The 55,096-nt window shown below is 64.9% G+C and carries 55 protein-coding genes (1 of these 55 cut by a window edge); 28 read left to right on the top strand and 27 right to left on the bottom strand.

The genetic code is table 11. The features are described 5' to 3' along the window. The 17 genes from fliF to FRF71_RS09325 form a co-directional block, all read left to right on the top strand. Positions 1 to 521, top strand: the 3' portion of a protein-coding gene (fliF, locus tag FRF71_RS09405) for a flagellar basal-body MS-ring/collar protein FliF (RefSeq protein WP_147090415.1). The gene continues 1,066 nt to the left of window position 1, outside the view; only the last 521 of its 1,587 coding nucleotides appear in the window; the start codon falls outside the window, past its left edge; the stop codon is at positions 519 to 521. Further along, a complete protein-coding gene (locus tag FRF71_RS09400; RefSeq protein ID WP_147090414.1) occupies positions 521 to 1,534 on the top strand; it encodes a flagellar motor switch protein FliG in 1,014 nt (337 codons plus the stop codon). The genes fliF and FRF71_RS09400 overlap by 1 nt, the downstream gene beginning before the upstream one ends. Next, positions 1,527 to 2,093 (top strand): FliH/SctL family protein, encoded by a 567-nt coding sequence (locus tag FRF71_RS09395; RefSeq protein ID WP_147090413.1) that lies wholly within the window; start codon positions 1,527 to 1,529, stop codon positions 2,091 to 2,093. Before FRF71_RS09400 ends, FRF71_RS09395 begins: the two co-directional genes overlap by 8 nt. Next, complete coding sequence (locus FRF71_RS09390) at positions 2,087 to 3,415, top strand: FliI/YscN family ATPase (protein ID WP_147090412.1); 1,329 nt, start codon at positions 2,087 to 2,089, stop codon at positions 3,413 to 3,415. Before FRF71_RS09395 ends, FRF71_RS09390 begins: the two co-directional genes overlap by 7 nt. Beyond that, positions 3,405 to 3,833: a hypothetical protein gene (locus FRF71_RS09385; RefSeq protein ID WP_147090411.1), complete on the top strand. Its 429-nt coding sequence runs from the start codon at positions 3,405 to 3,407 to the stop codon at positions 3,831 to 3,833. Before FRF71_RS09390 ends, FRF71_RS09385 begins: the two co-directional genes overlap by 11 nt. A gap of 30 nt (positions 3,834 to 3,863) precedes the next feature. Continuing rightward, entirely contained in the window at positions 3,864 to 4,991 is a 1,128-nt protein-coding gene (locus tag FRF71_RS09380; protein WP_147090410.1) for a hypothetical protein, read from the top strand. A gap of 30 nt (positions 4,992 to 5,021) precedes the next feature. Continuing rightward, a complete protein-coding gene (locus FRF71_RS09375) occupies positions 5,022 to 5,612 on the top strand; it encodes a flagellar basal body-associated FliL family protein (RefSeq protein WP_147090409.1) in 591 nt (196 codons plus the stop codon). After that, the gene (locus FRF71_RS09370; protein WP_147090408.1) at positions 5,612 to 6,472 is read left to right on the top strand and encodes a FliM/FliN family flagellar motor switch protein; all 861 of its coding nucleotides are present in this window, start codon (positions 5,612 to 5,614) and stop codon (positions 6,470 to 6,472) included. Before FRF71_RS09375 ends, FRF71_RS09370 begins: the two co-directional genes overlap by 1 nt. Positions 6,473 to 6,487: 15 nt before the next feature. Beyond that, positions 6,488 to 6,760, top strand: coding sequence for a flagellar motor switch protein FliN (fliN, locus tag FRF71_RS09365; protein ID WP_147090407.1), 273 nt, complete (start codon positions 6,488 to 6,490; stop codon positions 6,758 to 6,760). Next, positions 6,760 to 7,029 carry a flagellar biosynthetic protein FliO gene (locus FRF71_RS09360; RefSeq protein ID WP_147090406.1) on the top strand — a complete coding sequence of 90 codons (270 nt, stop codon included), beginning with the start codon at positions 6,760 to 6,762 and terminating at the stop codon, positions 7,027 to 7,029. The genes fliN and FRF71_RS09360 overlap by 1 nt, the downstream gene beginning before the upstream one ends. Continuing rightward, entirely contained in the window at positions 7,026 to 7,781 is a 756-nt protein-coding gene (gene fliP, locus FRF71_RS09355) for a flagellar type III secretion system pore protein FliP (RefSeq protein WP_147090405.1), read from the top strand. The genes FRF71_RS09360 and fliP overlap by 4 nt, the downstream gene beginning before the upstream one ends. 4 nt (positions 7,782 to 7,785) lie before the next feature. Beyond that, a complete protein-coding gene (locus tag FRF71_RS09350; protein ID WP_147090404.1) occupies positions 7,786 to 8,058 on the top strand; it encodes a flagellar biosynthetic protein FliQ in 273 nt (90 codons plus the stop codon). 5 nt (positions 8,059 to 8,063) lie between these two features. Continuing rightward, positions 8,064 to 8,837, top strand: coding sequence for a flagellar biosynthetic protein FliR (gene fliR / locus FRF71_RS09345; protein WP_337678482.1), 774 nt, complete (start codon positions 8,064 to 8,066; stop codon positions 8,835 to 8,837). Then, entirely contained in the window at positions 8,834 to 9,967 is a 1,134-nt protein-coding gene (locus tag FRF71_RS09340; protein ID WP_147090402.1) for an EscU/YscU/HrcU family type III secretion system export apparatus switch protein, read from the top strand. The genes fliR and FRF71_RS09340 overlap by 4 nt, the downstream gene beginning before the upstream one ends. 30 nt (positions 9,968 to 9,997) lie before the next feature. After that, complete coding sequence (gene fliD / locus FRF71_RS09335) at positions 9,998 to 11,419, top strand: flagellar filament capping protein FliD (protein WP_147090401.1); 1,422 nt, start codon at positions 9,998 to 10,000, stop codon at positions 11,417 to 11,419. Continuing rightward, on the top strand, positions 11,419 to 11,817 hold the full coding sequence (locus FRF71_RS09330) for a flagellar protein FliS (RefSeq protein WP_147090400.1): 399 nt from the start codon (positions 11,419 to 11,421) through the stop codon (positions 11,815 to 11,817). The genes fliD and FRF71_RS09330 overlap by 1 nt, the downstream gene beginning before the upstream one ends. 141 nt (positions 11,818 to 11,958) lie before the next feature. After that, complete coding sequence (locus FRF71_RS09325) at positions 11,959 to 12,561, top strand: response regulator transcription factor (protein ID WP_147090399.1); 603 nt, start codon at positions 11,959 to 11,961, stop codon at positions 12,559 to 12,561. 173 nt (positions 12,562 to 12,734) lie between these two features. Here FRF71_RS09325 and FRF71_RS09320 read toward each other — a convergent pair whose 3' ends face one another. Further along, the gene (locus FRF71_RS09320; RefSeq protein WP_147090398.1) at positions 12,735 to 15,785 is read right to left on the bottom strand and encodes a TonB-dependent receptor; all 3,051 of its coding nucleotides are present in this window, start codon (positions 15,783 to 15,785) and stop codon (positions 12,735 to 12,737) included. Between the two features lie 229 nt (positions 15,786 to 16,014). Between FRF71_RS09320 and FRF71_RS09315 the strand changes: the two genes are divergently transcribed. Genes FRF71_RS09315 through FRF71_RS09305 form a run of 3 tightly spaced genes read left to right on the top strand, consistent with a single transcriptional unit; the run spans position 16,015 to position 20,029 of the window. Next, positions 16,015 to 17,712, top strand: coding sequence for a toll/interleukin-1 receptor domain-containing protein (locus FRF71_RS09315; RefSeq protein ID WP_147090397.1), 1,698 nt, complete (start codon positions 16,015 to 16,017; stop codon positions 17,710 to 17,712). After that, entirely contained in the window at positions 17,709 to 18,428 is a 720-nt protein-coding gene (locus FRF71_RS09310; RefSeq protein WP_147090396.1) for a hypothetical protein, read from the top strand. Before FRF71_RS09315 ends, FRF71_RS09310 begins: the two co-directional genes overlap by 4 nt. Next, positions 18,428 to 20,029 carry a tetratricopeptide repeat-containing protein gene (locus FRF71_RS09305; protein ID WP_161597928.1) on the top strand — a complete coding sequence of 534 codons (1,602 nt, stop codon included), beginning with the start codon at positions 18,428 to 18,430 and terminating at the stop codon, positions 20,027 to 20,029. Before FRF71_RS09310 ends, FRF71_RS09305 begins: the two co-directional genes overlap by 1 nt. Here the strand turns inward: FRF71_RS09305 and FRF71_RS09300 are convergent. After that, positions 20,026 to 20,691, bottom strand: a complete 666-nt coding sequence (locus FRF71_RS09300) for a Crp/Fnr family transcriptional regulator (RefSeq protein ID WP_147090394.1) — start codon at positions 20,689 to 20,691, stop codon at positions 20,026 to 20,028. The two genes, FRF71_RS09305 and FRF71_RS09300, sit on opposite strands and share 4 nt — an antisense overlap. A gap of 76 nt (positions 20,692 to 20,767) precedes the next feature. Continuing rightward, on the bottom strand, positions 20,768 to 22,654 hold the full coding sequence (locus FRF71_RS09295) for a beta-galactosidase (protein WP_147090393.1): 1,887 nt from the start codon (positions 22,652 to 22,654) through the stop codon (positions 20,768 to 20,770). A 201-nt stretch (positions 22,655 to 22,855) separates the two neighbouring features. Here FRF71_RS09295 and FRF71_RS09290 point away from each other — a divergent pair, with 201 nt between their 5' ends. Continuing rightward, positions 22,856 to 23,371, top strand: coding sequence for a c-type cytochrome (locus FRF71_RS09290; RefSeq protein ID WP_147090392.1), 516 nt, complete (start codon positions 22,856 to 22,858; stop codon positions 23,369 to 23,371). Positions 23,372 to 23,447: 76 nt separating this feature from the next. On the opposite strand, the gene hemA is transcribed toward FRF71_RS09290, so the two are convergent. The 14 genes from hemA to bchF are packed head-to-tail and all read right to left on the bottom strand — an operon-like array spanning position 23,448 to position 38,635. Continuing rightward, positions 23,448 to 24,668, bottom strand: coding sequence for a 5-aminolevulinate synthase (gene hemA, locus FRF71_RS09285; protein WP_147090391.1), 1,221 nt, complete (start codon positions 24,666 to 24,668; stop codon positions 23,448 to 23,450). A 21-nt stretch (positions 24,669 to 24,689) separates the two neighbouring features. Continuing rightward, entirely contained in the window at positions 24,690 to 25,472 is a 783-nt protein-coding gene (puhE, locus tag FRF71_RS09280; protein ID WP_147090390.1) for a putative photosynthetic complex assembly protein PuhE, read from the bottom strand. Continuing rightward, the gene (gene acsF, locus FRF71_RS09275; protein WP_147090389.1) at positions 25,466 to 26,542 is read right to left on the bottom strand and encodes a magnesium-protoporphyrin IX monomethyl ester (oxidative) cyclase; all 1,077 of its coding nucleotides are present in this window, start codon (positions 26,540 to 26,542) and stop codon (positions 25,466 to 25,468) included. The genes puhE and acsF overlap by 7 nt, the downstream gene beginning before the upstream one ends. Next, on the bottom strand, positions 26,539 to 26,826 hold the full coding sequence (locus FRF71_RS09270; protein ID WP_147090388.1) for a hypothetical protein: 288 nt from the start codon (positions 26,824 to 26,826) through the stop codon (positions 26,539 to 26,541). Before FRF71_RS09270 ends, acsF begins: the two co-directional genes overlap by 4 nt. After that, positions 26,823 to 27,308 (bottom strand): photosynthetic complex assembly protein PuhC, encoded by a 486-nt coding sequence (puhC, locus tag FRF71_RS09265; RefSeq protein WP_147090387.1) that lies wholly within the window; start codon positions 27,306 to 27,308, stop codon positions 26,823 to 26,825. The genes FRF71_RS09270 and puhC overlap by 4 nt, the downstream gene beginning before the upstream one ends. Then, positions 27,305 to 27,928, bottom strand: a complete 624-nt coding sequence (puhB, locus tag FRF71_RS09260; RefSeq protein ID WP_147090386.1) for a photosynthetic complex putative assembly protein PuhB — start codon at positions 27,926 to 27,928, stop codon at positions 27,305 to 27,307. Before puhB ends, puhC begins: the two co-directional genes overlap by 4 nt. Next, positions 27,925 to 28,686, bottom strand: a complete 762-nt coding sequence (gene puhA, locus FRF71_RS09255; protein WP_147090385.1) for a photosynthetic reaction center subunit H — start codon at positions 28,684 to 28,686, stop codon at positions 27,925 to 27,927. Before puhA ends, puhB begins: the two co-directional genes overlap by 4 nt. A gap of 22 nt (positions 28,687 to 28,708) precedes the next feature. After that, positions 28,709 to 30,136 (bottom strand): BCD family MFS transporter, encoded by a 1,428-nt coding sequence (locus FRF71_RS09250; protein ID WP_147090384.1) that lies wholly within the window; start codon positions 30,134 to 30,136, stop codon positions 28,709 to 28,711. After that, positions 30,136 to 30,852: a magnesium protoporphyrin IX methyltransferase gene (gene bchM / locus FRF71_RS09245; RefSeq protein ID WP_147090383.1), complete on the bottom strand. Its 717-nt coding sequence runs from the start codon at positions 30,850 to 30,852 to the stop codon at positions 30,136 to 30,138. The genes FRF71_RS09250 and bchM overlap by 1 nt, the downstream gene beginning before the upstream one ends. Further along, positions 30,852 to 31,748, bottom strand: coding sequence for a ferredoxin:protochlorophyllide reductase (ATP-dependent) iron-sulfur ATP-binding protein (bchL, locus tag FRF71_RS09240; protein ID WP_147090382.1), 897 nt, complete (start codon positions 31,746 to 31,748; stop codon positions 30,852 to 30,854). The genes bchM and bchL overlap by 1 nt, the downstream gene beginning before the upstream one ends. A 10-nt stretch (positions 31,749 to 31,758) precedes the next feature. Next, positions 31,759 to 35,298: a magnesium chelatase subunit H gene (locus FRF71_RS09235; RefSeq protein WP_147090381.1), complete on the bottom strand. Its 3,540-nt coding sequence runs from the start codon at positions 35,296 to 35,298 to the stop codon at positions 31,759 to 31,761. Continuing rightward, positions 35,288 to 36,823: a ferredoxin:protochlorophyllide reductase (ATP-dependent) subunit B gene (gene bchB / locus FRF71_RS09230; protein ID WP_147090380.1), complete on the bottom strand. Its 1,536-nt coding sequence runs from the start codon at positions 36,821 to 36,823 to the stop codon at positions 35,288 to 35,290. Before bchB ends, FRF71_RS09235 begins: the two co-directional genes overlap by 11 nt. Positions 36,824 to 36,827: 4 nt before the next feature. Beyond that, complete coding sequence (locus tag FRF71_RS09225) at positions 36,828 to 38,108, bottom strand: ferredoxin:protochlorophyllide reductase (ATP-dependent) subunit N (RefSeq protein ID WP_147090379.1); 1,281 nt, start codon at positions 38,106 to 38,108, stop codon at positions 36,828 to 36,830. Then, positions 38,105 to 38,635 carry a 2-vinyl bacteriochlorophyllide hydratase gene (gene bchF / locus FRF71_RS09220; protein ID WP_147090378.1) on the bottom strand — a complete coding sequence of 177 codons (531 nt, stop codon included), beginning with the start codon at positions 38,633 to 38,635 and terminating at the stop codon, positions 38,105 to 38,107. Before bchF ends, FRF71_RS09225 begins: the two co-directional genes overlap by 4 nt. A gap of 398 nt (positions 38,636 to 39,033) precedes the next feature. On the opposite strand from bchF, the gene FRF71_RS09215 reads away from it, so the two are divergent. The 7 genes from FRF71_RS09215 to FRF71_RS09185 are packed head-to-tail and all read left to right on the top strand — an operon-like array spanning position 39,034 to position 45,386. Next, positions 39,034 to 39,729 carry a cobalamin B12-binding domain-containing protein gene (locus FRF71_RS09215; protein WP_238339160.1) on the top strand — a complete coding sequence of 232 codons (696 nt, stop codon included), beginning with the start codon at positions 39,034 to 39,036 and terminating at the stop codon, positions 39,727 to 39,729. A 15-nt stretch (positions 39,730 to 39,744) separates the two neighbouring features. Beyond that, a complete protein-coding gene (gene ppsR / locus FRF71_RS09210; RefSeq protein WP_147090377.1) occupies positions 39,745 to 41,166 on the top strand; it encodes a transcriptional regulator PpsR in 1,422 nt (473 codons plus the stop codon). A 48-nt stretch (positions 41,167 to 41,214) separates the two neighbouring features. After that, positions 41,215 to 42,117: a chlorophyll synthase ChlG gene (chlG, locus tag FRF71_RS09205; protein WP_147090376.1), complete on the top strand. Its 903-nt coding sequence runs from the start codon at positions 41,215 to 41,217 to the stop codon at positions 42,115 to 42,117. Continuing rightward, entirely contained in the window at positions 42,117 to 43,442 is a 1,326-nt protein-coding gene (locus tag FRF71_RS09200) for a BCD family MFS transporter (RefSeq protein ID WP_147090375.1), read from the top strand. Before chlG ends, FRF71_RS09200 begins: the two co-directional genes overlap by 1 nt. Beyond that, positions 43,439 to 44,635: a geranylgeranyl diphosphate reductase gene (locus FRF71_RS09195; RefSeq protein WP_147090374.1), complete on the top strand. Its 1,197-nt coding sequence runs from the start codon at positions 43,439 to 43,441 to the stop codon at positions 44,633 to 44,635. The genes FRF71_RS09200 and FRF71_RS09195 overlap by 4 nt, the downstream gene beginning before the upstream one ends. Further along, a complete protein-coding gene (locus FRF71_RS09190; RefSeq protein WP_147090373.1) occupies positions 44,632 to 45,114 on the top strand; it encodes a TspO/MBR family protein in 483 nt (160 codons plus the stop codon). Before FRF71_RS09195 ends, FRF71_RS09190 begins: the two co-directional genes overlap by 4 nt. A gap of 5 nt (positions 45,115 to 45,119) precedes the next feature. Further along, a complete protein-coding gene (locus tag FRF71_RS09185) occupies positions 45,120 to 45,386 on the top strand; it encodes a hypothetical protein (protein WP_147091602.1) in 267 nt (88 codons plus the stop codon). A gap of 43 nt (positions 45,387 to 45,429) precedes the next feature. Here the strand turns inward: FRF71_RS09185 and pufC are convergent, their stop codons facing one another. The 10 genes from pufC to FRF71_RS09135 all read right to left on the bottom strand — a co-directional run bounded on the left by pufC (position 45,430) and on the right by FRF71_RS09135 (position 55,066). Continuing rightward, the gene (gene pufC / locus FRF71_RS09180; protein ID WP_147090372.1) at positions 45,430 to 46,497 is read right to left on the bottom strand and encodes a photosynthetic reaction center cytochrome PufC; all 1,068 of its coding nucleotides are present in this window, start codon (positions 46,495 to 46,497) and stop codon (positions 45,430 to 45,432) included. Continuing rightward, entirely contained in the window at positions 46,494 to 47,468 is a 975-nt protein-coding gene (pufM, locus tag FRF71_RS09175) for a photosynthetic reaction center subunit M (RefSeq protein ID WP_147090371.1), read from the bottom strand. The genes pufC and pufM overlap by 4 nt, the downstream gene beginning before the upstream one ends. Positions 47,469 to 47,481: 13 nt before the next feature. Beyond that, complete coding sequence (pufL, locus tag FRF71_RS09170; RefSeq protein ID WP_147090370.1) at positions 47,482 to 48,306, bottom strand: photosynthetic reaction center subunit L; 825 nt, start codon at positions 48,304 to 48,306, stop codon at positions 47,482 to 47,484. A 104-nt stretch (positions 48,307 to 48,410) separates the two neighbouring features. Next, on the bottom strand, positions 48,411 to 48,596 hold the full coding sequence (pufA, locus tag FRF71_RS09165) for a light-harvesting antenna LH1, alpha subunit (protein ID WP_147090369.1): 186 nt from the start codon (positions 48,594 to 48,596) through the stop codon (positions 48,411 to 48,413). A 67-nt stretch (positions 48,597 to 48,663) separates the two neighbouring features. Beyond that, positions 48,664 to 48,819 carry a light-harvesting antenna LH1, beta subunit gene (pufB, locus tag FRF71_RS09160; protein WP_147090368.1) on the bottom strand — a complete coding sequence of 52 codons (156 nt, stop codon included), beginning with the start codon at positions 48,817 to 48,819 and terminating at the stop codon, positions 48,664 to 48,666. A 127-nt stretch (positions 48,820 to 48,946) separates the two neighbouring features. Continuing rightward, the gene (gene bchZ / locus FRF71_RS09155; protein WP_147090367.1) at positions 48,947 to 50,386 is read right to left on the bottom strand and encodes a chlorophyllide a reductase subunit Z; all 1,440 of its coding nucleotides are present in this window, start codon (positions 50,384 to 50,386) and stop codon (positions 48,947 to 48,949) included. Further along, positions 50,383 to 51,906, bottom strand: a complete 1,524-nt coding sequence (gene bchY / locus FRF71_RS09150) for a chlorophyllide a reductase subunit Y (protein WP_147090366.1) — start codon at positions 51,904 to 51,906, stop codon at positions 50,383 to 50,385. Before bchY ends, bchZ begins: the two co-directional genes overlap by 4 nt. 3 nt (positions 51,907 to 51,909) lie before the next feature. After that, on the bottom strand, positions 51,910 to 52,896 hold the full coding sequence (locus FRF71_RS09145; RefSeq protein ID WP_147090365.1) for a chlorophyllide a reductase iron protein subunit X: 987 nt from the start codon (positions 52,894 to 52,896) through the stop codon (positions 51,910 to 51,912). Next, a complete protein-coding gene (gene bchC / locus FRF71_RS09140) occupies positions 52,893 to 53,828 on the bottom strand; it encodes a chlorophyll synthesis pathway protein BchC (protein WP_147090364.1) in 936 nt (311 codons plus the stop codon). Before bchC ends, FRF71_RS09145 begins: the two co-directional genes overlap by 4 nt. A 119-nt stretch (positions 53,829 to 53,947) precedes the next feature. After that, positions 53,948 to 55,066, bottom strand: coding sequence for a methyltransferase (locus FRF71_RS09135; protein WP_147090363.1), 1,119 nt, complete (start codon positions 55,064 to 55,066; stop codon positions 53,948 to 53,950). Positions 55,067 to 55,096 lie beyond the last annotated feature (30 nt).

Raw genomic sequence — 55,096 nt, 5'->3', positions numbered from 1 at the left:
GCAATGCCGCACCGGGCAAGGTCAAGCGGCTCTCTGTAGCCGTAGCGATCAGCCAGGAAGCGATGAAGAAGCAAGGCCGGCCAACCGACATAGAGGCGATCAAGTCCCTGGTTAGCGCCGCAGTTGGAGCCGATCCGGCCCGCGGGGACCAGATTGCCGTGGTCGCCCGGCCATTCGAGCCGCCAGCCGACATTGCCCCGGCCTTCTACGAAGCGCCGTGGTTCCCACTGGCGTTGCGCAGCGGGCTGGGATTGATCGCCGTGCTGCTGGTGCTGTTCCTGGTGATCCGGCCGGTCCTGGGCGCGCTGAAGCGCCAGCCAGGAGGCAGCGCTGAAGGCGATAACGAGGCGCGCTCAATGCCTGGGCTTGCGCCGCCCCGGCCCGACGCTGAAACCAACGGTGCCGATCAGGCGCTGCTCGGCAAGCAGGTCGAATTGGCCCAGCGGCTCGTCGATGAAAAGCCCGAGGAAACCATCGTCGCGCTGCGGCGGATGCTCAAGCCCGCTGTCGGAGGCCAGTGATGACCGCCGCAACCCTGTCCGATGCCGAACGCGCCGCCGTATTGGTCATGCTGCTTGACGAGGGCAAGGCCGCGTCAATCCTGGGCCGGCTCGATCCGCAGGAATTGCAGGTGCTGGGCGAAAAGATGTGCGCGCTGGGCGACATCGGGCCCGACCTGATCCGGGACTCGATTGCCGGCTTCGTTAGCCAGGCCGACCGTCCTGGGATCGGCAGTGAGGACCGCCCGTGGCGTGTGCGCAGCTTGCTGAGTGAAGCGGTTGGCCCGGCCAAGGCGGAAAACCTGATGCAGCGGATCATGCCAGAGGGCGATACCGCAGGGCCGGCGATCGAGTTGGCTCGCTGGCTTAACGCCGATGCGTTGATCCCGCTGGTCGAACACGAACATCCCCAAGCGATCGCCGTGTTGCTGCTGCAACTGGAACCGGAAGTTGCGGCCGAGGTGCTGCGTGCGCTGCCGCCGGGGATCCAGCCGCAGGTCATGCACCGGGTCGCATCGATGGGCCCGGTCTCGGCCGAAGCGATCCAGCTGCTCGACAGTCTGCTCCAGGCGCGGATCTCCGCCAGCCATGGCCCGGCAGCGCTGACCATGGGCGGCCCGCGCGAGGCGGCCGACATCATCAACAATGCCGGCAAGGCGGCCGAGAAGCGGATCATGCCGGAGCTGACCCGGATCGACAAGGCGCTGGCCCGGACGATCGAGGGCGAGATGTTCAAGTTCGAGCATCTGTTCGTGCTCGATCCGCAGGCGATGGGTGCGCTGCTGCGCGAAGTGGAGAGCGAAGTGCTGATCGATGCCTTGAAGGGCGTCGAGGAACCGCAGCGCGAGGTGTTCTTCCGCGCCATGTCGAGCCGCGCTGCCGATGGTGTGCGCGACGAAATCGCTGCACGCGGCCGGCTCAAGCTGGCCGAAGTGCAGGAAGCGCAGCGCGCAGTCGTGGCCGCCGCGCGGCGTCTGGCTGCCGATGGTGTAATCCAGTTCGGGGCGGGCGGCGGGGACGACGAATATGTCTAGCCTGCCCTTCGCGGCGCTGGCGGGCGGCTCGGGTTTTTCCAGCGATCCGCGGTTCAGCCTGGCCCCGCCGCGACTGCGCGACCAATCAGCTGACCCGGTCGCCGAAGCCTGGGCCGATGGCCATGCCGCCGGGATTGCCGAAGCCCAGGCCGAAGCCGAGCTGCGCCGTGCCGAAGAAGCCGCTGCCCGCTCCCAGATCGAACTGGCCCTCGCCCGGCTCGATAGCGCCCAGCAAGAGGCCTTGCGCCAGCGGCTGGTCGAAACCGTCACCGCGCTGTGCGATGCCGCGCTGGCCCCGCTGGCGATCGACCCCGACCTGCTCGCCGAACGTGCCGCCCGCGCCGCCGCCATGCTGGCCCGGGCCGACGATGCCGCCGTGCTGCGGTTGCACCCTGATGATCTAAAACTGATTGCCGAGCGCCTGCCGCCGGGTCTGGCGACAGAGCCCGATCCGGCGCTGGAACGCGGCAATCTGCGGCTGGAAGGCCAGGCTGGCGGGGTTGAGGATGGTCCGCTGCAATGGCGCCGCGCGCTGGCCGAAGCGCTGGGCGCATGCTGAACACCTGTGCCAGCCTGCTGGACGAACTGGCCGAAGCGCCGCTCGATCTGGCGCCTACCCGCTATGGTCTTGTCACCGCCTGTGACGGCGGACTGCTGGAAGTCAGCGGCTTGAATGCCCCGGTTGGCGCGCTGTGCGAAGTGTCGCACGGCTTTGCGCCGCTGACCGCAGAAGTGATCGGTTTTCGCAACGGCCGCTCGCTGCTGATGCTACTGGGTGACACGGTCATGCTGCGCCCTGGTGCGCGCGTGCGAACGCGCGGCCAGCCCGGGATGATTCCGGTGGGTGAGTCTTACCTGGGACGCGCAGTCGATGGCTCGGGCCAGCCGATCGATGGCGGTCCGCCGCTCCATGCCCGCGCGCTCTGGCCCGCAGGCGGCAAACGTGCCGGCGCGCTTGATCGCAGTCCGGTGCGTGAGCCGTTCGATACTGGCGTACGCGCACTCAACGCACTGACCACGTTTGGGGTCGGCCAGCGGATCGGGATCATGGCCGGCTCTGGCGTCGGCAAATCGGTCCTGCTCGACATGATCGCGACCGGTGCCGAGGCGGAGATCATAATCGTCGGCCTGATTGGCGAGCGCGCCCGCGAGGTATCGGATTTTGTCGAACGACACATGCAGGGCAACAGGCGCGCCCGCACCGCCGTCGTCGCTGTGCCGGCGGATCACGCCCCCAACCTGCGGCTGCGCGGCGCAATGCTCGCGACGAGCCTCGCCGAACACTTCCGGGCCCAGGGTCGACAAGTGCTCCTCATCATGGACAGCTTGACCCGGGTTGCCCATGCAGGACGCGAGATCGCCTTGCTGCTCGGCGAGCCAGGCGCGGCGCGGGGCTATCCGCCCTCGGCCTTGGCGACGATCACCAAGCTGGTCGAGCGAGCCGGCAATTCCGCCGCCTCGGGCGGCTCGATCACGGGGCTCTATACAGTGCTGGCAGACGGGGACTCGCAGGACGATCCGGTGGTCGATACAGCCCGCGCAATCCTCGATGGCCATATCGTGCTCAGTCGTGACCTGGCCCAGCGCGGGCAGTATCCGGCGATCGACATCGCCGCTTCGCTGAGCCGCGTCATGGCCGATATCGCGCCATCCCGGCACCTCGAGCTGGCGCGACAATTTCGCGCACTGACTGCAAGTTACGAGGCAAACCGCGACTTGGTTCTGATGGGCGCCTATCGCCCCGGAGCTGATGCGCAGCTTGATCGGGCAATTGCCATGCACGAGCAACTGGTCGCCTTCCTTGCCCAGCCCGCACGCAGCAGGGTAACCCTGGAGGCAAGCCAGGCGGCTTTAGCCGAACTGCTCAGCGATGCGGCCTGAGGCGGCAAGGCTGCGCCGGCTGACCCGGCTAGAGCGGGTGCGCGCACTGGCCAAGCAGGATGCCCTGCGCGCCGCCGCGGAGGCAGAGGGGCACCTTGCTCAACTCAATGCTCTGGCCGAGCGCACCGCACGGATCGCTGAAGACTACCGCGCTCGCCGTGATTGCCAGACGGGCGCGGATCTCCAGCGGCTGACCGGCTTTGTCGAAGGGATCACCGCGATCGGCACCGCGACCACCCGGGATGCCGTCACGGCCCGCAGTCTTGCCGATCAGCGCCAGCAGGACCTTGCCCGCGCCGAACGCAGCCGCGCTGCCGTTGAGCAGCGTGTTGCAAGCGAGGCTCGGACCCTGGCGCAGCGCGGCCAGACGCCCGCTCTCGCCCCGCGCAAGGCACTTGGCACGGGACTTGAAGAGTAAGTCTGCGAACCCGCGAGAGGATCCGGACAAATGCTGCCAACTGCCGCCCTGCCAACGTTGATGACCGGTGCAACACCCATCGAAACGCCTTTGCCGAATGGCGCGCAGACCGCAGAAAACGGGGATTTCAACGCAATTCTTGCCGAAACCGCAGCCGTCCGGCCAGTGCCGCTCGAAAGCCTGCTCGAAGTAGCGCTCGATCCGGCAGCGGCAGTTCCGGCAGACGGCAAATTGCCGGAAAGCGGCAAGGATTTGCCGGATACGGCAGAGCCGGCCAGCGAGACCGAGACCGCGATACCGATCCTGGCCCTGCTGCCCTTGCCGATTGCCGCCGCAGGCCCTGCTGCGCCGCTCCAGCCCGCACTCGACCGGCCACTGCCGCCGGCCCAATCGCCGGTGCTCAACCCGCTGAACGTGGATCCGGACCAGCCGCTGCCGCGCCTTGCGCCGGGCAAGACGGCCAAGGGGCCGGCGCAGTCCGCTGCGCCAACCCTTCCGCAAGCCCCGCAGGTTGCCGCTGCTGAGCTGCCACCGGTTACCCTGCTGCGCGATGGCCCGCGTCAGGCGCCGCCGCCGCGGGTCGCTGCAACGCTCCGGCTGCTGGCCGAGGCGGAACCGGACAAGGGCACGATTGCCGCGCCAGAACTCCCGCTTACCGCCGCTGCGACAGCCACCCCGGCCCAGCAGCTGCCGTTCGTTTCGATCCCGGCCGCCGCGTCAGCCAACGCTCCAGCAACCGCGCCGACAGCCATGGCCGCCGGGCATGATTTTGCGCAAATGATCGACCGGCTGGTCGCGGCGCGCGAAAACACCCAGCCGCATGCCGCCACGCTGGCCCTGGCCCATGCCGATTTCGGCCAGGTTGAGCTGCGCTTCAACAGCGACACCAACGGGCTCTCGGTCTCGCTTGCCAGTGCCGATCCGGATTTCGCCCGCGCCGTCCAGGCTGCTGTCCCGCCGGTACAATCGAGCAGCGACAGCGCCGCGGCGCAAGGGCGCCAGCAGGGCCAGTCCGGATCGCAGCCGGAAAGCTCCGCCGGCCAGCAGCAGCATGGCCAGCAGGCTGCCGGGCGCGAACCGAATGACCGCTTCGTTGCCGCCAACCCTCGCCCGCGCAGCACCGAAAGCGGTGAGCGCGATGGCGGCATTTTCGCCTGAATTCAAGCAGCTTAAATACAGGATCTGACCATGAGTGAGAAGACCGAGACTCCGCCGGAAAAGAAGAAGGGCAAAGGCTTGCTGGTCAAGCTGATTGGTGCCGTGGTGCTGATCGGTGCCGGCGGCGGCGGTACCTTTGCCATGGTTCAGGCGGGCATGATTGGCGGCAGTCACGAGTCTGCAAAGAAGGAAGTCAACGAGCCCAAGTTGGTCCGCAAGGGCGAGGAAGACCCCTATGCGCCCAAGACCGAGGGCAAGGAAGGCGATGCGCCGGCCGACATCGAAGGCGAAGGCGGCAGCGAGTATCGCACCAGCTATTACAGCTTCACCGAGGACTTCACTTCGAACCTCAAGAACTCGGCCGCACTGGTACAGATCAACCTGGCTTGCTCGACCCGCCGTGATGGCCGCGTGCTGATGTGGCTCAAGAAGCATGAACTCGCGATCCGCAGCGAGATCCTGGTGGTGCTGGCCGATACGCCCGAGGAAGACGTCTATACGCCAGAAGGCAAGCAGAAGCTGCAGACCCGGCTGACCGGCGCCATCAACAAGGTGCTGACCCAGACCGAAGGCTTCGGCGGAGTCGACGCGGTCTACTTCAAATCGTTCCTGGTGCAGTGATGAGCCAGCCCCATCACCGCTTTGTCGCCGCCGGTCGCGCCGCGCAGCACTGCCCCGAACTGACCGCGCGCGGCCCTGGTCTGGCTGAACTGCGCGCCCGCTGGGCCGCGTTGGGCCCAACTCTGGCTGAAGCCCTTGCGCCGCGACTGGCGCCGCTGCTGGGCGGCAAGGATCCGCAGATCGCAGCAAGCCTGGCCGAGCGCCTGCCGACTTCGCTCGCAGCCCATGCGCTGATCGCCCGTGAAGGCTGCCCCGGCCTGCTGCATCTCGTGATCGACGGACCAGCATTGCTGCGGATCGTCGACCGCACTTTTGGCGGCAATGGCGCGGTGCCGCACCCGCTGCCCGAAAAGCTGCCGGCCTCGGCACTGATGCTGGCCCAGCGGATCGAGGCGCTGGCCTGCGCCGCGCTGGCCGAAGCCCTGCCCTGCGCCGCGGATGCCCTGGCCGTATACCACAGCGCCAAGCGCGCCACAGCCCTCCCCGCGAGCACCGAAGAGGCCGCCGTCTTGACCCTGAGCGTTGGCGAACCCGGCGGTGAAACTTGGCCGCTCACGCTTGCCCTGCCGGTTGCAGCGCTGGCGGGCTGGCTTGGCACCGCAGGCCGCACCCGGCGCAAGCCAGCCGGAGCGGCCGATCCGGCCGCGGCACCCTTTTCCGAAGTGCCGCTGCCGCTTAGCGCCACGCTGGTCGACATGCGACTGCCGCTGGCTGTGGCCGCCACGCTTGAGCCGGGCATGGTCCTGCCGGTCGCGGTCGCACGCGCCGTGCCCCTGGCCGCCGGCGGCAAGGTGATCGCGCGCGGAACGGTCGGTCACCAGGATGACCGCGTTGCCCTGAAACTCACCCAGATTGCCTGACAGGAACCAGACCCCATGACCATTCACACCCGCGGTTTCGATCTACTCAGGGAAGTCGACGTCCGCCTCTCGGTCGAACTCGGCAAGACCGACATGAAGCTGAAAGACGTCCTCGCGCTCGGCGAAGAATCGGTCGTCATGCTCGATCGGCTGACCGACGAACTGCTTGACGTCCTCGTCAACGGCAAGCTGATCGCGCGCGGCGAGATCGTCGCTGAAGGCAACCGCTTTGGCCTCCGCATCGTCGAGATGGCTGGTGGCCATGGCTCCGCCGAGGGAGAGGCCTGATGGGCTGGTACATCCTCAAGCTGGTCCTGCTGCTGCCGCTGATTGCCGGCCTCGCCTGGGGTTCGCTCAAGCTCGCGGCCAAGGCCCAGGCACGCCTTGCACCAGCCCCGCAGGGCGGCAAGGCCGTGCGGGTGATCGAGACGACCATGCTCTCCCCGACGCTGAAGCTGGCGGTGATCGAGTTCCACGGTCGCGAGATTCTTGTCTCAGCATCGCGCAATGGCCTGACCAGGCTGGCCGAAGCACCGGCGCGTGAGGTGCAGGCATGAGGTGGCTGTTCGCTCTGCCCGCATTGCTCCTTTCGACCGTCGCTCACGCCCAGGTTGCCGCCCCGGCCGCCGTGCCGGGGGCACTAGACCGGGCGTTTGGAGCAATCGGCGGCGCTCAGGGCTCGGGCCTTTCGCTTTCGCTACAGCTCCTGCTGCTGATGGGTCTGTTGACGATCCTGCCCGGCCTGCTGCTCATGATGACCAGCTTCACCCGGATCCTGGTCGTTCTGTCGATCCTGCGCCAGGCGCTGGGTTTGCAGCAAAGCCCGCCCAACCAGGTCCTGATCGGGCTGGCGCTGTTCCTCAGTCTGTTCGTGATGGCACCAACACTGGAACGGGTGAACCAGACCGCGATTGCCCCCTATAGCGCCGGTACGATCAATGCCGAGCAGGCGATTGCCAATGGCGGCAAGGAATTCCACGCCTTCATGCTGCGCCAGACCCGCAAGAGCGACCTGTCCATGTTCGCCGACATGGCCAAGGCCCCCAAGTTCGCCAAGGGCGAGGACGTGCCCTTCTCGATCCTGCTGCCGGCCTTCGTGACCAGCGAACTCAAGACCGCATTCCAGATCGGCTTCATGCTGTTCCTGCCCTTCCTGGTGATCGATCTCGTCGTCTCGTCGGTGCTGATGAGCCTTGGCATGATGATGATGAGCCCGACCATCGTAAGCCTGCCGTTCAAGTTGCTGCTGTTCGTGTTGGTCGATGGCTGGGCGCTGCTGATGGGCAGCCTGGCGGCAAGCTTCGGGTAGCAAGATGGACGACACCGCCGCTCTTCTCTCGCTGGCCGACCGGATGCTGTGGGTTACAGCTCTGGTTGCCGCGCCGGTGCTGCTCGCCAGCCTGGCTGTCGGGATCGTGATCGGGATCGTCCAGGCGGCGACCTCGGTCAACGAACAGACCCTGACCTTCGTTCCAAAACTCGGCGTAACCGCACTGGTGCTGGTGGTATTCGGTGCATCGATGCTGGGCCTGGTCGGCGATTTCACGCAGGAAATCTTTGCCGCCATCGCCGGGGGACCGCGATGATCGGCATGACCTTCGGCTTCGGCGCGCTCGAGGCCGAGCTGTGGAAGCTGGTTTTCGTAATGACCCGTTTGGGCGCAGCGCTGCTGGCTGCGCCGTTCTTCGGCGCCGGCACTGTGCCAGTCCAGCTGCGCGTCGCGATTACCGCGGCGCTGGCCGTGCTGGTCTGTGCCTGGATCCCGGTGCAGGTGCCAGCGGCGCTGTTTTCGGTCCAGGGACTGATGACGATCGCTGGCGAGGTTCTTGTCGGGCTAACGCTCGGCTTTGTCCTGCAGCTATGCTTCGCCGCGCCGGTCCTGGCTGCCGAACAGATCGGCGGCGCGATGGGGCTTAGCCTTGCCACCGCCGTCGACCCCGTTAGCGGCGCGCAATCGCCCGCGCTGGGGCAGTACTTCACCGTCCTGCTAACCTTGATCTTCCTTGGCCTGGGCGGGCATCTCCAGTTCATAGCCCTGGTAATCGACAGCTACACAGCCTTCCCGCCCGGGCAAACCTGGCTGGGGGCGGAACGGTTCGAAGTCGTCGTCGGCTTCGGGAGCGACCTGTTCGTGGCCGCCCTTGCCATTGCCCTGCCGGTCACGCTGGTCCTGCTGCTGGTCCAGGTGTTGACCGGGGTAATCAGCCGCTCGGCGCCGGCACTGAACCTTTTTGCGCTTGGCTTGCCGCTGGGCGTGCTCGCGGGTCTGGCCGCGCTGATCCTGGCCGTGCCGCTGCTGATCGAGCAGTTCGGCGATCTCTCCGTCCAAGGGCTTGAACAGGTCGGGAGCCTGCTGGCGCGATGAGCGGCGAGAAGACCTTTGATCCAACACCGAAACGCAAAGCGGACGCCGCCCAGAAGGGCGACGTTCTTCGCAGCCGCGAACTGGCAACGGCAACAGCCGTGTTGGTGGGCGCGGGCTGGCTGAAATTTGCCGGACCCTGGCTGTTTGCCGGGATGGAGCAAACGCTGCGCGCTGGATTCGTCTGGGATCGCCGCAGCATTGATGATTTTGCGCCGGGCCAGGCACTGCTCTCTGCCATGCTCGCCGTGGTGCCCCCGGTGCTAACGCTGGCCGGGCTGGTGCTGATCTTGACGCTGGCCGGCGCGCTGGCGGCGGGCGACGGTCGCTGGGTCGGAGGCAATGCCCTGCCCAAGGGCAGTCGGCTCGATCCGATGGCCGGGCTTAAGCGGATGTTCGGCGCAACCGGCTGGATCGAAGCCGGCAAGGGCCTGGTCAAGCTGGCCCTGCTGGGCGCGATTGCCTGGTACTGGGGGCAGGACTGGCTGGCCCGCCTGTTCGCGCTCGGCCGTGGTGCGGCGATCGGACCGCAGCTGGCGCTGGCCTGGGAGGCGATCACCGGCCTGCTGTTCGCCCTCTCGGGCGGCTTGGTCCTGATCGCCCTGATCGACTGGCCAGTGCAATGGCTGCGCCGCAACCAGCGACTGAAAATGAGCGCCGAAGAAATGCGCGACGAGCATAAAGAGGCCGAAGGCTCGCCGGAAAAGAAGATGGCTATCCGCAACAAGCAGCGCCAGCTGGCCATGGGCGGGGTAGCCAAGGCGATGCGCGAGGCGCAGTTCGTGCTGACCAACCCAAGCCACTTCTCGGTTGCGATGGCCTATGATCCGGCCAAGGCCTCGGCCCCGATCGTGCTGGCCAAGGGTCGCGGCGAAAAGGCGCTGGCGATGCGCGAACTGGCGGCCGAGCTGCAGGTGCCGACGCTGGAATACCCGGCGCTGGCCCGCTCGGTCTATTTCACCACGCGCGAAAACCAGGTTATCCGCGAAGAGCTCTACGCCGCTGTCGCAGGCGTGCTGGCCTTCGTGCTTTCACTGAAACGCGGGGAGCAGCCGCAACGGCCCGCAATCGAAGTGCCGGTAGCGCTGCGGTTCGACGCCGAAGGCCGACTGGACCCTGCCGCCCGGGCTTAACATTGGGCGCCGGTAGCCGTCCTGCAGGGCATGGTCACCACTAGCGCCACCAGTTCGATCGTCACGGCCCTCGGCGGCGGCAGCGGTATCGACATGGCCGCGCTCGCCCGGAACCTGTCCGAGGCGCAGTTTTCCGGTCGTCTTGCACGGATCGACAGCAGCAGTGAGCTGCTGGAGCGGCAGATCTCTACCGCCTCGACCCTCAAGAACCAGGTCACCCAGCTGGCCACCTCGATCGGCGATCGGGTCCGCACCGGCGATCTGTCCAGCCAGCCAATAATTGCCAATGGCGCTGTCGCCAGCGTCAGCCGCGGCGCGGTCAGCGGCAGCGGCAGCTACAGTCTGGAAGTCACCGCACTGGCGGCCAGCCAGACGCTGGTCAGCCCCGCAGTTGCCAGTGCCGGCACCGCGATCGGCGCGGGCACTCTGACCCTGCGGTTCGGGACAATCGCCGGCGGCACTTTCACCGCCGATCCGGCGCGCACAGACACCACTGTGACCCTGGCCCCGGGCGCGACGCTGGCTGATGCCGCTGCGGCGATCAACGCCGCCAATGCCGGCGTCACCGCCTATATTGCCGAGGGCGCGAACGGCGCGCAGCTGGTGCTGAAAGGCAGCGAGGGCGCGGCCAATGCCTTTGTCCTCGAAGCCAGCGAGGATCCTGGCAATCCGGGCCTGGCGACGCTGGCCTGGAATGGCACCCCCGATCCGGCCCGCCAGATTGCTGCTGCAGCCGATGCCGCTTTCAAGCTTGATGGCGTGGCGATGACCAGCAAGACCAACGTAATCGAGAATGTGGTTCCGGGTCTGTCGCTGCGGCTGACCGGTACCAACACCGGCGCGCCGACCTCGATCCGCTTCAGCGATCCGGGCAGCGCAGTAAGCACCTTCATGCAGGACCTGACTGCGGCGCTCAACGAGCTGGTGGCGACGCTGAACGAGGCCATCAATCCGCAGGGTGGCGACCTGGCCCGCGACAGCGGTGCCCGCGCGCTGCGCAGCGCCCTCTCGCAGCTGGCCAGCACCACGATCATGCCATCCGCCGCAACAGGTCAGCCGCGCACCCTGGGTGAGCTGGGTCTGGCCACCAATCGCGATGGCACCTTTCGGTTCGATACGGCCCGACTGACAGCAGTGAGCAAGGCTTCGCCCAATGGCGTCACCAACATGTTCACCACCGGGATTCACGGCGTCTTCGCCACGATCGACCGCCTGGCCCGCAATGCCAGCACCGCCAGCAATCCCGGCTCGCTGGGTGGCTCGCTGGCCCGCTTCACCGCGAAGAAGACCGATCTGACCGAAGAACGCAGCGCTCTGGCCGAAGCCCAGGAAACGCTGCGCGCCCAGCTGACCAAGCGCTTTGCGGCGGCCGACAGCCGGGTCGGCACTTCACGTTCGACGCTCTCGTTCCTGCAGGGTCAGATCGACGCCTGGAATGCGGGACGTAACTGATGCTGGCGCTGCGCAATCCACATGATGCCTATCGCCGGGTCGAATTCGACGCCCGAATTGCCAGTGCCCGGCCAGACCAGCTGGTGGCGCTGTGCTATCAGGAACTGGCCATGGCCCTTGGCAGCGCGGTTCGTGCGCACGAACGTGGTGACAACCAGCGCCGCAGCGAAGGGCTGACCCGCGCCCTGGCGGCGTTGACCGCGCTGCAACTGGGCATCGACAGCCAGGCCGCCGCCGCTGCCGCGCTCCAAGCATTCTACTCCGGATTGCGCCGGACGGTACTGAGCAGCGTGCCCCATTTCGACCCGGCGCGGCTGCTGGCGGCCAAAAAGGATGTCGAGGACGTTGCCGCCGCACTGGGCAGCCAAGTTGATCGCTCCATTCTGGAGGGATCGTGAGGCCCCGATTTCACTGGCTTTCGTTGTCCCAAATAGGGACTTTCCCTGACCATCCCGCTCGAATTCCGGAGCATTCCGGCGCGCGGTCAGCCGCAGCTTGGGTCAATATCCCTAGGCACAAACCACTAAGGGGGCACACTGATGGACAGACGCCGTACGATCGCCGTCGTTGATTGCAATTCGCGTCGCCGCGCCGCGATGACGCATGCCTTCTCCGGCAGCGGAATTCATGTCGAACCGTTCGAGACGATTGATGAACTGGCCGATGCCTGGCCGCGGGCCGAAGCTATCATGGTTGATGATAGCGGCGATGCCGTAGCCGATCTGGTCATGCTGATGGCCGAGAATGGTCGCTGGCTGCCAATCATCGCCTTTGCCGATGACCCTTCCACTGACCAGATCGTCAAGGCGGTGCTGGCAGGTGCGGTCGATTACCTGGCCTGGCCCTGTGATGCCGCCCAGGTGATCGGCGCACTGATCGGTGCCGAATCCACCGGCGCCGCTCTGGGCAGCCTGAAGCTGCGCGAAGCCCGCGCCCGCAGCCGCGTGCAGCGGCTGACCCGGCGCGAGCGCGAGGTCCTGGCCGGGGTCGCAATCGGGCTTTCGAACCGCCTGATTGGCGAGCAACTCGAAATCAGCCCGCGCACGGTCGAAATCCACCGCGCCAATATGCTGACCAAGATGGGGGCGCAGCACACCTCAGAGGCGATCCGGATCGCCATCGAAGCGTCCCTGGTGGCCTGACCGCCCCCCAAGACCACCCGACGGTCGGCCACGAACAGGTCCCCTTGTCCATCAGGACAAGGGGGCCTTCGCTTTTCCGGCATAGCGCAAGCCTTGCGCGACCCAAGAAAAAGGGGCTCCGGACCGAAGTCCGAAGCCCCTGGCGTCCCTCCCAGGACTAGTCGGCTAAACGCTTAGAACTTGATCCCGGCGGTAAGGCCGAAGCGACGCGGTTCGAGCGTGAAGATGTTGGTGTAGTTACCCGAGGACTGGTCGGTCACGTAGAGACCGGTGATGGCGTCCTTGTCGAACAGGTTCTGCACCCAGACGCGGGCAAACCACTTCTTGTCCGGACCGTCGATCTGGAGCTGAGCGTTCACCTGGGTGTAGCTCGGGATCTCGTTGATCGTGCCGTTGAAGATGTTGCCGAACGACTTGCCGGTGTAGATGAAGTCCGCACGCGGGGTGATCGTCAGGTTACCGGCCGGGATCTCGTACTGGGCACCAGCCGAGAACTTGTAATCCGGAGCACCGGGCAGCTTGTTGCCCTTGATGTTGACCGGAATACCCGACGAGTAGACGGTGACGCCGCCGAAGCCAGCCCCGACAGTCGGCGCAAGCGCACTGAGCGCGGCGCAGATGCTGAAGGCACCGGTCGAGTTCAGGCCGCTGCCGGCCGCAAACGGCGCGGTCGGCTGGAGGCCGGCCCCGGCGTTGCCCGTCACCGCACCGGCGTTGATCAGGGTGTTCACCTGGTTCACGAACCCGTTCACGCCGGCGGCGCTGTTGGTGTTCGAAGCCACGGCGCAGTTCGCACCGTTGGTGATGTCCTTGATGATCACGGCGTCGGCACGACCGGCCCCGAAGTCACGCGGGTTGGACAGAAGCTTGTCCTGCGAAACCTTGGTGTTCAGGTAGCTGGCGTTCATGTTGATCGTCAGCTCGCGGGTCGGACGGAAGATCGCTTCGGCTTCCAGACCCCAGACATTGGCGCTGACGTTGTCGTTGACCGAGGTACGGGCGACAATGCGCGACAGCTGGAGATCGTTGTACTTGTAGTAGAAGCCGGTGACGTTCAGCTGCACGTTGCCGAAGGTGTTCTTCGAACCCACTTCGAAGGCCGTGACCGTTTCCGGACCAAAGCCTTCCGGCACCGCGAAGACCGGCGACAGCGGCGGGTTGATACCACCCGACTTGTAGCCGCGCGAGAACGAGGCATAGACCAGGTTGTCCGGGGTGATCTGGTAATCCAGCACCGCACGGCCGGTCCATTCGCTGAACTTCACGTTACGGACCTGCCACAGCTCACAGCCGGTGACGTTGGCCGAAGTCAGGACACCACTGGTGGTGGTGCTGGTGATCGAGCAGGCCGTGGCCGGATCGGCATCGAACGGCTGGAGCCGCGAAGCCACCGGCGCGCCGGTCACCGCATAGCCGTAGATGTACGGCGATGCGAAGGCATCGGTCGAGCCATAGGGCACCAGGAAGTTGGCCAGGGTGGTGCGCGCCTTAACGGTCTTGTCGTCGTTGTTGTAGCGCAGACCCAGGGTCAGCTTCAGCTGATCGTTGAACTTGAAGTAGGCTTCACCGAAGATCCCGTAGGTCTTGATGTCGAGCTGATCGCTGTTGTTGCGATAGAACGGCGTGCCGAGGAAGCCCGGAGGCGGCGGCGTGGCACCGGGGATCGCAGCCAGACCAGCGCGGCCCAGGGCGTTGAACGAGCCGAGCAGGCCAGTCAGATAGTCGATGCCGAACGAGTTCACATAGTAGCTGTTCTCGCTCATCCCGCCCTTGCCGTAGATACCGCCAAGCAGGAAGTTGAACATGCCGTCCCAGTCGGACGACAGGATCATTTCAGCCGTCCAGCTTTCGGTATCCTGGTTCGAACGGTCGAAGTCCTGCGGGGTCTGCGAGCAGAGCCGCTGGCGGTTCGCACCGAAGGCGCCCATGCCGCTGGTTTCCGAAAGCGAGGTGCAGAGCACGCCGTTCGGACCGTTCGGGATCAGCGCCGAGGCAAGCGGCGAGAAGTAGGATGCCGGCAGACCCGGAATGCCGCCCGCGGCGGCTGCAGCCAGGGTGCCGAGACCACCCGCATAGATCGCGCGATTCTGGACCGAGTTGTTGTAGTCCTGCGAAGAGTCGACCTTGGTCTGCTGCCAGTTGCCGCTGACCTTAAGCTTCAGGCCGTTGCCCAGTTCCTGCTCCAGCGAGCCCTGGACGATCCATTCTTCCGCGAAGTACTGCGGAGTGTAGTCGGTGTTGACCACGCGCGGGTCGGCCGGGTTGACAGCGTTGGCGTAAACGTCCGGACCATAAAGGCTGCCAAGGCCGAAAGCCGCAGGAATGCCGTTCGCGGCGAGGAATTCGCGCGAGGTAAGCACGCCGACGAAGGTCGAGTTGGCATTGGTGGTCGAATTGTCGCGACGGCCGTTCAAGCAGCCCATCACGCCCGACGGGTCGCGCTGGCAGAGCTGCTTCTGGATGCGCATGCGATTGTCGCGCTCGTGGAAGTACTGCGCCATCAGGTCGATAGTGGTTGCCGAGCTCGGTTCGAAGCGGATCGAGGCACGAGCGCCCCACAGATCGCGGTCATCGATCTTGGAATTGTCGAACAGGTTGGTCGTGTAGCCTTCGCGGTTCAGATAGAAGCCCGCGAGGCGGACACCGACCGTATCGCCGATCGGCACGTTGACCATGCCCTTCAGCTTGAAGCTGTTATAGTTGCCATATTCGGCTTCAGCATTGGCCGACATGCCCGACAGGTCAGGCCGCGCGGTGCGGAAGTTGACCACGCCCGAGGTCGCGTTGCGGCCGAACAGGGTGCCCTGCGGACCGCGCAGCACTTCGATCTGGGCCAGATCGTAGAACTCGCTTTCGAACAGACGGGTCGCATAGAGCGGCGCGTCGTTCATGTGGATCGCGGTAGCGCTGTCGCAGGTAACGCCGACGCAGAGGTCGCCGATGCCGCGGATGGTGAAGCTGGAGCCGGTGAAGTTGCCCTTGGTGAAGGTGACGTTCGGCAGAGTGAGCTGCAAGTCAGAGGTGTTCTTGATCTGCTGCTTTTCGAGCGCTTCGGTATTGAAGGCCGAAACCGCGATCGGCACGTCTTGCAGACGCTGGTTGGAACGCTGCGCGGTAACGATGATGACGTTCTCGTCGTCGTTGTTATCCGTGCCCTGCGCATAGGCAGGAATTGCAATTGCACTGGCGCAGACGCCAGCCAGCAGGGTTAGCTTACCCCTCATCAGCCCACTCTCCTTTGTTGCCCGACCCTTTTCCCGGGCGGTTGCGCATACGAATAGAACACCGACTGCCGTTCTTGACAACAGGTTTTAATCGAATGGTTAGAACGGCTGGAAACCGTAGCGTAAGTGCCACACATTGGCGGGGCGCCAGCCGCAAAATTGCACGAAAGCGCGATTGCAAAGCGCCCGAAAGCCCCTAGTTTTCGCAGCCAACAGGTGGGGAGTCGCGATGGAGCAGGCAGCAGCGCCGGACGTGGCGCCACGATATCGTGCCTTCATCAGCTATAGCCATGCCGATGCTTCTTTCGCGTCCTGGCTGCACGGCCGGATCGAAGGTTACCGTCTCTCGGCCGGCGATTCAGGCCAGCGGGAACGGCTCGCACCGGTCTTTATCGATCGGGCCGAACTCCCTGCGGCTCCCGACCTGACTAACCAGGTACGCGAGGCGCTGGACCAGTCGGCTGCGCTGATCGTGATCGCCAGCCCGCAGGCCCGGGCCAGCCGCTGGGTTGATCAGGAGATCGCACTGTTCCGTGCGCTTCATCCTGATCGACCGGTGCTGGCTGCCTTGATTGCGGGTGAACCGGACGAGGCCTTTCCACTTGCGCTGACTGAATACCAGGGCCGCGTGATCGAGCCGCTGGCAGCGGATTTCCGCAAGCAAGCCGATGGCCGGCGGTTGGGCCTGCTGAAAATCATCGCTGGCCTGACCGGGCAACCGCTCGACCGGCTGGTCCAGCGTGACAACGTTGCCCGGCAGCGCCGCGTGATGGCGGTCACGGCTGCGGCAGTCTTGCTGAGTATAGTGCTGGCCACGCTGCTGGCCCTGGCGGTCCGCGCCAGAACCGAAGCGGAACGACAGCGTGCGAGCGCAGAGGGAATGGTTGAGTTCATGTTGACCGATCTGCGCAGCGAACTGAAAGGCGCGGCTGGCCTTGGCGTGATGGACAAGGTCAACGCGCGCGCGATGGCGCATTATTCACAGCAGGACCTCTCGGCTTTGCCGGCTGACAGCCTGACCCGGCGGGCCCGATTGCTGCAGGCGATGGGCGAGGACGAGGCCCAACGCGGCCGCTTTGCCGAGGCTCAGAACAAGTTCGAGGAAGCCGCCCGCACCACTGCTGCAGTACTGGCACAGCAGCCCGATGACCCCGCAGCGATCTTCGCCCATGCCCAGAGCGAGTTCTGGACCGGGTATGCCGCCTGGCAGCAATCTGACCTGCCCACGACCGCACGGCATTGGGGGGCCTACCTGGCCCAGGCCAAGGCGCTGGCCGCGCGCGAGCCGGGCACGCTGCGTTCGCTGACGGAGCTTGGCTATGCCCACGGCAATATGTGCGAACTGACGCAAGCCCAGACCAAGAACCCCGGCCAGGCCCTGCCGTGGTGCGAACAGGCGACCGACTATATGCGGCAAGCAGCCCGCCTGCCGGCAGCGACGCGGCAGAACAAGCTTGATCTCGCCAACCGCCTGGGCTGGCAAGCCGATGTACTCGGCAGGAGCGGAAAGCATGACCAGGCCATCGCCTTGAGAGTTGAGGAAGCGGCGCTGCTGAGTGCGATGCTGCAACGCGAGCCTGACAACCTTCAGTTGCGCGAGCGCCGCCTGTGGCCCGAGATCGGTATCGCGAACGAGGAACTAGCGGCAGGTCGGCTGGACAAGGGATTTGCCCGCGCCAAGCAGACGCTGGCGGCCTATGCCAAACTTGCCGCTGATCGGCCGGATGATCGGGCACTTACGGCGCAACAGCTGCGCATGGCCGTGATTGCCGCCAAGGCCGCAATCGCTGCAAGAAGACCAGAAGCCGCTGCCTTCTCGCGCGAGACCGAAGGCTTTTATGCGCTGCTGCGTCGCAGTTATCCGGACAAGGAATTGACCCGCTTCAATCGCATGATGGCCCAGATCGACCAGAAAGAAAACAAATGAGCAATCCGAATACCCTTGGCGATGGCACCACCCGCGGCATCGATCCGCACGATCTGGGTCGGCGCCCCGCCAATGTGCCTTTTGTACCGGCCTACATCACAGTGATACGGATCGACTCGCCCGGCGCGTGGCGGATCAGCGCCAACCACGCGAGCTTCGCGATTGACGATCCGGCCCGGAACACGCCGGATGCCCGGCTCGCGCAGGCGCTCCGCGTTCTCAAAAAGGTGATCTCCAATGGCGGCGGGAACCGCAAGAAGCTGTCCGAATTGCGCCCCGGCCAGCCCAATGCCGAAGCCAAGCTATATCGTCGCACCGACGGCACATACGACCGCGATGACTTCGTCGACCTCAGCTTCAATAGCCAGCATGAGATCTTCGTCTATTACGACAGCGCCGACGTCACGCTGGACAATGACCTGCTGATCTCGTTCGGCCCGGCACTTAGCAATGGCAGCCCAGCTGCCGGCAACGACAGCTTCTTTGTCTCGCGCGTCGATGACAGTCGGCTCGACGGGCCTCTCAAGGGCAAGCTGATCCGGATCGAGAATTACGACACGATGTTCAATGGCGGTGCCTTCACCCCGCGCCCAACCGACGACGCCAGCAAAGCCGCCAAGTATTCTTTGAGTTATCACGTCATCCTGCCGGGGCGGCAGCCGCTGCCGATCGTGATCGATCCCGATACGGGCAATGGCATGGGCGGCCAGCCCTGATGCAGCCGGTCCGGCCATCCCTGCCAGCACTGGCTGCCATGACCCGCGCCGGAGCCAGCGCGCGGGCCTGGGAGCTGTTCGTGGCGAACGGCTGGGATAGCCGGACTGACGATCCGGCTGCACTCTCGCTCAAGGGACGGCTGCTCAAGGACCGAGCGCGGGCGTGCTCCGGAGCCGAGCAGTCCAGCCTGTTTGCCGCGGCGGCCGACGCCTATGCCGCTGCCCATGCACTGGCACCCGCGCCCTACCGCGCGATCAACGCCGCCACCGCCCGTCTGCTGGCTGGCGATCCAGCCGGCGCAGCAGCAGGCGCAAGTGTGGTCCTGGCGCTGCTTGACCAGGCTGGTCCGGCCACGGACACGGCCTATTACCTTGCCGCCACCCGGGCCGAAGCCTTGCTACTGCTGGGCGATCAGACGGGTGCCCAACGGGCCCTGGCCGAGGCTGCCGCTGCCGATCCCGACGGGTGGGAAGACCGCACCGTCACTTTGGGCCAGATGCGCGAAATTCTAAGAGTCCAGGCCGCGGAAGCGCCCTGGCTCAGCCGTTTTGCCCCGCCCGCGAGCCTGCATTTTGCCGGACATATGGGGATCTTAGCCGGGGGCAGCGGCGAAGCGGCGCTGGCCCAGGCGACCGACGGCCTCCTGGCGCAGTATGATGTCGGGTTTGGCTGGGGCGCACTGGCCGCCGGCTCTGACATCGTCATCGCCGAGCGGCTGGTGGTACTTGGCGCCGAACTCCATGTCGTCCTGCCCTGCCCGCCGCAATGCTTCGCGGACCAGTCGGTCGCCCCGGCCGGCGGTGACTGGCTGAAGCGCTATGACCGCCTGCTTCAGCAAGCGGCATCGCTGCGCGTGGCCGGGCGCAGTCCGGCCACGGTGCACGATCCGTTGGCAACAGCCCAAGCCGGGATCCTTGCGATTGGCGGTGCCTTGCTCAACGCCCGGCGGCTAGGTGCGGCTTGCCTACAAATGCTGGTCGAGGACGAGGCCGGTGGTGGGCCCAACACCGCCCGCCAGGCGGCCCTGTGGCCCGCCGGCACGCAGGGGCAGGAGCGCGTGCGGATTGCTCGCGATGCCGCAGTAGAGGCGCTGTTCCGGCCCGAAGCACCCGATCCGGCACGGCGATTGATGACCCTGGTGGCGATTGGCACCGACCTGCCGGGGACGGCCACATCCTCGGCAGTGCTGGCCCCGCTGATCGACCAGGTGGCAGGGACGATCGCTGCGGCCGCCCTCCCCGCCGGTGCGATTCGGAGCGGTCCAGGCCGCTGGGACCTGCTGCTGGAGGACCGCGACCAGGCCCTTGCACTGGTCGCCGCGCTGCTCGCCCTACCGAGCGGGTCGCCGGCGATTGGCGTCCACCAGGCGATCGTGACCGTGATTGACGATCCGGCCAGCAGTACCAGCGTCGCTTACGGGCCCGAGAGTGACCGGGCGGGCGAATTGCTGGCCATGGCGCCAACAGGCACGGCGCTGGCTTCCGACGCGCTGGCGGTTGTGTTGGCCGTCGCGCCTTTTGCAGCCCTGCGCAGCGAGCTCTATCACCTTGGCGATGCCGAGACCGGCGGACCGGTCCACATGCTTCTGCCCAGCGCCTAGTAGATCATTTCTTCCAGCCGGTGCGGCGCGATCACCGCCAGCCCGCCATCGCGGCGCTGAATGATCCCGCGCCGCTCCAGCTGCGAGACTGTGCGCGAGGCGGTTTCGCGAGTTGATTGGACCCGTTGGGCCAGCTCCGCCAATACCGGCAGCGGGCGGATTACGCCGTCTTCCGACTTGCGTGATAGCCGCAGCAGTTCGGCGCAGATGCGGCCCGTTGCCGAAAGCAGGGTCGCCTCAACCATGCGTTGGCGGATCATCGCCAGCCGCCGCGCCAGTTGCCGCGCGACGGCCATCGCCACTCCGCCATAACTTTCCATCAGCCGCAACATGGTGTCTTCGCCGTAATGCAGGGCATGACCGTCGCTCAGCGCCTCGACCTGAATGTCGCCGCCATGGTCGATCAGGTTGCCATAGAATTCGCCCGGGCCGAATTGGTGCAGCACCAGTACGCCGCCTTCACGGCCATAGGCAGCCTCCTGCGCGAGCCCTTCCAGCAGCAGCGAAGTTTCTTCACGATCCGGCAGGGGATAAAGCACCTGCCCGCGTCCGTGCCGCCCGCCGCGACCGAGCCCACTGATCGTATGCGCCAGCGCCTCGCCGCAGCCAAATGCCGCCGCGATGATTGCTAGCTGACTGGAGACCGGTTTGGCCGGTTGCATCTGGGGACCCCTGCTATCGCCTCAAAAAGGCGTAATCTCAGCCCGGATTGCAAGGGAAAACCTGCATAGGCCAGCGCTATCGCGCAACCCCCACGGCTACACCCGCCGGCGGAAGCCGTGGCTCTCCAAGCACAAATTTGCCCAGCGCGCCTGGCGGCAGATCGACAGACTCTGTTCCATAATTGAAGGCGAAGACCAGATTTCCGGTCCGTCGCAACCGCAGCCCTTCCGGGAGCGCGATGCAGTCTAATCCCGCGTTCGCAGCCACACTTGCGATCACCTGCTCGATCTGGGGATCGATTGGATAACGTGAGACGTAGTAAAGCTGGCCATGCCGGAAGATTCCGGGGCCTGCCTCGTCCAGCCCGGTCTCGACCTGCTCAAGCCACTCGCACGGCTGGCCGCGCAGGCTTTCAACCCGCACCACCTTGAGCGGCAGCAGCGACTGGAGCGGCCCAGGCGGCAGCTCTGCCGGAATGGCAAAGTCGGCCGTCTTGCTGCCGGCGCGAGCCCCGAACACGACCGGCGCGGACAGACCAGTCAGGCTGGCCACAAAGTCCGCGCTACAGATCGGCTGGCACGGCACCACCACCAGAGCATAGCCGGCAATGTCCGTCCCGGGCCGGACAATATCGATGTCCAGCCCCAGCCGCCGCAGCAGCGAGTAATACTCGAACGCTACCCGCAGCGCAGAAAAGCCCTGGCCCTGCGGCAGGATGTCGGTCACCCAGGCTGCGGTATAGTCAAAGACCAGCGCGACACGCCGCGGCGGCGGACCGGGATCGGGCAGCGCGGCGATCTCGGCGGCGACCGTTCGTGCTTCATGCGCGCCCTGGTCATCCACGCTGTCCGGACGGAGCAGCCCGGCATGCATCTGTTCCTGCGCAAAGGGTGCCTGGCGCCAGCGGAAATAGCTGACCAGTTCGGCACCATGAGCCATCGCCTCAAGAGTCCACAGCCGCACCATTCCCGGTAGCGGCGCCGGATTGTAGCGCGCCCAGTTCACTGGCCCAGGCTGCTGTTCCATCACCCACCAGCGCCCTTCGCGTTGGCAGCCGCGATAGAGATCGTGGTGGAAGGCGGCGATATCGGGATGGCCCTGCCGCTGGTACCGCCGCTTCTCCTCAGGCGAAAACCAGAACTGCTCCAAGAAACCCAGCGGATAGCTGTCCCAGCTCACCACATCGAGGTCATCGCCCACCGCATGGTGATCGAACTGGGTGAAGAAGCCCATGAAGTTGTGGACCACGTCACGGCCGGGTGAATGGCGCCGCAGGATTGCAACCTGCCGGCGGTTAAACTCTGCCACCTGGTGCGAAGAGAACCGCCGGAAGTCCAGCTCGTGCGCCGGATTGGCCTGAGTCACGGTCAGGTTGGGCAGCTCAATCTCGGCAAAATCGCGGTATTCCATCGACCAGAAGACATTGCCCCAGGCCTGATTCAGCGCCGCGATCGTCCCATGCTTTCGGCGCAGCCATTCGCGGAACCCATCGCGCGCCGCAAGCGAATAACTCACCGCCGTATCGTGGCAGCCATACTCGTTGTCCGTCTGCCAGGCGACGATCGCCGGGTGCTGGCCATATCGCTCGGCCAGCTGCGTCACGATCCGGTCGCATTCCCCGGCATAGCCCGCATGGCTGAAGCAATAGTGCCGCCGCGATCCAAAGCCGCGCGGATGGCCACCGGCATCCAAAGCGATCATCTCGGGCATGCTATCAACCAGCCACTTGGGCGGCGTCGCGGTCGGTGTGCCCAGAATCACCTTCAGCCCGGCATCGCCCAGCACTTCCAGCGCGCGGTCAAGCCAATCCCACTCCAGCCGGCCTGGTTCCGGCTCGATCCGGCTCCAGGCAAATTCGCCGATCCGGACATGCGACAGCCCCATTTCGCCCATGCGCCGCGCGTCATCAGCCCACCATGTCTCGGGCCAGTGTTCGGGATAGTAGCAGACGCCCAGCTTCATCGCGCCTTACTGGCGGTGCACGGAATGCTTGGCAAGCTGCCCGCAACGACCTTCACTTTGACCTTTCCGATTCTCTCCATCATGCACTGACAGCCCGACGAATCTTCTTTTGCCAAGATCGCCGGTGGTGCATAAAGGGAATCTGGGAGGGTTGTTGATGGCGGATTTTCCGCTGGCTTCGGACCAAAGAAGGGAAGCAGGATGAAGGGAATCATTGTAAAGGCCGGATGCGTCGCTTCGTTCGCCTTGCTCACCGCATGCGGCGGCGGGAACAGCGAACCGGCTCCCACCGCCGAAACTACCGCTGCTGAAACTGCAGCACCTGCCGCAGCCGCCGCAGCCCCTGCTGCCGCCGCCGCTCCGGCCGCAGACAACACCGACACGCTTGATGGCACCAAGTTCGCCGACATGACCGGCAACGCCGCCAATGGCGAGAAGGTCTTTGTCCAGTGCAAGTCCTGCCACGTCACGGATCCGGGCGTGAACCGGATCGGTCCCTCGCTGGCTGGCGTTGTCGGCCGCGCTGCAGGTAGCATTGCAGGCTTCGCCTACAGTGATGCCAACAAGAACAGTGGCATCACCTGGTCCAAGGAAAAGCTTTACCAGTACCTGGAAAAGCCGGCCCGCGTGGTTCCGGGCACCAAGATGGCTTTCGCCGGTCTGGCCAAGGGTCAGGACCGCGCCGACGTGATCGCTTACCTCGAAACCAAGAAGTAAGCCGTCAATTTCAGGCAAAGAAAAGGGGCGCGGACCTTGCGGTTCGCGCCCCTTTTTCGTGCCTTGACCCGGCGGATCAGGCGGCGATTGAACCGCGCGCCAGTTCGCACTGCGACCAGATGTCGCTCAGCGCATCGATCAGCCGGTTGATATCGCCATCGGTGTGAACCGGTGACGGGGTGATCCGCAGCCGCTCGGTCCCGCGCGGTACGGTCGGGTAGTTGATCGGCTGCACATAGATGCCGTGGTTGTCCATCAGCCAATCGCTGATCATCTTGGCCTTCTTGGCATCGCCAACCATCACCGGAATGATGTGGCTGGGATTGGGCAAGTGCGGGATCCCTAGCATGTCGAGCTTGCGCCGGACCGTTGCGACGCGGTCCTGCTGCAATTCGCGCTCACGGCTGCTGGCCTTGAGGTGCGCAATACTGGCGCAGGCGCCCGCGGCGACTGCCGGGGGCAGCGCGGTTGAGAAGATGAAGCCGCTGGCAAAGGTGCGGACGAAATCGACCAGATCGGCCGAAGCGGCGATATAGCCGCCCATCACACCGAAGGCCTTGCCCAGTGTGCCTTCGATGACGGTGATCCGGTCCATCAACCCTTCGCGTTCGGCGACGCCGCCGCCGCGTGCCCCATAGAGGCCCACGGCGTGGACCTCGTCGATGTAGCTCATTGCGCCGTGCTTCTCGCAGACGTCGAGGATCTCGGCGATCGGGGCGATGTCGCCATCCATCGAATAGACGCTTTCGAAGGCCACCAGCTTGGGCACTTCGGGGCCGAATTCGGACAGCAGGCGATCGAGATCGGCGGGATCGTTATGGGCCCAGACCTTGTAGGGGGCACGGCTGTGGCGGATCCCTTCGATCATCGAGGCATGGTTGAGCGCGTCCGAAAAGACCACGCAGCCCGGGATCTTGGCCGCCAGCGTGCCGAGGCCTGCCCAGTTGGAAACGTAGCCGCTGGTGAACAGCAGCGCGGCCTCCTTGTTGTGGAGATCGGCCAGTTCGGCTTCCAGCAGCACGTGATGGTGGTTGGTGCCGGAAATGTTGCGGGTGCCGCCGGCCCCGGCGCCGCATTCATCGAGCACGCGGTGCATCGCCTCGATCACGACAGGATGCTGGCCCATGCCAAGATAGTCGTTCGAGCACCAGACGGTGACGGCCGAGGTTTCATCCCCGACATAGCGCGTGGCGTGTGGGAAGCGGCCGCGATGGCGCTCAATCTCGGTGAAGACGCGGTACCGCCCCTCTTCGCGCACCGCATCCAGTTCCGCTTTGAAAAAGCCATCGAAGTCCATGCCCAACATCCTTCCCTTGAATCAGACTTGATTACGGCGCGGCGCTGGCAGCGCCCACCCCCACAAGGCCCCATCGCGCAGCGGCAGGGCCAGAAATAGATGCTCGAGCGCGCCCAGCGCCCCGAGTGCGAAGAGCAGACTCGCCCCGGCCGCGGCAGCAGTGCCAGCAGGCGCAGCAGCAGCCAGAGTGCCCAGCCAGGCCGCCAGCGCCAGGCTGCCGAGGATCGCCAGACCCAGCACCGCGGTGAAGCGCGGTGCGCCGAAATAGCTTTTCAGGTAGCCAAGGTGCGGCGGCAGGATATCGGTGCTCATGTTCGGCACGCCGGCAAAGATTGCCAGCTTGGTGCTGAGCCGCAGCACGAACAGCAACAGGAAGACCATGGCCGCCACCTGGTTGGGGGCATTCCAGGTCAGCGAGATCAGCAGCAGCGCGGTCATCGCCAAGGCAATCTCGTGCCAGGCCATTGCGGCGCTGGCATGGCCGAAGCGCTCCCATAGTGAGGCGCCTTCAGGGCAGGCCTCGCGTCGCGGGCCGGCGATTGCGCCCGTCAGGAAGCCGATTTCGTGCCAGGCCCAGATCAGGATCGCCCCGGCAAAGGCCCAGTAGACGCTGCCAATGCTGGTCGAACCCATCGATAAAACCACGATCACCAGCCCGGCAACTCCGGCCAGTCCTGCCAGCAGCAAGCTGCGGGGAAAGGTCGCACGATCACGGTTGTCCAACCAGGCGATCAGCCCGGTGGCGATGAACCACATCGCGATGGTCGCCACGACTGGCAGGATATGGCCCGACCAGCTTACCACGCCGGCTGAAGCCTGATCGTCTGGGGCAGTTCATTGGGCTTGGTGCGGTGGAGGTAGAGCCCCGCAAAACTGCGGGCTGCCCCGGCCATGCCGGTTACCCGCAGCCAGGCTCCGCCAAGGCCGCCGCGCTTCTTCCCGGCGTCGATCCGGCGGCTGGCGGCGAGTAGGCGGTCCATCCCGCGCCTGAAGGCTGGATCATCGATCGCCAACTCGACCGGGAAGACCTGGCGGCTGATCTGGTTGCAGATCGAGAATACCTCGAAATCGTAGGTGGTCGGGTCCATCCCAAGCGCCGCGTGGAACACGGGGCGGCCATGATCTCGCACATACATCGTGGCATAGACTGAAAGCAGGAAGAACCGGATCCACAGCTTGTTGTGGCCGCGCAGCAGCTTGGGATCGGCGCGCAGCAGCATGGCAAAGGCTTCGCCGTGGCGGAACTCGTCGTTGCACCACTCCTCGAACCAGCGGAAGATCGGGTGGAAACGCTGGCTGGGATTGCGCGCCAGATGCCGGAAGATCGCGATATAACGGGCGTAACCGATCTTTTCCGACAGATAGACCGCGTAAAAAATGAACTTCGGTTTGAAGTATGTGTATTTCTTGGTCTTCGTCAGGAAGCTCAGGTTCAGGCCGATCCCGGCATCCTTCAGCGTCTCGTTGATGAAGCTGGCATGGCGGCTTTCATCACGGGCGAGCAGCTTGAAAAGCTGCTTCATGTCCGCATTCTTGGTCCGCTTAGCGATCTCGGCATAGAGGATGCAGCCAGAGAACTCCGAGGTGGCCGAACTGACCAGAAAATCGATGAACTCGGCGCGCAGCTCTGGATCAAGGCTGTCGATCACGCCGGTGAAACTGTCATCGCGGCGAAAGTGCCGCTTGTTATGATCGTCGACCATCTCGTCGATCAGCGCATCCCATTCGCGCCGCACCGGCCCCACGTCGATCGCGTCAAGCGCGGCGAAATCGGTGGTATAAAACCGCGGGGTCAGCACCGTTTCATGCGAAGCCAGGGCCATCGTGTCTGGCGTGCCGTCGGGCTTGGTGGGGATCGAGGTAATCGCGTTCATTTCAGGCTCCCTGAGCTGAAGCTGACTTCATAGAGTTCAGACAGATCGAAATAGGCGGCAAGTTTGGTCCAGCTGCGCAGCAGCGGCCCGGCGCGGGTCACCGTGGCGGTGCGTTCGAAGACGGCGCTCTCGCCGAAAGGAACCTGCATCGGTGCGCCGTGCACCTGCACCCGGTCCCCCGGATTGATCGCGACATCGCCTTCGAGCTCGACGTGGGCGTGAAAATAGGCCTCGCTCTGCTCGATCGCGATGCGGCACGGAACATCGAAACGGCGCGCGTTCATGGCCGGGGTGCTCCCATCAGCAGGGCGGCAAAGGCGGCGCTGTTGTCTGAGCCGAAGCCGCCAAGATCGACCGAACGATGAGTCGCCTCGTCGACCAGCGAGAGCGAGCCGTCCGACCAGCGGGTCAGCGTGAAGGGCGGCTCCGAACCAATCCCGTGGAGGTGCCGTTCACGCGCCAGACCGCGCAGGACGCCGCGAATGAAACCGCCCTGTTCGGCCCCGGCGACGATTGTCGAGACCGGTTGGCCGGTGCTGGCGTCGCTGATCAGAACCGAACCGTCCGCCCCGTCGGCGAAGCGGAGGCTGCGCCGGGCGGTCGGGGCTGCCTGGGCTTCGGCGCGGGCCACGCTGGGCACTGCTTCGCGTTCCATCCAACCCAGCTTGACCGTCGCGGTCATGACCAGCGTGAATGCCACCAAGGTGCCGGCTGCGACCAGCGCCGGGGTCGAAACGATGTTGTCGTGGCTGTGGGCCTGGCTCATGCCGCAACTCCCTGCGCTGGCAATGCGGCCGGTCGAATGGCCGGAGCGTCCTCGCGGGCGATCGGAGCGATCGCGCCGCAGGCCCGGGCCAGGACTTCGGCAACGTTCACCGCATCGGGCAAGGCGCGCAGCATCGGTTGCGGCCGGCCGATCTTGAGCGGACGGGCATGCGGCCAGAGCATGGCATAGCCCAATCGATGCACGGCATTGGGAACCAGCACGATATCACCATGCCCACCCGTCAACGGGCGCAACTCGGCTGAACCAATCACGGCCAGCGGCAGGTTGATGCACTTCTGCAGCGCGACCCCAACCCGCAGCACAACGCGGCGGTTGGTAATGGTGTAGACCGTGGTCCGCGCCACCAGCACCGCGAAAAGCGAAAGCAGGCCCGTCACCGCCGCCGCCGAAGCCGCCGCCGCCAGCAGCCCGCCCATGCTGCCGCTAAGCAGCGCCAGGACCGCCATGGCCGCAAAGTAAAGTCCGACCCAGCGGGTATGGAGCGCGCTGCGGGCAAAGGTGCGCCATTCCGGCCCACCCTGCCACAGGATCCGTTCGCCTGGCGGGAGATCGCCAGGCAGGCCACGGATCGGTTCGTGCTCGTATTCGCTGGGGGTCACAGCCAGGGCTCCTGCCGGTCGGCATTGGCGTAGAGATAGCCGCCGCCGAAGTAGCCGATCACGCGCTCTTCCTCGTACCGAGTGATCTCGGTCGCCGAAGCCGGCACCGGGGCAGCGCCATAGTCAGCGGCGTTGATCGCATCGATCGAGACATGGTCATGCCGTACCAAGGCCATGGCCATCGGTGCCAGGACCGTGCCTGAACCCGTATCGACCGAGAGGTAGCGGATCATGTGCTCGGCCCGGTCAACCCACAGATCGGTGACTGTGCCAGCCACCTTGCCATCGGCCGCAATCACCTTCAGCCCGCGCGGATCGGTGCTGGTCGGGGCCACGCTGATGTGATCGTCGCTCGAAATGGGCACGATCCGGGGCTTGCCGTGGGCATCGATATCAGGCCACTTGGCGCGGTCGGCATAGGCCGCCGGACCGATCCCGTCGGCCAGCGGATTGCCGGTCGGCGCATAAGGCGCGCCGCCGAACACGTCGGTCCGCCGCGCCGCAATCTTGACCGGCTCGCGGCCCTGCGTCGGGGCCGTCACCGTGCCCTTGCCATGCGGCAGGCGGAACGACTTGGTCGAGGCTGCGTAAAGCGGTCCGCCCACGGTCTCGATCGCGCCGGTCAGTTCGTCTTCCAGCGGATAGCCTTCGCGCCGGTCTTCCCGTCGCAGCCAGAAGATCAGGGCAATGAAAAACAGCACGAAGGCGTAAAATGCCAACTCTGCACCATCGATGGTTCCGACAATATTCCCGTTCATCTTTCAGTCCTTCCCCGCAACATCAGGTGGGAAACTCAGTCAGCCCGAACCGGGCCGCGTTCAGCTTGGGCGCGTGATTTCGGTCGCGCCCGACCAGTGGTCCGACCACCACCAGGGTGGCCAGCAACAGGATGATTTCGATGAGATAAACTGTGGTATAGCCGGTCGCCCGGTCAGCCAGAGTGGTCCCCAGATCGTCGGCCACGGCCAGGCGCGAAACCACGTCACGCAGGACGCCGCCGACAGCAATGGCCAGCCCCGCACCGGTCGCCTGCACTGCGCCCCAGGCGCCCAGGGCAATGCCGCTGGTGCCATCGCGGGCCAGGCCCATCGCGGCTACCAGGGTGCCGACCGCAAACAATCCGCCGCCAAACCCAATCGTTGCCGCGCCCATCGCCAGCAGCGCCGGCAGGTTCAACGGAGCGGCGAAGATCACCAGCATGAAGGCGGCGATCCCGGCAGCAACACCAAAGCCCGCGACCCGCAGCGGATCGGCACCTTTGCTCAAGCGCCGCGCGGTCAGGGCAAAGCCGGTCAGCGTACCCAGCGCCCAAGCGCCGGTCAGCCCCGTCGTCGCCCCCACCGAAAGGCCCAGGACCTCGCCGCCATAGGGCTCGAGCAAGGCATCCTGCATGGCAAAGGCCGCAGCCCCAAGCCCGATCGCCGTCAGCAGGCGGCGAGTCTGGCGTTCTGCCGTGAAATGCTGCCAGACTTCGGCAAAGCTCGGCCGGGGCGTGTCAGCCGCGATAACCGACTGGTTGCGGGCTTCCTGCTTCCACAGCGCGGTCACGTTCAGCACCAGCGCCAGCACGGCAGCGCCCTGCACTACCTGAACCAGCTTTGTGGGGCGGAAATCGACCAGTTGCGTGCCAATTGCCAGCGAAGCGAGCATCATGCCCGCCAGCAGCATGACATAAAGCAGCGCTACCGCGCGCGGGCGGTTTTCGGCAGGGGCAAGGTCGGTCGCCAGCGCCAGGCCGGCGGTCTGCGTGGTATGGAGGCCAGCGCCGGCCAGCAGGAAAGCCAGCGCGCTGCCGACAAGACCAGCGGCGAAATCGCCCTCGCGGCCAAGCAGCAGCAAGGCAAAGGGCATGATTGCCAGCCCGCCGAACTGCATCAGCGTGCCGAACCAGATATAAGGCACCCGCCGCCAGCCCAGCACCGAGCGATGATTGTCGGACCTGTGGCCAATCAAGGCGCGCAGCGGCGCGAACAGCAGCGGCAGGGCGATCAACAGCGATACCAGCCAAGCCGGTGTGTGCAGTTCGACGATCATCACCCGGTTGAGCGTGCCGTTGAGCAGCACCATCGTCATCCCAACGCTGACCTGGAACAGCGCCAGGCGCAGCAGGCGGGCCAAGGGCAGGTCGGCGCTTGCCGCATCGGCGAACGGCAGCCAGGTCAGGGCGACCCGGCTCCAGTTCGGCGAAAAACGAGCGATCCGGGCCATCAGCAGCGCACCAGTTCCATCGCTTGCGAAGTGTAGAAACCGCTAGCGACACGCTCGGTCCGGGTCACGCGCCAACCGCGCAGGTGGCCCAGCTCCTCGCGCAGCCGGTCAGCGTTGACCGGCACGATTGCGGGCGAACGGTTGCCGCGCGGGAACAGCTTGCCGGCGGTGTGCATCGCGCCCAGCAGCGGCGTGTGCGGCGCGAAGGTGAAAACCATCGACTTCGCGCAGCGCTCGCCCAGCGTTGCCAGCGTCGCGACGATATCGGCCGGCTGGTAGTGGATCAGCGAATCCATCGCCACGACGTGGTCGAATTCGCCCAGCGCCGGGTCGAGCATATCACCGACATGCCAGTCGATCCGGCCATGGCCCAGGAACGACGGCGCCCGTTCGCGGGCGATCTCGACCAGCCCGGCGGCTATATCGACAGCCGTGACCTGAGCGCCGCGGCGGGCCGTATCGATGCTGAGCGCGCCGGTGCCGCAGCCCGCATCAAGCACGCAGGTGCGGCGCAGGTCATGCGGCAGCCAATCGACCAGCATGCTGCGCATCCGCTCGCGTCCAGCCCGCACCGTGGCGCGGATCCCGCTGACCTTCGCGTCGGAAGTCAGATCAATCCAGGCCTTGCGGGCGGTGCCATCGAAATAGGCGGCCAGCTTTTCGCGCTGGGCGTCATAGCCGTGGATCAGGCCATCGGAGGGTGCACGTGTCGCCATTATTCGAACCCCAGGAAATCGAAGATGTCACGATCCTTCATCGGCTTGGCCTCGATCGGATCGACCCCTTCCCACAGCAGTTGCGCCAGCCGGAGGTATTCCTGCTGCGCGGCAAAAACCTCGGGGCTGTCGTCCATTTCGAACAGGGTGCACTTCTTGAGCCGGCTGCGACGGATCGCATCGAGATCCTTGAAATGGGCCAGCCGTTTCATCCCGATCGCGTCGCTGAAGCGGTCGATCTCGTCAGTTGCGGCCGAACGATTGGCGATCACTCCGGCGAGCCGCACGTCATAGTTCTTGGCCTTGGCGCCGATCGCCGCGACGATCCGGTTCATCGCGAAGATGCTGTCGAAATCGTTGGCCGCCACCACCAGCGCGCGTTCGGCATGCTGGAGCGGCGCGGCGAACCCGCCGCATACGACATCGCCCAGCACGTCGAAGATAACGACGTCGGTATCCTCGAGCAGGTGATGCTGCTTGAGCAGCTTGACCGTCTGGCCGACGACATAGCCGCCGCAGCCAGTCCCGGCCGGCGGGCCGCCGGCCTCAACGCACATCACGCCGTTGTAGCCTTCGAACATGTAGTCCTCGGGCCGCAGCTCTTCGGCATGGAATTCAACCGTTTCGAGCACGTCGATCACAGTCGGCATCAGCTTCTTGGTCAGGGTGAAGGTGCTGTCATGCTTTGGGTCGCAGCCGATCTGCAGCACGCGGTGACCAAGCTTGGAGAAGGCGGCCGACAGGTTCGAAGAGGTCGTCGACTTGCCGATCCCGCCTTTGCCATAGACCGCGAAAACCTTCGCGCCCTTGATCTTGTCGCTCGGGTCGAGCTGGACCTGCATCGATCCGTCGCCGTCTGGCGGCAGGAATTTGGCACGGGGGTCAAGCAGGTTCATTGGTTTTCCTTCATTCCGCCGCAAAGACGCCTTCGAGGCGATCTTCGAGTTCGTCGCTGGCATGGCGCAGTGCTTCGAGGGTGGCCTCGTCTGGTTCCCACAACTGCCGTTCGCAGGCTTCGAGTAGACGGCCCGCTACGCGCGCCGAGCTCTTGGGGTTGAGCGCCGAAAGCCGCCGCCGCATTTCGGGATCAAGCACGAAGGTTTCGCTGATCCGCTGGTAGACCCAAGGTGCCACCTGCCCGGTCGTTGCCGACCAGCCCAGGGTATTGGTGACATGGCCTTCGATGTGGCGCACGCCTTCATAGCCGTGCTGCAGCATGCCTTCGAACCACTTTGGATTAAGCGTCCGGGTACGGGTTTCCAGGTCGATCTGTTCGGCCAGGGTGCGCACCTTGGTCTGCCCCTGGGTGGCATCGACGATGTAGACCGGCGCATCCTTGCCCCGCGCGCGCGAGACGGAGCGGCTGACTCCGCCCAAGCCATCAACATACTGGTCGAGATCGGTAATCCCGACCTCAACCGATTCCAGGTTCTGGTAGGTGAATTCGACATCGGCCAGCGCGCTGCGCAGCAGGGCACGTTGCTGGACCGGCTCGCCCTTTACACCATAGGCATAGCCCTTGTGCAGTTCGAAGGCATTGGCCAGTTCGTCCGGATCGGCCCAAACCCCGCCGTCAATCAGCAGATTGACGTTCGCGCCATAGGCTCCTTCGGCGTTCGAGAAGACTCGCAACGCCGCCGTTTCCAGGTCGCAATCGTGGGTCTGCTGATGCGCCAGGCTGTGCTTGCGGACAAAGTTCATTGCCAGCGGCTCGTCAGCCTGCGCAGCAAGCAGCGCGGCTTCGGCCAGCATCCGGCTCTGCAGCGGCAGCAGATCCCGGAAGATCCCCGACAGGGTCATGACCACATCGATCCGCGGGCGGCCCAGCTCGCCCAGCGGGATCAGTTCGGCCCCGGCCAGGCGGCCATAACCATCGATCCGCGGACGCGCGCCGATCAGCGTCATCGCTTGGGCGATCTGGACGCCCTCGCTCTTCATGTTGTCGGTGCCCCACAGCACCATGGCGAGGCTTTCGGGGAACGGCTCGCCGCCTGCGATGTGCTTGGCGATGAGGCCCTCAGCCTGGACCCGCCCTTGCTCGCAGGCAACCCGGCTGGGGATCCGGAATGGATCAAAGCCATGAATATTGCGCCCGGTCGGGAGCACTTGCGGATTGGCGAGCAGATCGCCGCCCGGGGCCGGCCGGACATAGCCGCCATCAAGGGCATGGATCACCGCGCCGATTTCATCGCAGGCATCTAGCGCGGCATCAAGCGCGCCGCGATCAGCCTGCGGATCGGCCTCGACCATCGCGTCGAGTAGTTCACGCCGCTGTTCGCCGGCCGGGGACAGCCCCAGCACGTGCAGCCCGTGCGGAATTAGCGCGCGCTCCAGCTCATAGAGCCGGGCGGAAAGATCGGCGATGTCGCCGCGCTCAATATCGAGGATTTCGCATTCCTCGGTGATGATCGCTTCGAGGAGCGACCGCTCCCCGTCGTTCTCGGCCATGCGCCAGCGTTCGACATTGGCCTTCAGATCGATGAAGCCGCGGTAAAGCCCGGCCTGGGCCAGTGGCGGCGTAAGATAGCTGACCAGGGTGGCACCCGACCTGCGCTTGGCCAGGATTCCTTCGGACGGGTTGTTCGAAGCGTAGAGGTAGTAGTTTGGCAGATCGCCCAGCAACCGTTCCGGCCAGCAATCGCCGCTAAGGCCAGTCTGCTTGCCCGGCATGAATTCCAATGCGCCATGGGTGCCGAAATGGAGGACGGCGTGGGCGCCGAAATCTTCGCGAATCCAACGATAATAGGCGGCGAAGGCGTGAGTCGGGGCAAAATCGCCATCGAACAACAGCCGCATCGGATCACCCTCGTATCCGAATGTTGGCTGGATCCCGACAAAGACGTTGCCGAACATTTCGCCCAGTACGTGAATACTGGTGCCATCGCTCTGCACCTTGCCCGGGGCCGGGCCCCACTGGGCCTCGATCGCGGCAAGGTGCGGCTCGCGCCGGATATGGGAATCGGCTGGGACGCGGGCAGCCACATTGGCCTCGGCGCCATAGCGGGCGGCATTGCCCTGGAGCACGCGATCGCGCAGTTCGTCGACGGTCCCCGGAACGTCAACCGCATAGCCCTCACCCGCCAGCCGTTGCAGCGTGGCAAAGAGCGATTCCCACACGGCCAGGTGCGCGGCCGTTCCGGTTGCCCCGGCATTGGGCGGAAAGTTGAACAGGGTGATTGCCAGCTTGCGATCGGCCCGGGCCGACCGGCGCAAGGCAATCAGCTTCACGACTTTCTGGGCAAGCGCGTCAGCCCGCTCGGGATCGCATTCCATGGCGCGGGCGCGGCCTTCACCCTGGGCGCTGCGTCCGCCGAACACGCTGGGGCAAATCGCCCCGTCAAGCTCAGGCAAGGCGACCATCATGGTCGTTTCAAGCGGCAGCAGGCCTTGCGGACGAGCGCGCCAGTCTTCCAGGGTCTGGAATTCCAGCGCGTGCGCGGCGATGTAAGGCAAATCGAGCCGTGCCAGCATTTCCACCGCAGCACCGGTATCGGAATAGGCCGGCCCGCCAACCAGCGAGAACCCGGTGCAGTTGACCACGGCGTCGACCGTTGGCTGGCCGTTGGCAATAAAGAACTTTTCTATGGCAGGACGGCCATCGAGACCGCTGGCAAAGGCCGGAACCACCTTCAGGCCGGCCGCTTCCATTGCCCTGATTACGCCATCGTAGTGGCCGGTATCCTTGCCCAGCAAGTAGGACCGCAGCAGCAGCAGCCCAACGGTGCCGTTGGGGCCAGGCTTGCGCTGCAGCAGCCGCAGGCTTTCGGAGAACTTCTGATCCGAGCGGGGGTGATAGACGCCCACTTCGGGATACTCGATCGGCGGATTGGCGCGCGTGATGCCGCGCCGAGTCAGTCGGTCTCCCGAAGCGTAGCGATCGACCAGCGCCCGGGTCATGGCGACGATGTTCGCGTCCGATCCAGCCAGCCAGTATTGCAGCGTCAGGAAATAGGCGCGCACATCCTGCGCCGTGCCGGGCACGAACCGCAAGATCTTGGGCAGGCGGCGCAGCATCTTCATCTGCCCCGCTCCGGAACTGGCATCGCGCTTATTGGAGCCGCGTAGGCGCTTGAGCAGGGCCAGCGGACCGCGCGCCGGCGCGTCCATCCGGTATTTGCCCATGCGCGTCAGCTTGACGATCTCGCCATCGGACATCAGCCCGAGCATTGCATCGCACTGTTCGCGCCGGGCCTCCAGCGCGGGGAAGATCGCGCGAACGTGATCGTCCAGGAACAGCATGGTCGCTACGACGATGTCGGCCTTGGCGATGTCTTCCTTTGCCTTGGTCAGAGCTTCGGGATTGCGGTCCCAATCGGCGGCAGCGTGCAGGTTCAGGTAAATGTTGTCAGGCCGCAGCTCACCCTCGGCGCGCTCCACCGCCCCTTTGAGGTGGTGGTCCAGCGTCACGATCGTGACGCGCACGGGGGGAGTGAAGCTACCGGCCATAGTGCGCCTTCGCGTCGTAGAGGGTTGCCAGATCGATCGCGCCGCGCCCCTGTTCGGCGGCAAAGGCTTCGGTGTTGCGGCGTGCCTTGCCGCGCACGAAAAATGGAATCTTCTTGAGCTCGCGTTCCGCCTCGGCAGTCCAGAGCGCGGCGAGCTCGGCGTCGTTGGCTGGCTCGGCGAGAGGCACGGCGACCTGCGCACCGTGACCATGCAGATGCGATGCCCCAGCCCCGTCGGAGAACTCGAAATCATCGCGGAACATGGTGAGCAGGTGCTCCTCCAGCCCCATCACCAGCGGATGAACCCAGCTGTCGAAGATGACATTGGCCCCTTCGAACCCCATCTGCGGCGAATGGCGCGCGGGGAAATCCTGGACATGCACCGGCGCGGAAATGACCGCGCAGGGCAGGCCCAGCCGCTTGGCAATATGCCGTTCCATTTGCGTCCCGAGCACCAGTTCCGGCGAGGCGGCGGCAATGGCCTCCTCGACTTCAAGGTGATCGTCGGTAATCAGCGGTTCGATGCCATAGCGCTTGGCCGCATCCCGCACGTCCCGCGCGAATTCGCGGTTGTAACAGCCCAGGCCGCAGACTGCGAAGCCGAGCTCTTCGTGTGCGATCCGGGCCGCGGCAACGGCATGGGTGGCATCGCCAAAGATGAAGACGCGCTTGCCGGTGAGGTAGGTTGAGTCGACCGAGCGGCTCCACCACGGCATCCGCGATCCGTCATCATCCAGCGCGGCAGCCGGATCGGCCCCAGCCAGCGCGGCCACGGCACGAATGAATTCCCGCGTTGCCCCTACCCCGATCGGCACGTTGCGGATCGCCGGCTGGGAAAACGTCTTTTCCAGCCAGCGGGCGGCTTCCTCGCCGATCTCGGGATAAAGCACGATGTTGAAATCCGCCGCGCCAATCCGTCGAATATCATTGGGTGAGGCGCCCAGCGGTGCCACCATGTTCACCTCGATGCCCAGGGCGTCGAGAATCTTGCGCACTTCGATCACATCGTCGCGGTGACGGAATCCAAGCGCGGCAGGCCCCAGAATGTTGACCAGCGCCACCGGCCCGCCGCGCGGGCGCACGGTCTGGTCGGCCAGATGGCGCACCACCTGATAGAAGCTTTCCGCCGCGCCCCAGTTTTCCTTGCGCTGATAGCTTGGCAGCTCCAGCGGGATGACCGGGCAATCAAGCTGCATCGCCTCGGCCAGACCAGCGGGGTCATCCTGGATCAGTTCGGCGGTGCACGATGCGCCCACCATCAGCGCCTGCGGCTTGAACCGGTCAAGCGCGTCGCGCGCGGCATCCTGAAACAGCTGCGCCGTATCCTTGCCCAGATCGCGCGCCTGGAAGGTGGTATAGGTGACCGGCGGGCGCTTGCCGCGCCGCTCGATCATCGTGAACAGCAGATCGGCATAGGTATCGCCCTGCGGCGCATGGAGGACATAGTGCATTCCCTCCATCGCGGTCGCCACGCGCATCGCGCCAACGTGGGGCGGGCCTTCATATGTCCAGACGGAAAGCTGCATCGCCCTAGACCCTCAACACGTCGCGTCGCCGCAGCGGCCGGGCGAACAGTTCGGCAAGGTCTCCGGCTTGCTCAAAGCCATGGATCGGCGAGAAGACCAGTTCGATCGCCCACTTGGTAGAAAGTCCTTCCGCTTCGAGCGGATTGGCGAGACCCAGGCCGCAGACCGTCAGGTCAGGCCGATCGGCGCGGACACGATCAAGCTGGCGATCGACATGCTGGCCCTCGCTCAGCCGGACTGTGTCCGGCAGCAGCGCCAGTTCGCGCGCGTTGATCTGGCGGTTGAGATAGGGGGTCCCCACCTCGACCGGCACCATCCCGAGTTCGGTGGCGAGGAAGCGCGCCAGCGGCACTTCCAGCTGCGAATCGGGCAGGAAGGTGATGCGCTTGCCTTCCAGCCGCTGGCGGCTGTGTTCGATCGCGCGCTTGGCCCGTTCGCGGCCCGGTGCGATCACGCGGTTGAAGTGCATCTCATCGATGCCAAAGGCCATGGCTGCGGCGCGGAGCCAGTCGGTCGTGCCCTCCGCGCCGAACGGAAACAGCGCGTCCAGCCGCTTGGCACCGCGATCCTCTAGCGCCCGGGCGGTCTCGGTCAGGAACGGCTGGGCCAGCAGATAGCGCGTCGCCGGGCCGACCGTGGGAAGATCGGCCGCATTGCGCGCCGGAAGCACGCCCACGCGGGCAATCCCCAACTCGGCAAAGAGCCGGAGGAACTGGTCTTCGACGATATCCGGCAGCGTACCCACCACCAGCAGCTCAGCCGCAGCGCCCCTGGCCTGGGTCGGCATTTCCGGCACGAGCGCGGCAAGGCAAGCGTCCTCGCCTTCGGTAAAGGTCGTTTCGATCCCGCTGCCTGAATAGTTGAGGATGCGGACCTGCGGCGCGAACTGGGTGCCGAGTCGCTGGGCAGCCTTGGCCAGGTCCAGCTTGATGACCTCGCTGGGGCACGAGCCGACCAGGAACAGCGTGCGGATTTCCGGCCGCCGCGACAGCAGGCGGCGCACGACGCGATCCAGCTCGTCCTGACAGTCAGCCATGCCGGCCAGATCACGCTCTTCGATGATTGCCGTGGCAAACCGCGGTTCGGCAAAGATCATCACGCCAGCCGCGCTTTGCAGCAGATGGGCGCAGGTGCGTGAACCGACAACCAGGAAGAACGCGTCCTGCATCTTGCGATGCAGCCAGATGATGCCGGTGAGCCCGCAGAAAACCTCCCGCTGCCCCCGCTCGCGCAGCACCGGCGCGCAATCGCTACCCGGTGCAGCAAGGGCGATGAGCTCGGTCATCCGGCCACCGCCAGTCGAGGCCCGGCTTCGAGTCGCGCTGCACGCAGCTTGAGCAGGAACTGCCCGGCATTAATCAGGTAAGTCAGATAGGCCGCCAGCGCGAGCAGCATGCGCTCGCCCACCGTGCCATATCCGCCCAGCAGCATGGCCAGGTAGGCCGTGTGCAGCGCCAGCACGAGCATCGAGAAGACATCTTCCCAGAAGAACGGGCGGGCAAACAGCCACTTGCCGAAGACCCGCTTTTCCCAGATCGAGCCGGTGATCATGATAGTGTACAAAACCAGGGTTTTGATGACGATCGAGGCATCAGCCGCCGCCGCCCCGTGGCCGGTTGCGAGATAGCGCAGCACCAAGGTCAGGCTGATCAGGAAGACAACGAACTGGAGCGGGGCCAAGACCCCTTGCACGATGGTCCAGGGGGATTCGTCGCGCCGGCGGCGCTCCTCCGCTGTGTAGAGCGCCTTTCCCGTAAGCGGGTGACCGAGCGTTTCCCCTCCGGCCGACGGATGATGTTCATCCCGTGCCATTGCCAGTCTTCAGACTCCAAATTCCAATGCAGAGACTACGCCCGCCTTCGGCAAAGTGTCAATCAATCTTGACGACAAATAAATTGGACAATTCTTGATTTGCAGAACCGGCGTGATCGGCCTAGCCTGCATAGTGTCCGGACACCTCGACTCGATACGGAGTCACTTCGGATTGACGCGATACGCGCCGATGCCACGCCGGGGAGAGGCCGATGGCTAAGGGAACTGGCAGTGAACGAACCGCAGCCCAGGCCTCCGGGCCTCGGTCGAGTCGGCCGGGTGCAATACACGCATCCAGTTTGCCGAACCTGTCGCGGATGGTTGAGGGTGACATTATTCCACGACTGTTGATGGCCCATCGCAATGACCGATGGGATCAGCTGCGCCGGCCGAGTCGGATGACCGAACCCGTTTCAACCCTTAGCGCAGAAGAGATCGCGCGGTTCGCAGCCCAGCCATTGCACCTTGAGGCCAGCGAACTGCTCGACGCGATCGAACAGTTCCTTTCGCGCGGCGTCGCGGTGGAACAGATCTATGTCGAACTGCTGGCCCCTTCAGCCCGCAAGTTGGGCGAATTGTGGGAAGCGGACGAATGTGACTTCGTCGATGTCACGATGGGTCTTTGGCGCCTGCAGGAAGTGATGCGGATCATCGCGATGCGATCACCGGTGATCCTGCACGCGGTTACCGCACCGCGAACGGCGCTGTTTGCTCCCGTGCCCGGTGACCAGCACAGCTTCGGCGCCTTGATGATCGACGAGGTGTTCACCAGGGCCGGCTGGGAGAGCGAAGTTGTATTTGAACCGAAGCGGCCAAAGCTCCTTGAAATCCTCGCCCGACGCGGGTTCGATCTCCTAGGATTGACGGTGACCAATGATTGTCCTAGCGGCGACCTCGCTGAGCTTATTTCAGCAATCCGTTCGGTTTCCCGCAATCCCGAAATCCGGGTTTTGATAGGGGGCCGGGCGATTAATATCGATCCAACCCTGCATGTTGCAGCAGGGGCAGACGGTACGGCAAGCGATGCGGTCTCTGCCGTGGTTCTGGCGGAACAACTGGTAGCCGAAACCCGTTCTGCCCTCTGCCAAAACTGACCGCCGGAGGAGCTGTTGCTCACTCGCAAGCACAGTATCGAGGGCAAGGCGCCATTTGTCGATTCCGTCGATGTGCTTGAATCGCTGGATCTCGAAGCCGCAATCCGCATGGCAATGGTTGCGGGCGACATCATTCTGATACTCGACGATACCGGCAAAATCCTTGATGCCTCGGCCAATCCGGATGAATTTCCGGGCTATGCCGGATGGATCGGCCAGACCTGGGTTGACACCGTCACCGCGGAAAGCCGGCCCAAAGTGATGGAAATGCTGGCCGGTGCGCGCAAGCACCAGACCCAGCACTGGCGGCAAGTCAACCATATCGGCGAAGAGGGCGACACGCCCGTAAAGTACGTGATCGTGCCCACTGGCACGGATGGACGACACATCGCATTCGGACGCGATCTTCGCGAAACTGCGGCGGTGCAGCAGCGTCTGCTCCAGGCCCAGCAATCGCTTGAACGCGATTACACGCGGATGCGCCGGCTTGAAGCGCGTTACCGGATGCTCTTCGATCTCTCGTCCGAAGCGATCATTGTCGCGGCGACCGATGGCTTCCGCATTCGCGAAGCAAATCCGGCCGCCTATCAGCTGCTCGGCGCGCAACCGGGCACCCTTGAGAATGCGAAGCTCATCGCGCAGTTCGACCGCGGATCGCGCGAGGCGCTGATCACCTATTTCGGTTCGGCGCTGACATCAGGTGGCACTGCACCCTTCACGGCGCGGCTGCGCGATGGCGGCGAGTCGGTTTCGCTTGAAGCCGTGGGATTCCGCGAACAAGGCGAACAGTTCCTGATGCTGCATTTTGGCACCGCCGGTGCCCGCGCAGCCACCGGTACCAGCGTCGCGCTTGATGTGATCGAAACCATGCCGGACGCTTTCGTCCTGGTGGACGATTCTCGCGCGATCGTGGCGGCCAATATCGCCTTCGTAGAACTGGTCGGAGCGGCCAGTGTCCAGCAGGTGACGGGCCGGCTGCTTGATGATTATGTCGGCCGGCCGGGGATCGATCTCGATCTGGTCGATGGCCAACTTGCCAAGCACGGCTCGGCGCGCAATGTCTCGACCGTCATTGGCGCCAGCGAGCTGTTCGCCGGGGAACCCGTGGAACTTTCCGCCGTACGCACGACCGGCCCCAATGCCCACACCGGCTATGTGATTCGCCCGATCGGGCGCCGGCTCCGCGATATCCAGCCCGTGCTGCAGGACCGCCCGCGCTCGGTTGAACAGCTTACCGAACTGGTCGGCCGCATGTCGCTCAAGGACATTGTCCGCGAAAGTACCGACCTGATCGAACGGCTGTGCATCGAGGCGGCGCTAACCTACACCTCTGACAATCGCGCCTCGGCCGCAGAAATTCTCGGGCTGAGCCGGCAAAGCCTCTATTCAAAGCTGCACCGCTATAGCCTGGGCAATCTGCAGGGTGAGCCGGATTGAGTGTCAAAATAATTTGACGCACCCTGGTGTCAGGCATAGCCTGACTCTATGGGAAGTGTGGGTTCATCAATCGCCTATGCGAAGCGCCCCGCCCCGCGCGACGTGCTTGAACTGCTCAAGCCGATCACGTGGTTTCCACCGATGTGGGCCTTCATGTGCGGCGTCGTTTCATCAGGCGTCGGGCTGGATGGACGCTGGCTATTCCTGTTCGCGGGCATACTGCTGACCGGTCCGCTGGTCTGCGGCACCAGTCAAGCGGTCAACGATTGGTACGATCGGCACGTCGATGCCATCAACCAGCCCGAACGGCCGATTCCGTCGGGCCGGATCGCGGGCAACTGGGGCTGGCGAATCGCGGTGCTGGGCACCCTGCTTTCGGCCCTGGTGGCCTGGCTGGTCGGGCCCTGGGTCTTTGCCGCGACCCTGCTGGGCCTGGCCTGTGCATGGGCCTATAGCGCCCCGCCCCTTCGCCTCAAGACCAGCGGCTGGATTGGACCGGCAACTGTCGCGCTCAGCTATGAGGGGCTAACCTGGTTCACCGGCGCCAGTGTGATGGCCGGAAACCTGCCGCGCCCGGAAATTCTGATCGTGCTGCTGTTATACAGCATCGGCGCGCACGGGATCATGACCCTGAACGATTTCAAGGCCGTGGTGGGCGACACGGCCACCGGCGTCCGCTCGCTACCGGTAATCCTGGGTGTGGGTCCGGCGGCGCGCCTGGCCTGTCTGGTCATGGCGCTGTGCCAGGCGGCCGTGGTCGCCTTGCTGATGCGGTGGGGACTTATCATCGCGGCCGGGCTGGTTGCGCTGCTGCTGCTGGCCCAGATTGCGCTGATGCCGCGGCTCATCCGCAACCCGGCAAGGCTCGCCCCTTGGTATGCAGCGCGCGGGGTGACGCTTTATGTCCTTGGCATGTTGGCTGCGGCGCTGGGCCTGGGAGGATACCTCTGATGACCGCCGGCAAGCAGCATGAGGGATTCGGCTGGCTGCAGATTCTGCGGCTCGGGCTGGTTCAGGCCTCAATCGGCGCGATCGTGATGATTGCCACGTCCATGCTCAACCGAATCATGGTGGTCGAATATGGCCTGGCTGCGGCGATCCCTGCGGGCCTGGTCGCCTGGCACTATGTCGTCCAGCTTTCGCGCCCGCTTTGGGGTTTGGGATCGGACCGCGGTGGGCAGCGAAGCGCCTGGATCATGCTCGGGATGTCCCTGCTCGGCCTTGGCACGCTGATCGCCGTCAACGCCGTATTCCTTGTCCCCGGCCACCGCCCGGTTGCCCTGGCAATCGCCTTCCTTGGCTTTACCATGATCGGCGCGGGGGTCGGCGCAGCCGGCACTTCGCAGCTGGCGCTGCTGGCCTCGGGGGTAGCCCCGGCGAGACGGGCAGCAGCAGCTGCAACGACCTGGATCATGATGGTGGCCGGGATTATCGTCGCCGCCGCCAGTGCCGGTGCCTTGCTTGATCCGTTCTCGCCGCAACGCCTCGCGCTGGTTGCCAGTGGCGTCATTCTTTCTGCCCTGGTCGTAACGGCCTTGGCCCTGTTCCGGCTTGAGCCGGCCGAGCGCAACCAGTTGAATGCCGCCGAGACTGACGATGCCCCGACCATGCGCGAAGCGCTGGACGAGATCGGCAATGAACCGGCAGCCCGCCACTTCACACTGTTCATCTTCGTGTCGATGCTGGCCTATTCGATGCAGGACCTGATCCTCGAGCCGTTCGCCGGGTTGGTTTTCGCGATGTCTCCGGGTCAGTCGACCCAGCTGTCCGGCATGCAGCATGGCGGCGTGCTGACTGGCATGATCGTGGCGGGGATTGGCGGCAGTGCCTTTCGCAGCCGCTTGCCGGGAGAGCTGCGCAGCTGGATCACGCTTGGCTGCCTGGGATCGGCACTGGCGCTGGCTGCCCTGGCGATCGGCGCGGCATCTGGCCCCGGTTGGCCGCTGGTTCCCAACGTCTTCGCGCTCGGATTCTTCAACGGCGTATTTGCCGTCGCCGCAATCGGGGCAATGATGGGCCTGGCGGGAGCGGGCGAACGGACCCGAGAGGGTGTCCGGATGGGCGTGTGGGGCGCCGCCCAGGCGATCGCATTTGGCATGGGTGGTTTGGTTGGAGCGCTCGGCGTCGATTTCGCGCGGCGCGGACTGGGCCATGATGCGGCAGCATTCCAGCTGATCTTCTCGATCGAGGGCGGCCTGTTTGTGGCGGCGGCCTGGCTGGCATTCAAAGTTTCGCGGCCCGAACCGGCGGCGCGAGTGGAGGCAATGGGATCATGAGCGAAGCACTTTACGATGTGGTCGTGATCGGCGGTGGGCCCTCTGGGGCAACGGCCGCCTGCGATCTGGCCGAGGCCGGCTACAAGGTGCTGCTGCTGGACCGGGCGGGGCGGATCAAGCCCTGCGGCGGCGCGGTTCCGCCGCGCCTGATGGAGGATTTCGCGATCCCGCAAGGCTTGCTGGTCGCCCGCGCCCGGGCCGCGCGGATGATCGCGCCGTCAGGCCGGATGGTCGACATGCCAGTGGGTGAAACCGGCTATGTTGGCATGGTCGACCGCGATGTCTTTGACGAATGGCTGCGCGAACGCGCTGCCAGCGCCGGCGCCGAACGGCGCAAGGGCACCTTTGAGGCGATCGAACGCGATGATCGCACTGGCCCGCTTGTGGCCTACCGCGACGAACGCGGCGGGGAATTGCAGCGGGTCCGCGCGCGGCTGGTAATCGGGGCCGATGGCGCGCGCTCGGCTGTGGCGCGGCAGGAGATCCCCGGCGCCGGGCGCAACCCCTGCGTCTTTGCCTATCACGAAGTGATCCGCGCACCGCTGGCGACGGCCAAGGGGTTTGATGGCGATCGCTGCGATGTTTTCTACCAGGGCAAGCTTTCGCCTGATTTCTATGCCTGGGTGTTCCCGCATGGCGATACGGCCAGCATCGGTGTGGGCAGCGCCAACAAGGGCTTCTCGCTGCGCGGTGCGGTGCAGCACATGCGCGGCGATCTGGACCTGGCCGGGTGCCAGACGATCCGCCGCGAAGGCGCACCGATCCCGCTCAAGCCGCTGAAGCGCTGGGATAACGGGCGCGATGTACTGGTGGCGGGCGATGCCGCCGGGGTGGTTGCCCCGGCCTCGGGCGAAGGGATCTATTACGCCATGACCTGCGGCCGGATCGCCGCGCAGACCGCCGGTGCATTTCTGGTAAGCGAAAAGCCGGCCGTGCTGCGGATGGCCCGCAAGGAGTTCATGCGTCAGCACCGCCGGGTGTTCTGGATCCTGGGGATGATGCAGTACTTCTGGTACTCAAGCGACAAACGCCGCGAACGCTTTGTCGAAATGTGCGCCGACCGCGATGTCCAGCAGTTGACCTGGCAAGCCTATATGAACAAGCGCCTGGTCCGTGCAAAACCGCTAGCGCACTTGCGGATTTTCCTGAAGGATACCGCCCATCTGCTGGGGTTGAGGCCGTTGATGCAATGAAGACAAGCTGGATTATGCCGATCGCCGTGGCGCTGCTGGCAGCGCTGGGCGTGGCCGCTATCGGGGGAACGATCACGGATCTGGGACCATGGTACGAAAGCCTGGCCAAGCCAGACTGGACTCCGCCCCGCCCGGTCTTCCCGATTGCCTGGACGCTGATCTTCATGCTGGCTGCGGTTTCCGGCGTAACCGCCTGGTCCGCCGCGCCCAAGGCCCGCGATGCCGATACCGTGATCGGGCTGTTTTCGCTCAACGGGTTTCTCAACATCACCTGGAGCCTGATCTTCTTCCACCTGCAGCGGCCCGACTGGGCGTTTTACGAGCTCTTGCTGCTGTGGCTCTCGATCCTGGCGCTGATTGTCTATTGCGGCCGTCTGTCAAAGCTCTCGGCGGCTTTGCTGCTCCCCTATCTGGTCTGGGTTACCATTGCCGGTGCGCTGAACTGGGAAGTCGTCCGGCTTAACGCGCCATTCGGTTGACCAGCATGATGGAGCAATTGTTCGCCAGCGGTCACGCGGTCGATATCGTCCTGGCCGTGCTGGCGATCGAAGCGATCTGGCTATACCGCCGGAACTGGGCCGTGCGTGATATCATCACCACGCTGGGGCCGGCAGTGCTGATCCTGCTTGGCACCCGCGCCGCGCTGACCGGCGCTTCCTGGATCTGGGTCTCGCTGCCGTTGGCCGCATCCTTCCCGCTGCACCTGGCCGACCTTGCGCGGCAGACAAAAAAAGCCGGGACCGGTCGATGACCAGCCCCGGCTAAGCGGCACCACCGAGCCGGTATGGCTCGGCTTAAGGCGCCGCGGGGGGAGAGCTGGCTGCGGCTGCCGTGGTGGCAATCGGCTTGGCAGCAGCGGGCTTCCACAGCGCGGGATAGTCCTTCGCCATAGGGTACCCACCCAGCGGCTTGTTCTGACCGCGGTGGCAGGTAGCGCAATTGGCCTTGAACGGATCGCCCATTGTGCCCTTGCGATTGGCCGGGAAGACCGGCGCCAGGGGCGAGATGTAATCGTGGTTGATCGATCGCGCCATGTTCAGGCCATGCCAGGCCGTGACCCGCTGCTTGTTGCTGCTGGACCAGGACTGGAACGATTGGGCGTTGTGACAGGTCGTGCAGTTGACCCCGAGCGACTTCGAGATGTGCATCATCATCGCATAGGTCTTTTCCGCTTCCATCGTCCTGGTCTTGTTAGGACCGGGATGCATGGTCGTGGAGTTGACCCGGGCTGGCTTGGTATCGTTACCGCCCAGCAGGTACATCGCCACGGCATCATTCGGCAGCGACGAATAGGCCGAAGCCGCGACCGGATCATTCTGGCCGTTCTTCTTGCGGATCACGCCCTTGTGTTCGGGGACGTTCGGCATGGTCCAGTGCTCGGTCGGCACGGCCTGGCCGCGGTGGCAGGTCCAACAGGTCACGCCGGTCTTGCCGACGTGGTTAGACCAGCCGCCGTTGATGTCGCGCGTCATCTGCAACATCTTGCGGGCGACGACCTTGGTATAGATCTCGTCCGAAGCCATGTTGGCCGGGTTGTGGCAGTAATTACAGCCTTCCTTCGGAGCCACCCAGGCGGTGATTGCCGCCATGGTATAGTTGAACTGCTCATCCGAGACATCACCCAGCACCTGCACGTTTTTATAGATCGTGGCAGCGCGCGGACCTTCGGTCCCGGGCGGCGTATAGGGCGGTGGCGGCGCCTCATTGGCTTTCAGCGCCGCCTTGGTCGCGGCCGTGACCGCGATCGTATCCATCCCGGTTCCGCGATAGCCGTTCTGCGACGACTCTTTGGGGCCGAGCTCACAACCGCCGAGCAGCAGCGGCAGCGCCGCCGTGCATGCGAGAACGATCAGGCGCCTCATTGTCCGACACTCCCCGTCGCTGCGGGATCGACGACCCCGGTGGTGGGATAGGCCGGAGCGAATTGGTGCTCCTGCGCCCACAGATACCAGTTATCGACCACAGTGCCGGTCAACAGGATCCCGATCCCGCCAGTCAGCGTGGTCAGCACCGCAAACCACCAGGCCCAGCGGTGGATCGATTCCATCGTGGCGTTAAAGCCCATGGTCCAGCGCCAGAACAGCGCTGCGCGTTCCGACGCCGTGCCGCGATCGGTGATCTGCTCGATCTCGCGCTCGCCGCCATAGCGGCCGACAGCCAGGATGGTCGCCCCGTGCATCGCGAAGAGCAGGGTTGAACCATAGAGGAAGGCGATCGAAAGCGCGTGGAACGGATTGTAGAACAGGTTACCATAGCGGATCGAGAAAGCCGCGGTCCAATCAAGGTGCGGGAAGATGCCGAAGGGCACGCTTTCCGCCCAGCTGCCCATGAAGAACGGGCGGATGAAGCCCAGCACCAGGAACAGCCAGATCGCCGAAAGGAAGGCCCAGGCAACGTGCGTGCCCATGCCCAGCGCGCGGGCGCGGCGATAGGTGCGGACCCACCACAGCAGGATCGAGATCGTCAGGCAGAAGCCGGCAAGGATCCACCAGCCGCCCTCGGCGAGCGGAACGAAAGGCGTGAAGCCATATTGCGGCCCCGGCGGCTCAAGCGCGAGCCAGGGCAGCTGCCGCACGAACTGGATCGGGTCCCAGCCGACCGAAGCCAGCATGTTTAGCCCGACGATTTCGAACCAGACGAAGCCGAAGATCAGCGAGAAGATCCCAGTCCAACCCAGATAGACTGGGCCGATCTGCGCCTGGCCGATCCGGCCAAGCAGGTGGACAAAGGCGGTGTCACGCAGCCGCGGCTCGTCGCCGGCCGGCAGGGGGACGCCCATTTCAGGGGCAGAACGGAGCTGTACCTGGGTGAATATGTTTTGATAGCTAGCCATCGTCGGTTCCCCCTCAAGACCAGATCGGCAAGTTGAGCCACCAGGTCCACCATTCCGGCCAGCCCTTGGTCCACAGCGGGCCGCTGATGACTATGCACACCGCGCTCCAGAAGCCGGCGTTGAGCGCCAGCAGCAGGCCGAGCCGGTGAATGCCCAGCGTGCCGATCGAATAGCCGATCAGATCGCGGAAGAAGGTGTCTTCGTATTCGGGGCTCTTCACGTCCTGGCCCTTGGGCGGATTGACCGCCGAGAGCACCAGCGATCCGTGCAGGGCCAGGGCGAAGGTCGTCGTGAAGAAGAACGACACCGCCAGCATGTGCGCCGGATTGTAGTGGAAGTGCAGGTATTGGTACCCAGTGTTGGAAACCCAGTCGAGGTGACTGAAGATCCCGTAGGGGAAGCCAAAGTGCCAGCCGCCCAACAGGACCGGGCGGATTACCACCAGGGTGAAGTAGGCGAATATCGCAAAGCCGAAGGCAACCGGGACGTGATAGCCCATGCCCAGCTTGCGGCAGATTTCAACCTCGCGCAGCGCCCAGGATACGAATGATATCAGGGCGCAAACCGTGATGACCTGCCAGAAGCCGCCCTCCTTGAGGGGCGCAAAGCCCAGGCCGTACTTGAGGTCCGGCGGGGCAATTGAGATCAGCCACGGGTTCCAGGTTGGTCCCTGGGACGCGGCATAGAGGATCAGCGCGGTCCCCAGCGATGCGAAGATCGCAGTGACGACGCCAAAGAAGCCGACGTAGAACGGACCGACCCAGAAGTCGAAGAGATCGCCTCCAAGAAGGGTGCCGCCGCGTACGCGATATTTTCGCTCGAAACTTAAGAGCGCCATAGCTCTATCCTCCCCCGCTGGATGCCAGCGGGTTGCTGCTGTCCAACCTTGAACCTGGGGAGGCGGCGGCCTTTAGAGCCCGCCGCCTCTCGCACGATTCACCGTCAGGGTGTTGCCGGTGCCGCGGCGGCTGCTGCGGCGCGACCTTGCGCCGAGTTGGGGCCGTCGAGCCAGTTGAAGGTATCCGTGCTGAGCAGGATGAAGTGAATCACCAGCGCCAGTACGAAAAGGAATGCGAAAAGCGCGACAAGCGCCCTGCGCGGATCAAAAATCAGCCACATTCTCCACATGGTGATGTTCCTTTTTGAAGTTGATCAAGTCCTCGGCGCTGGATGCCCCGAAGACGCGATTATCGGCTCAGAGCCAGGGCTTCCACATCCACACGAGGATGTGTGCAACCACTGCAACGGCGGTGAAGCCGATGAAGCTGCTCATGAACAGTTTGTGGAATTCCTTCGCTTCCTCCGGGGTGAGGTACGTCCTCAGCCCGAGACGATCATCAGGATCACTCATAGCCCTGTCTCCAGTTCTGCTTGGTGTTGTGCGAGAGGCGGTCGTGCCTCCCTTGGTATCCGCACCGGCGGGCTCCGTCGGTGGGGATGGGGTTGGCCCGGCAGGCGGGCGATCTTGTTGCGGCGGCTCATGCTCCGGCTCCTGCAAGCAGGGCATCGGCCAGCCGTTCGGCGGTGACGCGGTCTTCGCCGGCCTGGCGCGCGGCGCGTTCGGCCGCATCTCGGAGGCGCTTGGCAGCGGAAATGCGGATCAGCACTGGCTGGGCTTCGACCAGTTGATCAAGCTTGGCCTTGGCATCCTCGTCCCAGGCAAGCTCGCGCCGCGCCGGCGTCGGATCGACCTGATCGAGCTGGGTGCCGAGCGGCAGGATATGGAACAGCGCATCGAACAGCGCGTTGCACACTTCCTGGATCAGATAGGTCGCGCCTGAGTAACCCATGAAGGGCGTGCCGGTATGGCGGCGGATCGCGGCGCCCGGGAAGCTGGCCGGGATATAGACCCCGCGCGCGCCGCATTCGGCCATGTACATCCGCTCGTTGTAGCTGCCGAATACCACCAGCGGCGGATTGGCCTGGATTGCGGCACGCACGGCGGCATTGTCTGGCTTCACGCCAGCGCTGCGGGCAAAGCCGAAGCTGCAGGGCAGGCCCATGTCCTCTTCAAGGAACTTGCGGATGCCGCGCGCATAGGTTTCGTTGGCGACGATGCCGAAGCTGGCCGTGCCGAAGAAATCCTGCGTGACCGAGCGCCACAGATCCCACAACGGCTTGATCGTCGTGTGCTTTTCGCGGGTGATGAAGGGTTCCGGATCCAGCCCCAGTTCCGCTGCCAGCGCGCGCAAGAACAGCGTGGTGCTTTCAAGGCCAATCGGCGCCTGGAAGTAAGGCCGCTCCATCAGCTCGCACAGGTTGCGGCCGTATTCACGGTAGAGGCAGACATTGGCCTGGGCATCGGCCAGCCGCCGCACGTCGGCGAGGTGGCTGCCGAGCGGGAAGACCATGCCAACCTCGGCGCCGATCCCTTCGATCAGGCGGCGGATCTCGGCGAGGTCACTCGCCATGTTGAACATGCCGTAGGCTGGGCCGATGATATTGACCTTCGGCCGCTCGCCTTCTTTGACCGGCTTGCGTTCCGGCACGGCCTTGGGTCCGAATTCGGTCCACAGCCACGACAGCGCGCGGTCGGCGCTCTGCCATTGATCCTCGTCGATCGTGCGCGGCAGGAAACGTTTGATATTGGTGCCCTCGGGCGTCACCCCGCCGCCGATCATCTCGGCAATCGACCCGGTAACAACCACGGCTGGCAGGTCCGGATCGAGCGTCTTCCAGGCGCGCTTCATCGCGCCTTCGGTGCCGGTCTTGCCCAGTTCCTCTTCGCCCAGGCCAGTCACCACGATCGGCAGTTCATGCGGCGGCAGGCCGTCGGTGTAGTGGAGCACGCTGGTTACCGGCAGGTTCTCGCAGCCCACCGGCCCGTCGATGACGACCTGCAGCCCCTTCACCGCAGTGAAGACATAGACCGCGCCCCAATAGCCGCCGGCCCGATCGTGATCGAGGATCAGGCTCATGTGCCGACCGCCTCGGCCGCCTTGCGGGCCGCTTCGTTGAGCGCTGCGTACTTCTTCTTGAACTGTGGGCGATCCTGCGGGGTGTCTTCCCACACTCCTGCAGCATGGCCGGTGCCGACGCCTTCAAAGAACGCGCTCATCCGGTCCATCCGGCCCTTGTTGGCGATCGCGCCATTGACTACCTGGGCCAGGCTGCCCGCTCCGGCCGGGCCCATCAGCGGACGGGCCGAGATCAGGTTGGTGAAGTAGAGCGCGGGTATCGCCTTCTGCTTGGCGTATTGGACCACTGGGGTCGTGCCGATCGCCAGATCGGGGCCGAATTCTTCAATTGCGGCGATATCCTGTTCCAGGCTGGCGCGGTAATTGATCCGCACGCCCTTCGCTTCCAACCATTCGCGGTCGGGATCAGACCAGCGCGTGCGCGGCAGGGCCGTGCCGACATAGGGCACTTCGGCGCCGCTCTCGATCAGCAGGCGGGCGACCAGCAGTTCCGAGCCTTCATAGCCCGAAACGGTAATCCGGCCCTTGATCGGCATGGCCGCGAGCGCACCGCGCACCGCGCCGACGAACATGTTCTTGGCCTGGTCGATCTTGGTCTGAGCAATCCCGCAGGATGCGCCGATCGCATCGAGCCAGGCAGCCGTACCATCTGCGCCGACCGGAGCCGAACCGATGACCGAGCGCCCCGCAGCTTCGAATTCGCGCACACTGGCGGTGTAGAACGGATGGATCGCCGCAACCGCCGCGCAATCAAGCGCGGAATAGAGTTCACGCCATTCGCGGGTTGGCACGACCGGGCCGGCGGCCAGGCCGAGCGGCTCCAGCATCTGTCCGATCATCACTGGATCGACCGGGAACATCTCACCCAGCAGGGTGATGGTCGGGCGATCAGGCCGGCTTTGCGGGCGCGCGACCGGGCCCTGCGCAGCTTCCTCACGGGCATAGGCCAGCATGGCGCCGGCCAGTACGTCCTTGGCCTCGGCATGGGTCGGTATGCCGAAGCCGGGAACGTCGATCCCGACAATCCGCACGCCGTTGATCTGCTTCTTCAGCAGGCGCAGCGGCACGCCGCTGGCGGTGGGGACACAAAGGTTGGTGACGATGATTGCATCGTACAGCGCCGGATCGGCCAGATCCTCAACCGCTTCCTTGATGTCTTCGAACAGCTTGCCGGTAACCAGCGTTTCCGAACTGAACGGAACATAGCCGACCGTCCGCCGCGCGCCGTAGAAGTGCGAAGTGAAAGTCAGCCCATAGACGCAGCAGGCCGAACCGGAAAGGACCGTGGCGGTGCGCCGCATTCTGAGGCCCACACGTAGCGAGCCAAAGGCCGGGCACATGCTCTGCGGCTGGTCATGTGGACCAGCGGGGTAATCGGCGGCATAGCGATCCAGCACTTCGCTCTTGCCGGCCTTGCGGGCGGCTTCGCGCATGGTGTCACCGCTGGCACAGGCACCCCCCTCGGCTGCGCCAAGGTCGAGCGTATCAGGCTCGCGCACGGGGGTGCCCAGATCGGTCATCCCTCAAGCCTCGTCATAGATCACCTCAAGGCTGGGCTTGGCTTCGAAGCTGCCGCCGCGCATGTCGGCCTGGGTGGCCGGGACCAGCTGGACGTTGCCGCCGGTCTCTTCGGGCGAGAACAGGCCGAGCAGGCCGTCCTGCTCCAGCGGGCGGGGCTGCTGCGGCGGGGCTGCGGCGACATTGGCAGCGAGCTGTTCGAACAGCGAACCCCATTGTCCGCCAGGGGTGCCGATGATCTGGTAATTGGCCGATTTGCGGCGGATATCCTCGTTGGCCGGGATCGCCGTCAGCACCGGAATGCCGACCGCGTCGGCAAAGGCATGTGCCTCGCCGGTGCCATCGTCCTTGTTGATGATCATGCCGGCCACGCCGACATTGCCGCCCATCTTGCGGAAGTATTCGACTGCCTTGCAGACGTTGTTGGCAACGTAGAGCGATTGCAGGTCGTTCGAGCCGACGACGATCACCTTCTGGCACATGTCGCGGGCAATCGGCAGGCCGAAGCCGCCGCAGACGACGTCGCCCAGGAAATCGAGCAGAACATAGTCAAAGCCCCAGTCATGGAAGCCCAACTTTTCCAGCAGTTCGAAGCCGTGGATGATCCCGCGCCCACCGCAGCCGCGGCCAACCTCGGGCCCGCCCAGTTCCATCGCGAAGACGCCGTCGCGCTGGAAGCAAACGTCCTCGATCGACACTTCCTCGCCCGCCAGTTTCTTGCGGGCGCTGGTTTCGATGATGGTCGGGCAGCTCTTGCCGCCGAACAGCAGGCTGGTGGTGTCGCTTTTGGGATCGCAACCGATCAGCAGCACCCGCTTGCCCTGCTGGGCCATCATGTAGCTGAGGTTGGACAGGGCAAAGCTCTTGCCCGAGCCGCCCTTGCCATAGATCGCGATGATCTGGGTTTCCTTGCGGACTTCGCCAGTGTGGACCGGATCGGGCTCCATCCCGGCTTCGAGGCGCAGCGCAATATCGGTATCGAGCATCGTCATGCGATCTCTCTCCAGTCCAGGACCATCTTGAGGCATTCGGAATCGAGCAGAGCGGCCGGATAGGCCTGCTCTGCCTCGGCAGCTGGCCGGACGTCGGAAACGAGACCCGAAAGGTCGAGCGCACCGGATTCGATCATCGCCCGGCTTGAAGCGAGGTCTTCGGGCACCCATTCGGCGGCAACCCGCAGCCGTGCCTCGGTCATGAAGGCCGGGGCAAAGGCAAAGTTGATGCGGTTGGCATAGAACCCGGCCAGGACGATCTCGCCGCCCTTGGCCAGTTTGCCGATCAGCGTGTCGATCCCGTCGGAAAAGCCGCTGACATCGTAGATCGAGCGGTAATCGCGCCGGCTATCGTCCTTGGGGGCGATCACGTCATAGCCCAGCGCGCCCTGGCGGCGGCATTCCTTATTGTCCCACACCACCGGGGGCGGCGCGCCGGCGGCAATGGTCAGCCGCGCCAGCAGCCGGCCGAGGACGCCGTGGCCAACGATCAGATCGGGCGGATTGCCTCCGGCAAGCGCGTGATGGGCGGTTGCAGCGAGGGCAAACAGGATGCCGCGTTCACCCAGCGACTCGGCAATCGGGAAGGCGCGGGCTGAGGGGACGACCAGACGCCTGGCCGATCCGCCAAACAGGCCGCGTGCTTCGGTATAGCAATTGGCGCCGGGCACGAAGACCCAGTCCCCGATCCGCCCCTGCACTTGCGCACCGGCATCGATCACGCGGCCAACCGTTTCGTAACCTGGCACGAGCGGATAGCCCATGCCCGGGAAACGCGGCATTTCCCCGGTCCAGAGCAACTTTTCGGTGCCGCTGCTGATCCCGCTCCAATGGGCTTCGATTACCAGATCGGATGGACCCGGCGGAGTCAGTTCGAGACTGCGTAGCGCAGTGCGCCGCGGTGCTTCGACAATGATCGCCAGTGCTTCCATCCCGCAGGTCCAGCCCCTTGTTTCTGGATGACCCGGCGCTGGGTGCAGAATGCACTCCGGCGCAACAGCACAATAGGCCTATGACCCTTAGTGTCAATCCTACGTGACACTTTTAACTGTCAGGTGTTGGCGACAATGAGGGAAGTGACGACGGGCAGTCCGGTCGGTACCGATCGCCAGCCTGAAAAGCCCGCCTGCCGCAGCAATGCGCCAATCTCATCGGGGCGGCGCGGGCGGCCGCTGCGCATGGCCCACAGGTAAAGTCCGAAATAGGCATCGCCCATCCGCTCCCCGCCCCGCACACCAGCCATCGGTTCCGCCACCAGCAAGTGTCCTTCCGGTGGCAGGGCTGCGCGAATCGCCCGCAGCAGCGCCAGCGCCCGATCATCATCGTGATCGTGGAGAATCCGGACCAGTGAGATCCACTGGTAGCCCGCCGGAAGGGAGTCCTTGAAGAAGTCCCCCGGGTGGCGGGCAAGAGCCTGACCGGCCGCGTCGGTCCCGATCTGTGCAACCACTTCAGGTAGGTCAAACACACCGAGTCGCAGACCGGGATAGCTTTCACGCACCTTGCCGGCGAAGACAGCCCGCCCGCCGCCGACATCGAGCAGCGCCTCGCAGCGATCGAAAACGCCGCTTGCAAGTACCTGATCGGCAACCATTTCCTGCGATTGCGCCATCAGTGCACTGTATTCGCCGGCATCGACGCCCTGCGTGCCATAGGCCCAGAAGCTTGAGAGCGCCGTCGGCTTCGCGCGATCGTCGCGCAGCAGCGCCAGCGGTTCGGCCAGATCGGCGTAAAGCAGCCGGTGGTGACGGATCATGGCCTGCGCGCCTGCATTCGCCCGGAGGGCCGCCCCCTGCTCGCCCAGCATCCAGCCCGCTTCGCCCAACGCTTCGACCAACCCCAGCGCTGCCGCTGCCCGCAACAGGCGCTCCATCGCCGGCAAGCCGAGCTGGCCGGTCTGCGCCAGTTCGGCGGTTGAGGCCGGGTCATCCCCAAGCTGCTCCAGCAATCCAGCCTCGACCACGGCTTGAAGCACCTGGCTGTAAACAAAGCCCGCCACCAGATCGAACAGCATGGCCGAGCGGCGCCGCGCCACCGGGCGCAGCAGCGGGCTGCGTGCCGCCAGCTGCTGAAAGCGCTGGCTGCCGATCACGCGATTGCGCAAGGCGATCCAGCGCCGCTTCAGCTCCACCGCAAGAGGCAGAGATTTGCCAGGAGCAAAAGGTTCCATGTGTCCAAAAGAGTGGACATGGTATATGTA

It is taken from the genome of Novosphingobium ginsenosidimutans (genome assembly GCF_007954425.1).
GTDB lineage: Bacteria > Pseudomonadota > Alphaproteobacteria > Sphingomonadales > Sphingomonadaceae > Novosphingobium > Novosphingobium ginsenosidimutans.
This window is presented reverse-complemented; position numbering and strand designations above follow the sequence as displayed.

Excerpts from the sequence above, each read along its gene's own strand:
- FRF71_RS09400 (WP_147090414.1), top strand. The coding sequence starts at position 521 with ATGACCGCCGCAACCCTGTCCGATGCCGAACGCGCCGCCGTATTGGTC.
- FRF71_RS09395 (WP_147090413.1), top strand. The coding sequence starts at position 1,527 with ATGTCTAGCCTGCCCTTCGCGGCGCTGGCGGGCGGCTCGGGTTTTTCC.
- FRF71_RS09390 (WP_147090412.1), top strand. The coding sequence starts at position 2,087 with ATGCTGAACACCTGTGCCAGCCTGCTGGACGAACTGGCCGAAGCGCCG.
- FRF71_RS09385 (WP_147090411.1), top strand. The coding sequence starts at position 3,405 with ATGCGGCCTGAGGCGGCAAGGCTGCGCCGGCTGACCCGGCTAGAGCGG.
- FRF71_RS09380 (WP_147090410.1), top strand. The coding sequence starts at position 3,864 with ATGCTGCCAACTGCCGCCCTGCCAACGTTGATGACCGGTGCAACACCC.
- FRF71_RS09375 (WP_147090409.1), top strand. The coding sequence starts at position 5,022 with ATGAGTGAGAAGACCGAGACTCCGCCGGAAAAGAAGAAGGGCAAAGGC.
- FRF71_RS09370 (WP_147090408.1), top strand. The coding sequence starts at position 5,612 with ATGAGCCAGCCCCATCACCGCTTTGTCGCCGCCGGTCGCGCCGCGCAG.
- fliN (WP_147090407.1), top strand. The coding sequence starts at position 6,488 with ATGACCATTCACACCCGCGGTTTCGATCTACTCAGGGAAGTCGACGTC.
- FRF71_RS09360 (WP_147090406.1), top strand. The coding sequence starts at position 6,760 with ATGGGCTGGTACATCCTCAAGCTGGTCCTGCTGCTGCCGCTGATTGCC.
- fliP (WP_147090405.1), top strand. The coding sequence starts at position 7,026 with ATGAGGTGGCTGTTCGCTCTGCCCGCATTGCTCCTTTCGACCGTCGCT.
- FRF71_RS09350 (WP_147090404.1), top strand. The coding sequence starts at position 7,786 with ATGGACGACACCGCCGCTCTTCTCTCGCTGGCCGACCGGATGCTGTGG.
- fliR (WP_337678482.1), top strand. The coding sequence starts at position 8,064 with ATGACCTTCGGCTTCGGCGCGCTCGAGGCCGAGCTGTGGAAGCTGGTT.
- FRF71_RS09340 (WP_147090402.1), top strand. The coding sequence starts at position 8,834 with ATGAGCGGCGAGAAGACCTTTGATCCAACACCGAAACGCAAAGCGGAC.
- fliD (WP_147090401.1), top strand. The coding sequence starts at position 9,998 with ATGGTCACCACTAGCGCCACCAGTTCGATCGTCACGGCCCTCGGCGGC.
- FRF71_RS09330 (WP_147090400.1), top strand. The coding sequence starts at position 11,419 with ATGCTGGCGCTGCGCAATCCACATGATGCCTATCGCCGGGTCGAATTC.
- FRF71_RS09325 (WP_147090399.1), top strand. The coding sequence starts at position 11,959 with ATGGACAGACGCCGTACGATCGCCGTCGTTGATTGCAATTCGCGTCGC.
- FRF71_RS09320 (WP_147090398.1), bottom strand. The coding sequence starts at position 15,785 with ATGAGGGGTAAGCTAACCCTGCTGGCTGGCGTCTGCGCCAGTGCAATT.
- FRF71_RS09315 (WP_147090397.1), top strand. The coding sequence starts at position 16,015 with ATGGAGCAGGCAGCAGCGCCGGACGTGGCGCCACGATATCGTGCCTTC.
- FRF71_RS09310 (WP_147090396.1), top strand. The coding sequence starts at position 17,709 with ATGAGCAATCCGAATACCCTTGGCGATGGCACCACCCGCGGCATCGAT.
- FRF71_RS09305 (WP_161597928.1), top strand. The coding sequence starts at position 18,428 with ATGCAGCCGGTCCGGCCATCCCTGCCAGCACTGGCTGCCATGACCCGC.
- FRF71_RS09300 (WP_147090394.1), bottom strand. The coding sequence starts at position 20,691 with ATGCAACCGGCCAAACCGGTCTCCAGTCAGCTAGCAATCATCGCGGCG.
- FRF71_RS09295 (WP_147090393.1), bottom strand. The coding sequence starts at position 22,654 with ATGAAGCTGGGCGTCTGCTACTATCCCGAACACTGGCCCGAGACATGG.
- FRF71_RS09290 (WP_147090392.1), top strand. The coding sequence starts at position 22,856 with ATGAAGGGAATCATTGTAAAGGCCGGATGCGTCGCTTCGTTCGCCTTG.
- hemA (WP_147090391.1), bottom strand. The coding sequence starts at position 24,668 with ATGGACTTCGATGGCTTTTTCAAAGCGGAACTGGATGCGGTGCGCGAA.
- acsF (WP_147090389.1), bottom strand. The coding sequence starts at position 26,542 with ATGAACGCGATTACCTCGATCCCCACCAAGCCCGACGGCACGCCAGAC.
- FRF71_RS09270 (WP_147090388.1), bottom strand. The coding sequence starts at position 26,826 with ATGAACGCGCGCCGTTTCGATGTTCCGTGCCGCATCGCGATCGAGCAG.
- puhC (WP_147090387.1), bottom strand. The coding sequence starts at position 27,308 with ATGAGCCAGGCCCACAGCCACGACAACATCGTTTCGACCCCGGCGCTG.
- puhA (WP_147090385.1), bottom strand. The coding sequence starts at position 28,686 with ATGAACGGGAATATTGTCGGAACCATCGATGGTGCAGAGTTGGCATTT.
- FRF71_RS09250 (WP_147090384.1), bottom strand. The coding sequence starts at position 30,136 with ATGGCCCGGATCGCTCGTTTTTCGCCGAACTGGAGCCGGGTCGCCCTG.
- bchM (WP_147090383.1), bottom strand. The coding sequence starts at position 30,852 with ATGGCGACACGTGCACCCTCCGATGGCCTGATCCACGGCTATGACGCC.
- bchL (WP_147090382.1), bottom strand. The coding sequence starts at position 31,748 with ATGAACCTGCTTGACCCCCGTGCCAAATTCCTGCCGCCAGACGGCGAC.
- FRF71_RS09235 (WP_147090381.1), bottom strand. The coding sequence starts at position 35,298 with ATGGCCGGTAGCTTCACTCCCCCCGTGCGCGTCACGATCGTGACGCTG.
- bchB (WP_147090380.1), bottom strand. The coding sequence starts at position 36,823 with ATGCAGCTTTCCGTCTGGACATATGAAGGCCCGCCCCACGTTGGCGCG.
- FRF71_RS09225 (WP_147090379.1), bottom strand. The coding sequence starts at position 38,108 with ATGACCGAGCTCATCGCCCTTGCTGCACCGGGTAGCGATTGCGCGCCG.
- bchF (WP_147090378.1), bottom strand. The coding sequence starts at position 38,635 with ATGGCACGGGATGAACATCATCCGTCGGCCGGAGGGGAAACGCTCGGT.
- FRF71_RS09215 (WP_238339160.1), top strand. The coding sequence starts at position 39,034 with ATGACCGAACCCGTTTCAACCCTTAGCGCAGAAGAGATCGCGCGGTTC.
- chlG (WP_147090376.1), top strand. The coding sequence starts at position 41,215 with ATGGGAAGTGTGGGTTCATCAATCGCCTATGCGAAGCGCCCCGCCCCG.
- FRF71_RS09200 (WP_147090375.1), top strand. The coding sequence starts at position 42,117 with ATGACCGCCGGCAAGCAGCATGAGGGATTCGGCTGGCTGCAGATTCTG.
- FRF71_RS09195 (WP_147090374.1), top strand. The coding sequence starts at position 43,439 with ATGAGCGAAGCACTTTACGATGTGGTCGTGATCGGCGGTGGGCCCTCT.
- FRF71_RS09190 (WP_147090373.1), top strand. The coding sequence starts at position 44,632 with ATGAAGACAAGCTGGATTATGCCGATCGCCGTGGCGCTGCTGGCAGCG.
- FRF71_RS09185 (WP_147091602.1), top strand. The coding sequence starts at position 45,120 with ATGATGGAGCAATTGTTCGCCAGCGGTCACGCGGTCGATATCGTCCTG.
- pufC (WP_147090372.1), bottom strand. The coding sequence starts at position 46,497 with ATGAGGCGCCTGATCGTTCTCGCATGCACGGCGGCGCTGCCGCTGCTG.
- pufM (WP_147090371.1), bottom strand. The coding sequence starts at position 47,468 with ATGGCTAGCTATCAAAACATATTCACCCAGGTACAGCTCCGTTCTGCC.
- pufL (WP_147090370.1), bottom strand. The coding sequence starts at position 48,306 with ATGGCGCTCTTAAGTTTCGAGCGAAAATATCGCGTACGCGGCGGCACC.
- pufA (WP_147090369.1), bottom strand. The coding sequence starts at position 48,596 with ATGTGGAGAATGTGGCTGATTTTTGATCCGCGCAGGGCGCTTGTCGCG.
- pufB (WP_147090368.1), bottom strand. The coding sequence starts at position 48,819 with ATGAGTGATCCTGATGATCGTCTCGGGCTGAGGACGTACCTCACCCCG.
- bchZ (WP_147090367.1), bottom strand. The coding sequence starts at position 50,386 with ATGAGCCTGATCCTCGATCACGATCGGGCCGGCGGCTATTGGGGCGCG.
- bchY (WP_147090366.1), bottom strand. The coding sequence starts at position 51,906 with ATGACCGATCTGGGCACCCCCGTGCGCGAGCCTGATACGCTCGACCTT.
- FRF71_RS09145 (WP_147090365.1), bottom strand. The coding sequence starts at position 52,896 with ATGACGATGCTCGATACCGATATTGCGCTGCGCCTCGAAGCCGGGATG.
- bchC (WP_147090364.1), bottom strand. The coding sequence starts at position 53,828 with ATGGAAGCACTGGCGATCATTGTCGAAGCACCGCGGCGCACTGCGCTA.
- FRF71_RS09135 (WP_147090363.1), bottom strand. The coding sequence starts at position 55,066 with ATGGAACCTTTTGCTCCTGGCAAATCTCTGCCTCTTGCGGTGGAGCTG.